Origin of the sequence: Rhodococcus sp. MH15 (assembly GCF_019266045.1) — a bacterium.
In the GTDB taxonomy this organism is placed as follows: Bacteria; Actinomycetota; Actinomycetes; order Mycobacteriales; family Mycobacteriaceae; genus Rhodococcus_F; species Rhodococcus_F qingshengii.
The window spans coordinates 1-57,138 of record NZ_LPNP01000065.1 but is presented as its reverse complement, the minus strand read 5'-3'; the positions used below and the strand labels follow the sequence as shown (position 1 = coordinate 57,138).

The following is a 57,138-nucleotide window of genomic DNA, read 5'->3' as shown; positions in this document are numbered from 1 at the left end:
GTACCTCTCTCTGTGGTTTGGGATTTGTGGTGTGGTGAGCTGGAGTTACGGTGCGACGTCACCTATTCCGGTGAACCCGTATCGCTGGTGAGGCCCGATGACTGCTACCTCGAACAGGCCTGTCCCGGTGCGGGTTACGCCGTCCTCGACGAGGGTGAACCGAGCCAAGTTGTCGACCGGGCACAGCATCTTCTTCCACGGTTCGATGTCCGAAACCTTTTCCCGCAGGCCTTGAACCACCAGTTCGCCTTGCCACATCCCGTGGCGCCAATCCTGCTCGAGTCCGTAGCCCGTGCCGACACCGATGTAGTTGGGCAGTATCGGTTCGCAGGTGATCTCCAGGATGTGGTCGGATTCGCCTGGTGCACCGGGGCGCCGGAAGTACAGAGTTCCGCTCTTCACCTCGCGAGTACCGGAAATGAAGGTGAGCTGGTGGTCCGGTCGACCCAACCACTCCGGCTCGCGCGAGCGGTCCGCCCAGACGCGAGTCGCATCTTCGAGGATTCGGCGTCCCTGCTGAGCTTCTTGAACGATCGTGACGATGGTGAAGTCGCCGAATTGCATGATCGAGTAAATCCAGAAGAAGTTCTGACTGCCGGCTATCGCCGGATCTGCCTTGCGTCCAGGCGGTTCCGCTTCGCCGACCGGTCGCACACCCCAGGACCGATCGCGATTACCCCGCCACGTCTCCGGGGTGACCGGGATGGCGTCGCCGTCGACGGTCAAGGATCCGGACCATGCTCCGGTCTGCACGAATCGTTGAGTATCGAAGGTGACTCGTTCGAGCTGGCGATGGAAATGCCTGGCCTCGAGATTGGCGGGGCCGTCGGATTCGAAGGTGAGGTCGAAGCTCAGGTTCGGCGCTTCGGGACTCGGGTCCAACACCACCCGTAAGCGGTGCAGGCCCTCCATGATCTCGATCCTCAACGGGCCCACTGACAGGTCCATACGATCGTCGCCCAAGGCGCGAGATGCCCGGAAGACTATGTGGTCATCGCCGCGCCGAAGAACCGCAAAGCCGTCGCATACACCAAGATTGGGGTACTGACCGAGACCGATGATGAGAAACAGTGGCTCGGTGTCGCCGTCGACGCCTGCATGGCAGTTGAAGTAGTAGCGGTCGTAGAAGTTTCGATCCGAGGTGCCCACGTGGCGGATGCTCTCGGCGATCTGATGTACCGGGTAGTCGTCGAGCGGGGACAGTGTCATCGTGCATCTCCTGTTGTGAGCGGGGATGTTGCGAGCGACTCCCAGTAGGTGCCGTCGAGCATGGCTTCGAGTGTCTTGTGGTGCAGGATCATCTCGTCCGGGTTGTAGGGGAATTCGGCCTGACCGAAAGCCACTGCGCGACTTTGGACTCGGAACATGATCACCGCGTGCCGCAGCGCGGCGTAAAGGATGTAGAAATCTAGATCCGCAACCTGGTGGCCGGAAAGCGAGCCGTAGGCATCTGCCACGTCCTCGCGACGAAGGAAGTCCGGCATTCCGGGGAGTCCGGCCATGGCAGCGAGATCCTCGAAGAACCTGTGCTGGAAGATCATCCAGCCGAGGTCCAGCTCACGCGGCCCCAGTGTGGCCATCTCCCAATCGAGGACCGCCGCCGGCTCGAAGTCGCGGTAGATGACATTTCCGATCCGCGAGTCGCCCCAGCAGAGCACTGCGGAACCGGCATCGACGGGAAAGTTCGCTTCGATCCAGTCGAAACCGCGCTCGATCAACGGAGATCCTGGTCCGTCGGCTGTTGCCCACTCGTAATAGCGCCGCTGGTCCTCGAGGTGCGCGCGAAGTGCTTCTGCCCCAGTCGGTTCGGCACCCTCGCGGCACAACTCGGGGAGTGCGAGGTGCGGATCGGCCATGGCGTGTAGCTCGGCGAGCACTCGGACCGATGACTGCTGGAGTCGAGAACAGTCGTCGGCCGAAGCTTCCGAGAGCCACGAGCCGAACGTGTACGGCATGACATCGGGCGGGATTTCGCCCTCACGCCGTTCCATCACGAAGAACTCGCCGCCGAGCGCGTCCGGGTTGCTCTCGGACCAGTACACCCGCGGGATCGGCACCGACGTGTGAGCGGCGACGGCGCTCATGACCCGAAACTGCTGGTCCAGGTTGTACGACGGAAAGATCGGCACCGCACTGTCTCGCGGGGCGATACGGGCGACCAGGCGATGCTCAGCTCGAATCCCGTCCTCGATCCACGTCGCATCGAAAAGCACAGTTTCGTTGGACATGCCGTTCGCGGCCGGCACCTCGACCGAGGTCACGGAAGGTTTCGAGCCTCGCCACAGCACGGTCGCGAGCCAGCCTTCGAGGCTGCGCCGCATCTCCGCCGGGTCGTTGCGGGATTCGCCGGGCCTGGCAAATTCGGCGTAGTCGGGATCTTCGCCGGAGTTTTCTGTTTCGGTTCGAAGGTTCATCACCACTCCTCGTGGTTCGGTGGCGCCGATGCGCACGTGCCGATAGTCGATACAATATGTATCGACTAAAGCCGTGACAGAATGTAACGGCCATCACAGCGATACCGCAAGGGATTTGCCCAAAATGTCCAAAGATTCCGAAACTCAGCACCGCCTGGGCCCGCAGCGAAACCCTGCAATCGACGACGCAGTACTGGACGCGACCAGGCAACTGTTGGAAGAAAAGGGGTACGCGGGCACGTCCATCGACGCCATAGCCACGCGTGCGGGAGTAGGACGTCCAGCCATCTACCGTCGGTGGCCGTCGAAGGCACACATCGTCAACGACGCGATCTATCCCGTACTCGACGTCGAACAGGGCGCGGACATCGACACCGAACTCGGCACCGAGGGCACGATCAAGGATCAGATCCGCGCGCTGGTGCACGGCGCGGTTGCTCTGTTCGCAGCTCCCGCCACGCGAGCCGCTGCTCCCGGATTGATGAGCGAAGTGCGAACAAACGCGGAATTACGCGACGTTCTCGTGGTGCGGCAACTGGCCGGAGTCCGCGTCGAGCTGAACCGTCGACTCGAGGCGGCGAGAGAGCGCGGCGACATCCGAAGCGGCGTCGACGCCGACGCTCTTCTCGACATCATGGCGGGCGCGGCCATCTTCGCGCTGTCGGTTCGTGACGTCTCGGACCCGGGACCGTTTGCCGATTCTCTTGCCGACATAGTGCTGAACGGCATACTCCCCGACGACAACTAGGCGCCAACCTCGCCGACTATCCTGTGGGGCATGACCGAGCCTGTAGCGACCGCTGACCTTGCCGACGAGATCGGACCCGACATTCGTAGCTGCGACACGCAGTTCACCCAGTTCGGTGGACGTGAAGTCTTTGCCGGCCCCATCACCACCATCAAGTGCTTCCAGGACAACCTGCTCGTGAAGCAGACCCTCAGTGAACCGGGCAACGGCGGAGTCCTCGTCGTCGACGGTGACGCGAGCATCCACACCGCCCTGGTCGGCGACATCATTGCCGGCCGCGGCGTCGACAACGGTTGGGCCGGTGTCATCGTCAACGGAGCCGTCCGCGACTCCGCGATCCTGCGCACCCTCGACATCGGCGTCAAGGCTTTGGGCACCAACCCGCGCAAGAGCACGCAAACCGGTTCGGGCGAGAAGAACGTGCCGATCGAAATCGGCGGAGTCACCTTCAACCCCGGCGAGATCGTTTACAGCGACCAGGACGGCGTCGTCGTTCGCGAAAGCTAGTCAGAAGTCGCGGGATCAGGCGGGGGCTTCCACTTTGGCGGCCATCCCGCCGATCTCGACGACATCGCCGTCACGAAGCTGACGGCCCCGACGATCTTCGACCTCACCGTTGACCGAAACCATGCCGTCGGCGATCACTTCCTTCGCCTCCGCGCCCGATTCGATGAGGTTCGCGAGCTTGAGAAACTGACCGAGCCGAATCATTTCGTCGCGGATGGGTACTGCTAGAATGTTGTCGGTCATGTCAATCATCTTCCTCCTCCCACAAAACTGGACACGACAGACCACACTTAGCGTGAGGATCTGATCGACCGGTAGGAGAGGAAGCTCGATGGCACCATTGACCGAGGTATCGGACACCACTGCAGAGTTGGTGGAATCGCCACCCGAAAATCCGCGCCAGGCGCGTCGATTCCGCAAAGGGCGGTTCAGCCAGGTTCCCCATATCTCGGGACTGATCCTCGGAGTCTTCTCCGTACTGGTGTTCCTGTGGAGCATCTCGCCGGTACTGCGGCACATCCTCCGCGTCCCACGCGAATACATCGACAGCTACTACTTCGACGCACCGGATACGAGCCTGTCGTGGGCGCTCGTCGTCGCCCTGCTCGCCGCCGCCCTCGCGAGCCGCAAGCGCATCGCCTGGTGGCTGTTGACGATCTACCTGTCACTGATCACCCTCACCAACATCGCCTCCGCGATCGTCGACAAGAACCCGAACAACGCCGTGGCCGTTGTCGTTTTGCTTGTCGTGATCGGAATCCTCATCGCGGCGAGGCCCGAGTTCTACACACGCGTACGGCGCGGCGCCGGCTGGAAAGCACTCGGCGTGCTGATCGGCGGCATGGCTGTCGCGACCGTGATCGGTTGGGGCCTTGTCGAACTCTTCCCAGGTGACCTACCGCAGAACCAGCGATTCCTCTGGGCCCTGAACCGCGTCACCGCGGCAGCTTCGGTCGACAACGAGGTGTTCGACGGCCACCCACGTGTCTTCGTCAACACGGTCCTCGGTCTGCTCGGCGCCATCGCGCTCCTCGCCGCCGTCATGACGCTCTTCCGCGCGCAACGCTCCAACAACGCGCTCACCGGAAACGACGAGTCCGCGATCCGCGGGTTGATCCAGAACTTCGGTGCCGACGACTCTCTCGCTTACTTCGCCACCCGCCGCGACAAGGCGGTCATCTTCGCGCCGAGCGGCAAGGCCGCGATCACGTACCGCGTCGAGATCGGCGTCTGCCTCGCCAGTGGTGATCCCATCGGTGATCCCGAAGCGTGGCCGCACGCCATCGAAGCGTGGCAGGGGCTCGCGTCGCAGTACGGCTGGGCGACGGCCGTCATGGGCGCCAGCGAAACCGGGGCGACGGCATACAAGAAGGCGGGCCTGAGCGTCCTGCAGCTCGGCGACGAAGCGATCCTGCGCACCCGCGAGTTCAATCTCAACGGACGCGACATGCGCCCGGTGCGCCAGGCGGTCACCCGCGTCAGGCGTCACGGCGTCACCGTGCGGATGCGACGCCATCGCGACGTCCCGCCGGAGGACATGGCGGCCGTCATCATCCGCGCCGACGACTGGCGCGACACCGACACCGAGCGCGGCTTCTCCATGGCGCTCGGCCGACTGGGCGATCACCTCGACGGCGACTGCCTCCTCGTCGAAGCCGTCATGGGTGAAGGCACGGAGGACGAAAGCGTCGTCGGCATGCTCTCGCTCGTGCCGTGGGGACCGAACGGTGTTTCGCTCGACCTGATGCGCCGTAAGCCGACGGCGCCCAACGGTGTCGTCGAATTGATGGTCTCGGAGTTGGCCACACGTTCGGACGAGATCGGCGTCGTGCGAGTTTCGCTCAACTTCGCCGTGTTCCGCTCGGTGTTCGAGGAAGGTTCGCGCATCGGCGCGGGCCCGATCCTCCGCATCTGGCGCTCGGTGCTCGTCTTCTTCTCCCGCTGGTGGCAGCTCGAAGCGCTGTACCGCTCGAACGTGAAATACCAGCCGGATTGGGCGCCGCGCTTCCTCTGCTTCGAGGACAACCGCGAACTGCCGCGCGTCGGATTCGCGTCGGCCATCGCCGAAGGCTTTGTGGTGCTGCCCAGTTTCGGGCGCAAGTCCAGCCAGGTCGTCAAGCACACGGGCACGCATGCGGCGGTGCCGGCAGCTCTGGTGACGTCCGAAGGACTGCATGCCGACGGCAGCCCGCCGGACTCGGCGCCGACGTTCACGACCAACGGTCCGCGGCGACCTGAGCAGGTCCGGGTGCGCATGAACAAACTTGCGCAACTGGCCGACGAAGGGATCGCCGCCTACCCCGTCGCCTATCCGCCGACCCACACGATTGCCGCCGCAGCGAAGTCACCGGAGGGCACCCGCGTGCGAATCGCGGGACGCCTCCTGCGGGTCCGCGACTACGGCGGAGTGGTGTTCACGGACGTGCGCGACTGGTCCGGCGACATCCAGGTTCTGGTCGATCAGGACAATGTCGGCCGCGAGAAGTTGGCGGAGTTCGCTGCCGAGTTCGATCTCGGTGACCTGATCGAAGTCAGCGGAACCATCGGGCGCAGCCGCAAGGGCGAGCTGTCGCTCATCGCCGTCGAGTGGCGCATGAACGGCAAGTGCCTGCACCCGCTGCCGGACAAGTGGAAGGGCCTCTCGGATCCCGAGACCCGTGTCCGCCAGCGGTACCTCGACATCGCCCTCAACCCGAAGGCCCGCGAACTGCTCGAGGCCCGAAGCGCCGTCGTGAAGTCGCTGCGCGATTCACTCGGTGGTCGCGGATACCTCGAAGTCGAGACCCCGATTCTGCAGCAGGTGCATGGCGGCGCGAATGCCGCTCCGTTCCTGACACACATCAACGCGTACAACCTCGACCTCTATCTCCGCATCGCACCCGAGCTGTACCTGAAGCGGTTGTGCGTCGCCGGTATGGAGAAGGTGTTCGAGATCGGCCGCGTGTTCCGCAACGAGGGCGTCGACTTCAAACACAATCCCGAGTTCACGATCCTCGAGGCCTACGAAGCCCACAGCGACTACGAGGGCATGATGCGGATGTGCCGCGAGCTGATCCAGGCGGCGGCCGTCGCAGCATTCGGTCGCGAGATCATCATGCGTCCCGGCCCGGACGGCGAACTGGTCGAGGTCGACATCTCCGGTGAGTGGCCGGTGAAGACGATGCACGGCGCCGTCGCCGAAAAACTTGGTGTCGACGTCTCCCCCGAGACAAGTCTCGAAGACCTGCAGAAGTTGTGCGACGCCAATGAGATCCCGTACCAGTCCAGCTGGGATACCGGCGCCATCGCGCAGGAAATGTACGAGCATCTGGTCGAGGACTACACGGAGTTTCCGACGTTCTACACCAACTTCCCCACCTCGATGTCGCCGCTCACCCGGCCGCACCGCAGCATCCCCGGCGTCGCCGAGAAGTGGGACCTGGTGGCGTGGGGCGTCGAACTCGGAACCGCATACAGCGAGCTGACCGACCCTGTGGATCAGCGCAACCGGCTCACCGAGCAGTCGATGCTCGCGGCCGGCGGCGACCCGGAAGCGATGGAATTGGACGAAGACTTCCTCCAAGCCCTCGAACACGCGATGCCGCCGACGGGTGGTCTCGGGATGGGCGTCGACCGAATCGTCATGCTGATCACGGGTGGCAGCATCCGCGAGACGCTGGCCTTCCCCCTCGCGAAACCGCGTCAGTAGTCCGGATTCTCGCGTGCCGGAATTGTTCCACGTGAAACCACCGGGCGAGATCTTGCAGGTCGGCGAGAGCCGACTGCATGTTCTTGCCGAGGGCGACGGCCCCGTCGTCGTCCTGTGCGGTGGGCTGGCGGGCAATTGGTTCGACTGGGATGACTGCGCGCGTCATCTTCAGTCGGACCACACCGTCGTCCGCTTCGATCGCCCGGGCTTCGGGCTCAGCGAGCCTACTTCCGAAGTTCCGACCGTCCGCGGCGAAGCTCAGCGGATCCGCGACGTGCTCGACACTCTGGGACTGAGTGGTCCGGCCGTGGTGGTCGGCCACTCCATCGCCGGCTTCTACGTCGAAGGCTTCGCGCGCCTGTTCCCCGATCGGGCGGCGGGGATGCTCCTCCTCGATTCCAGTGCCGAGAAGGAGCCGAAACGTCTTTTCCCCCGCGACCTGCTGCTGATCGCCTCCCGAGCCGCCGCGGCTTCGTTCAGCACCACCGGTCTCCAACGACTCCTCGGTACGACGACGCGCAAGATCCTCAACCAGTCCGTGCCGCCGAGCGGGTCGTCCGAAGCCACTCTCGAATGGGTCCGGAAGATCTACCGCGAGCCTCATTATCTGGAAGCGGCGATGATCGAATACGTCGCGTACACCGATATGGCGCTGGAGCTCACCGCTTTACGACGCTCGAGCAAGCATCCACTGCCCGACATCGACCTCAGCGTCGTTGCTGCACACACTGGCCACACCACTCCCTGGTCCATCGCCTGGATGGCAAAGCAGCAGAAACTCGCCACCTACCTCGGTGGGAGTTTTCACGTCCTGCGCCCGGCGCATCACCACGCGATGATCGACCAACCCGAGGAGTTGGCGAACTTGATTCGGCGCCTCACGCAGCCGAACCGTCGGGGATGACACTTAAAGTTACAACTCGGACAGTAGCCGGATCATTGCTAGTCTCGGACAGCTTCTGCTTTCTACGACAGGCTGACCATGGACCGTTCGACACGTCGGGTGCGCTCGTGCCTGATTTTCGTGGCGATCCTCGTTGTCGCCCTGGCGGGCATCGCCGCCCGTCCGCCCGGTTTTCTGTCGACCTTCTGACCCGCCAACGCGATCCTTCTGGGCATTCTCCTCCGTAACCCGCGCTCGTTTGCGCCGATCGGACTCGCTGTCGGCGGCGCAGCGCTGCTGACGGCGGATCTTGCGACCGGAAGCCCCGTGCAGAGGGCCTTCGAACTGAATGCGATCAATCTGGTCGGCGTCACGACAGGATTGATCGCCGCGAACTTGCTCGGCTGCTTTCCGCGGCGAATCTCCGAGACGAAGTACACGGCCAGAATCTTCCTCATCTCGGTTCTGGCGTCGTTCACGGCCGGGTCCGCCAGCGCACTACGCACTCAACTCCACGAAGGAAGCGGTGCGGCAACGGAATTGGTGGGGTGGTTCTTCGCCGACCTGTGTACGTATCTGATCGTGCTGCCGATCGTTCTGTCGGCACCGACGCTCGAACACATTCGAAGAACCTGCGGGCCGTCCGTGCGGCAGAGTCTGCGCTTGAGGCGGCTCGCACAGATCCTGGCGCCTCTGGCCGCTCTCCTGGCCTGTCTGCCACTCGCCCTGGAGGTTCAGGGAGCCCATGCGCTGCTGCTGCCGATGCCGGCGCTCCTGTGGTGCGCAATGCGTGTCTCACTGTTCAGCACTTCACTCCTGGCAGCCGGATGGAGCGCGTGGGCACTGGTCATGGCGGGTAAGGGACGTCTGGCACTGGCAGATCCGGTGCACCTACTCAGTGAGGGGGTGACCACCCGGATCTCCGTCATCTTGATGGCACTCTCCCCCATCGCCGTAGCCGTCGCCACTGGCGCACAGCGGCGCGCTGAGCGAGAACTCCAACGCATCGCCGAATGCGACGCCCTCACCGGAACGCTGAGTCGCCACGCGTTCTGGACCCAATCGCAGGAACTCCTCGACGCCCAGCACGCGGCACAACGACCGATCGCCGTCATGATGCTCGATCTCGACCACTTCAAATCGATCAACGACAACCTCGGTCACCTCACCGGCGATTCGGTCCTCGAACAGTTCGGAAACACCCTCCTCGCCGCTACCGAAGGGCTGGGACTCTCCGGCCGACTGGGTGGTGAAGAATTTGCCGTCGCCGCCGCCGACTGCACCTTCGAGGAAGCCATCCACCTCGCGGAGCGCATCAGAGAGGCGCAAGAGGCCCACGCGCGATCCATTCGCGGTTTCGCGGGAACGGTCAGTATCGGCGTCGCCTGGGCCGATCGCGCGATGCCGGGCATGGAGACTCTGCTCGATATCGCCGACAACGCGATGTACCAGGCAAAACGCGACGGCCGAAACCTCGTGGTGGCGTTCGATCTCTACATGGCAAGGTGACGTAGGTGCAACTACTCCTGATCCGACACGCGCTCCCCGAACTGGCCGAGGTCACCGAAGGCCGCGCAGATCCCTCGCTGACCGACGAAGGTCGTGCCCAGGCACTACGGCTGCCCGCAGCACTGGCGCCGTACCGGATCACCGGACTCTTCAGCAGCCCGCAGAAGCGCGCACTCGAGACCGCAGCCCCGGTAGCGCAGATATTGGGCCTTCCGGTCACCCAGCGCGAGGGTCTGGCGGAATACGACTACGAGCAGCCGCACTACATCCCGATGCACGAGGTCCTGGAGCGGGCGCCGGAAACCTATGCGCGAATCAAAGCCGGCTGGCTCCCCGAGTCGGTGGACGGCGACGCCTTTCGTGCGCGAGTCCTCGGTGCGATCGACGAGATAGTCGCGGCAACGGACAACGACGCCACCGTGGCGATCTTCTGCCACGGCGGCGTCGTCAACATCGTTCTGCAGGAACTGCTCGGACTGGAGCGCCCGTTGACCTTCCCGATCGAGTACGTGTCCGTCACGCGCATTCTCGTGTCGCGAAACGGAAGCCGCAGGGTCGGGTCGATCAACGAAACCGGTCACGTACGCAACATGCTTCGCGTGTAGTCACACGTTGTGGCACGCCACCTGATGGCCGCCCTCGACGAGACGCAGCTCGGGAACTACCTCGGCGCAGAGATCAGTAGCCAGCGGGCACCGCGTGCGGAAGCGGCAGCCACTGGGCGGATTGAGCGGCGAGGGCAGTTCGATGACCTTCTGCTCGACGTTCTGCGCCGCAGTGACGGTGGCGTCGGGATCGGGAATCGACGCCAGCAGTAGCTGCGTATACGGGTGCAGCGCGCGGTTCTGCATGTCTTCTGCGGGAACGATTTCGCAGACGCGGCCCAAGTACATGATCATCACGCGGTCACTGATGTTCTTCACGACGGCCATGTTGTGCGCAATGAACAGCAGCGACAGCCCGTGACGCTTCTTCGCGTCCTCGAGCAGGTTCAGAATCTGCGCCTGCACGGACACGTCGAGGCTCGAGACCGGCTCGTCACAGATCAGGACCTTGGGGTCGAGCATCAATGCGCGGGCGATGCACACGCGCTGGCACTGACCACCCGAGAGTTCGCGTGGGGTTCGGTCCCACACCATGTCCGGGTCCAGCCCGACCTCGGCAAGAACCTCGCGCGCCCGAGCTTCGATGGCAGCCTTGTCTTTTCCACCCCAGATCGACGGACCCTCGGTGATGAGAGCCTTGACCTTGCGACGGGGATTCAGGGAGGAGATGGGATCCTGAAAGATCATCTGCAACTGAGTGCGGCTGCGACGCAATTCTTCCGCGCCCAGTGCCGTCATTTCCGTCTCTCCGAGGCGGATCGAGCCCGACGTCGGTGAGGGCAACTGCATGATCGCCCGGCCCGCCGTGGACTTGCCACAGCCGGATTCACCGACCACGCCCAAGGTTTCGCCCGGAGCGACGGTGAAGCTGATCCCGGACACGGCGTGAACGGTCTGGCCCTTGCCGACGTTGAATTCGACGACCAAGTCCTCGACCGTCAGGGCCGCGTCCACCGTCTCGGACTTCCTGGTATCCACTGATGCAGTCATCAGACCATCTCCTTCACCGCGAGCGTCAGGCCCGCTGCGGTAGTGCCGGCCTTCTCGTTGGCGACCAATGCCGTTGTGCCTTCGGGGGTGTCGACCGGGTAGTGGCACGCGAACGTGTGGCTTTCGGTTGTGTTGTCCCCCGGTCCGCCGGGAGCCAGGGCCGGGTCGCCGGTCAGGCAGTCGTCCTGGGCGTATCGGCAGCGAGCGGCGAAGCGGCAACCGGTGATCGGCTTCGTCATGTCCGGGAGTCCACCCGGAATTGTCTGCAGCACTGTGTGCGTCGGTGATTCGAGTCGCGGAATCGCGGCCATCAGCGCTTCGGTGTACGGGTGGCGAGGACGAGTGAACAACTCTTCGGTTGCCGACGTTTCCACGACGGAACCGGCGTACATGACGGCGACACGGTCCGATCGCCCCGAGACCACACCGAGGTCGTGGCTGATCAGGATGACGGCCATGTTGAGCTTGTCATTCAGTGAGGCGAGCAGATCGAGAATCTGCTTCTGCACCGTCACGTCGAGAGCGGTGGTCGGCTCGTCGGCGATCAGCAGTTTCGGCTCGCAGGCCAGCGCCATCGCGATGACCACACGCTGTCGCATACCTCCCGAAAGTTCGTGGGGGTACTGGTCGAGCCGACGCTTGGGCTCGGGGATACCCACCATCGACAGGAGTTCCGCTGCGCGATCGCGCGCCGCGTCCTTCTTCAGACCCAGGTGGAACTTCAAGGATTCGGTGATGTGGGTACCGATGCGCTTGAACGGATTGAGCGAGGTCATCGGATCCTGGAAGACCATGGCGATCTCGGGTCCCCAGAAGTGCTTCATCTCCGACTTCTTCATCGTCGACATGTCGCGGCCGGCAAACGTCACCGTCCCGCTGATGTCGAGAGCCGGACCCTTCTGGAGCAGTCCCATGATGGTGCGCCCGAGAACCGACTTGCCGGAACCGGATTCACCCACGATGCCGAGAGTCTCGCCGGCGGAGACGTGGATCGAGACACCGTCGACTGCTCGCAACTGGCCACGGGGAGTGGCGAATACGGTTCTGATGTTGTCCGCCTGCAGTAGCGGAACGCCGTGCTGAGCTGAAGTGGTCACAGCTTACTCCGATACTTCTCGCCGATGAGGTTGAAGGAGAACACCGTCAGGAAGAGGAAGACGCCTGGTACCAGGACGATGAACGGATGCTTCTCCACGATCCCGCCCTGACCTTCCGCAATCATGTTGCCCCAGGTCGGATCAGGTTGTGCGATACCGAGTCCGAGGAAGCTCAGTGATGCTTCCGCGACGATCAGGCCGGAGACGGCCACCAGGCCGAGCGCGGCGACGGGAACGAGGACGTTGGGAACCAACTCGCGCCAGATGACGCGCCATTTGGTGGCGCCCATGGCTCTCGCGGCAAGCACGAACTCCCGTTGGGCGACGACGATGGTGTTTGCCCTGGCGATTCGAACCATGCTGGGAATGCAGAGAATCGACAGTGCGAGGGTGATGTTGCGCAGGTTCGACGTGAGCACCGCGGCCAGTGCGATGAGCAGCACCAGAGAAGGAATGGCCAGCAGCGAGTTGGTCAGGATTCCGACCACGGCGTCGACCTTGCCACGGAAATAGCCGGCCATGACGCCGATGGTGCCACCGATGATCATGCCGATCAGCACGGCGCAGATGGCGACAGTCAAGGAAGCGCGCGCACCGAACAGGGCGCGGGCGAGCAGGTCGAGACCGAAGTTGTTGGTACCCAACGGATGATCGGAGAGCAGGCTCGGCGATGCGAAGCCCGGCTCGGCCAAGGTCTTGACCGTGTCCTTGTACTCACCGAGCGGCAGCAGCGGCGCGAAGATCGCGGCCAGGATCAGCGCGACCAGCCAGATGCACGCCAACCAGTACGAGAGATCGAACTGACTGCCCCACTTGGACGTACCGAGTTTGCCGAGCCCCTTGAAGAGGAAAACCAGGGCAACGAGCGCGAGCACGATGCGGACGGTCATCATGATCGCTGAACCGAAGAGTGCGGTGCCGAGCAGCGCAACGCCGACCACTGTGAGAATCGATCCGATCAGGACCAGATTCTTGGGCTGTTCCAGCGTCTCGACGGGACCGGGAGCCAGCAGGACTGTCTGCTGCCGGTATGTCATCACCTCGGACGGGGCCGGCGACGGGGCCGCTCCGTCTGGCGTCACTTCAGACATGGACACGACGACTCCTCGGGTCAAGATAGGTGTACAGAACATCGATCGCACTGTTGACGAGGACGTAGATGACCGCGATCACGACCACCGCGCCGAGCAGCATCGGCGAATCACCCTGCTGCGCTGCGCGGACGATGAGCGTGCCCATTCCGGGCAGCGAGAACAGCGTCTCGACGATCACGGTGCTGCCGATCATGCCGCCGAGAGCCAGACCCATCATCGTGATGAGCGAGAACGACGACGGGCGGAGCGCGTCACTGAAAAGCACTCGCAGCGTGGGCATTCCCTTGGCCTTCGACGCGAGGATGTAATCCTCACGGAGCGTCGTCACCAGGTCGGATCGGAGAACGCGAGTGAACATCGCCATCTCGAGGAGGCTGATGGTGATCGCGGGAAGTATTGCGTGTGAGAGGTTTCCGGAGAGGCTGTCGCCGATGCGCACCCACTGTGATCGCGGGAACCAGCCGAGCCAGTTGACGGTGACCATGATCAGCAACAGACCGGCGAGGAAGCTCGGGACGGAAAGAACACCGAATGTCGCGGCGCTGATGACGCGGTCGATGACGCCGCCTTCGTGGTGCGCCGACCAGAGTGCGAGCGGAACTGCGACGACGAGTGCGATGACCAGACCCATCACTGCCAACTGAACGCTGACGGGGAGAGCGGAACTGATCGCGGTGAGGACGTCCTGTTGCGGGGGAACGAGCGAGTTGCCGAGGTCGCCCTGGAGAGCGCTGGTCAGCCAGTCCCAATAGCGAACCAGGAGTGGATCGTTGAGTCCGAGCTGCTGCCGAACTTCCTCGTACTCGGCAGGCGTTCGGCCTTCACCGAGAACGGAGACAGCGGGATCGCCGGGGATCAGTGATGCCAGCACGAAGGTTCCGAAGCTGACGATCAGGATCACAATGACGAGCTGGCCCAATTTCTTACCTATTGCGCCGATGTTCATCGATTTCGTCTCCTTCGGACAGCGAGCTCGCAATACACAGCAGTTCCTCTGATTTCATTTCTTCGTTCGCAGCCGGCCCCGATCCGCTGCAATACGGGCGCGGGGCCGGCTGTGAACTTCAGGCTCTCTAGGACTTCCAAGCTCCGTCGAAGAGCACGATTCCGTCGAGGCTCTGCTCGAGTCCGTGAACGTTCTGGTTCCACACGTCGAGTGCGGCGACGTTGCCCCACACCTGCCACGGGACGGTCTCGTTGGCGCGTTCCTGGATCTGTGCCAGGACTGCCTTCTTGTCCTCGTCGGTGGTTGCGACGCCCAACTTGTCCAAGAGAGCATCCATTTCGGCGTCGGAGTAGCCGGTCGCGTTGTTACGGCCACCGGACTTGATGCCCGTGTACAGACGCTCGTAGGGATCGGCCTCGGCGAGGCTCAGTGCTGCGGTGCTCATGTCGTAGTCGTGATCGGCGTACATCCGCTTGACCAGATCACCTGCACCGGTGACGTATTCGATCTGAGCGTCGAAGCCGACTGCGTTGAGCATCGCCTGGATGGCCAGAGCCGTTGCCTGTGCGGACGGTTCCTGGATGGAGAGGAAGGTGATCTTTCCGTCGTAGCCGTCGGCCTTGGCCTGATCGAGCAGTTCCTTCGCCTTGGCGGGATCGACGCCGATCGGTGCGACGTCGTTGTGCCAGCGCGAGGTGTCCTGGAAGATCTCCTGGCCGGGCAGTCCCTTGCCGTTGTTGACGCGGGTGTTGAGCGTCTCCGGATCGACGGCCAGCGCCATCGCCTGGCGGACACGGACATCCGAGCCCGGGCGGCCCGGGGCCATGTTCACGTTGGCGATGTAACCGAGCGACGGGATGTCGAGGAAGCCGGGGTAACCCGACTCGATCAGATCCAGGATCGGGGTGAGCGTACGCATGTACGCGGCGTCGATGCCGCCCGTCTTGAGTGCTTCGGCGGTGGGCTGAGCTCCGACGATGCTGATCAGCTTGAGCTTGTCGATGTTCGGTGCGCCGTCGTAGTAGTCGGGGCGAGCAGCCAACAGCAGTTCCTCGTTGGGAGCGAACTTCTCGAGGGTGAAGGCGCCGGCGCCGATCGGGGTGAACTGGTCACCCTGCTGGGCGCTCGGGGCGACGATCATGCCGGGTCCGGTGGCGAGCATCGACTGGATGCCTGTCCACGGATCAACGAGGTTGAAGACCACGGTCGTCGCGTCGGGGGTGTCGATCGAGGCAACCTTGGAAGCCCACAGGCTCGACTGAGGTCCCTTGTTGGTGACGTAGCGGTTGATGCTGTCGGCGACGGCCTTCGAGTCGAGAGCTGTACCATCGCTGAACTTCACACCGTCGCGGAGCTTCAGCGTCCAGGTCTTGCTGTCCGAACTCGCTTCGAGCGACTGAGCGAGCTTGGGCTCGAACTTCTGCCCGATGGGGTCGTAACGCATGAGCACGTCGTAGATGGCGCTGAGCTCGCTGCCACCGGTGGCGCCGGCAACCTGAGCCTTCGCGGGATCGAGAGTCGTGACCGCCGAGTAACCGCTGAACGTCAGCGTGCCGCCCTTGGTGGGAGTGCCGGGATCAGCCTGCTCGTTGACCATGCCGATCTTCAGCGAGGAACCGGAATCAGCGGATTCGCCGCCGCCATTGCTCGAGCCGTTGTCGGCGCACGACGCCAGGAACATACTTGCGGTGATCGCCAGCGCAGCCGCAGCCAATCTGCGACTTCCGCGGCGGGAACTACGACTCATTCGAATGCCTCCAAGGCGGGGTAAGACCGTGACGTGATGTTGAACACGAAACAGTCTGTGATGGGAGGCACAGAAAATTGGATCGAGTCTCGCTCAGTGGAATCGGTTAAGTTGCAGGCCTCAACAGTCAGGTAAACCGACCCTGGCCAGCGGTTACCTTCGTGGACAGCAGACCAGCCGGTCTAGTCCCGGTCGAGCGTCGCTTCCTCGAGATCGAGCTCGCGAAGCACCTTCCGGAGGACCTCGTCGTCGATCCGGCCGGCATCGCGTTCGGCGATGAAGACGCCTCGCTCCGCATCGATCATCTCGAGGCGCAGCGAGCGGAAGGCGTTCGACGGGCTCTCCCCCAGATCCTCGTCGCTGCGTCCCAGTCGCTCCCACGCCGAGTTCGCGCGGTGGGTGTTCCAGCTTCGCAAGATGTCCGCGGCACGATTGCGGACCTGAGGGACGTCGTCGGCGTCGGCTCCGACCAATTCGTCCAGCCGCGCCGCAGCGGCCCGTGCAGCCTTGTCCTGGGCTGCCGCCTCGGCGCGGGCGTCGGACTGCTCTTCGTCCCCCTGCACGCCGAGGACACGGATCACCCACGGCAACGTCAGGCCGTGCAGCAACAGTGTGCCGACCACGACGACAAACGTCAGGAAGAGGATCAGCGAACGGCCCGGGAAGTCCTCCCCACTGTTGACCGTCAGCGGAATGGCGAAGGCAGCTGCCAGCGACACGACCCCTCGCATACCGGCCCACGACACGACGAACACCGCCCGCGCCGAAATCTCCGGCTCCCTCGCTCGAATACGCGGCGACAGCCAGCGCGGTACGTACGTGAACGGGAACACCCAGGCGATTCGGACCACCACGACGGTCACGAGAACGGCAACCGACGCCCAGACGACGATCGAAGTGCTGTACCCCTGCAATCCGTTGACGACACTGGGCAATTGGAGACCGATCAACAGGAAGACGAACGACTCCAGGATCAGGTCGACGGCCCTCCACACTGCCGTGTCCTGCAAACGCGTCGCATAACTCGCGCGGGTGGAGCGCTGGCCGAGGAACAATCCGGCTACGACGACCGCGATGACGCCCGACGCGTGGACCTCTTCCGCAGCCAGGTAGGTGAAGAACGGCACCACCAATCCGATTCCGCTCTCCATCACCGGATCCTGGAGCTTGCCGCGAACCTTCGAGATGACGAACCCCACCGCGAGGCCGATCACCGTTCCACCGACCGCCGCGACGAGGAAGGTCTCGAAGCCGCCGATCAGCGTCGCACCCGTACCGACGGCAGCCGCGAGAGCGACCTTGTACGCCGTCAGAGCGGTGGCGTCGTTGAGCAGGCTCTCCCCGCCCAGCAGGGTCATGATCCGGCGCGGCAGGCCGAGCTTGCGTCCGATTGCGCTCGCGGACACCGCGTCCGGCGGCGCCACGATGGCGCCGAGAACCAGAGCAGCCGCTATCGAGAACTCCGGCACGATCAGGTAGGCGACAAAGCCCACCGCAGCCGTCGTCGCCAGCGGAAGCCCCACCGCGAGAAATCCGATCGGACGCAGATTCGAGCGCAAAGCCAGGTATGAACTGTCCAGTGCTGCCGAGTACAGAAGTGGAGGCAACACGACGAACAGGACGAGGTCGGGATCGAGTTCCAATTCCGGAACACCCGGTATCTGACAGGCGATCAAACCGACCAGGACGAGGATCAGCGGCGAAGACAGCCCGAACCTTCGCGCGACCGCCGCCACCAGCAACGCCGCTACTACAACCCCCAGTAATATGCCGTTCACCCTGGCAGCATGCAGTATGGAAGGCGATGAAGAAAATCCTGAAGCGAGCAGCAGCTCGCACACAGCAGCCCGCACCCGCTCCCACCGGTTGCGAGGAACTAACCAATGCGCCCGAAACAGACCCGGCGGCGCTGACGCCCGGCGTCTGCCAGGAGTGCGCCGAGTTGGGTGAGGATAACTGGTCTCACCTGCGCATGTGCCTGTCCTGCGGCCACGTCGGATGCTGCGATTCCAGCCCTCATCAGCACGCCACCAACCACTACCGCGAAACCGGGCACCCGGTCATGCGCTCACACGAGCCCGGCGAATCCTGGCGCTGGTGCTACGTCCACGACCTGATGGACTGACCGCGCGCGACTGGCGGTGCACTGCGCATAGTGCCCACCTGTCACGGCGCACAGCCCTCGGTGTTGCGCACATTGCTCAATCCACCGGGTAGCTATTGCCCAATCTGTATGCCGATGATGGACTTTGACGCAGAATCTGCACAACAGATCGACAGGTGCGGCTGGACTTTGCCGCACCGAACGGTTCGGCCTCAGGAAGTCCTGCCAAACATCACAACCACATCGTCGGCCCCACGATCTGGGGTACAGGCGGTGCGGTGATCGATGTCCACTACTGAAGGCAGGACCGGCCGTGAACAGCCCCAACATCGACCAGAACGCTCCCGAGTCACTGGCGGAGATCGAGAAGCGCGTTCTGTGGTTGTCGACCGCGATGATCCATCACGCCAACCGTGTCCGTCCGAATCCCAGCGGGCTCAAGGTCGGCGGCCATCAGGCCTCGTGCGCGTCGATGGTCTCGATCATGACGTCGCTGTGGTTCGGCCAACTTCGTTCCGGCGACCGGGTTTCCGTCAAGCCGCATGCGGCGCCGGTGCTCCACGGCATCAATTATCTGCTCGGTGAACTCGACGAGTCCTACCTGACGACTCTGCGCGAATTCGGGGGCCTGCAGAGCTACCCGAGTCGATCGAAAGATCCTGATCCGGTGGATTATTCGACCGGTTCGGTGGGCATCGGCGCGACGGCTCCCATCTGGGGCGCCATCGCTCGCCGATACGTCGACGCCTCCCTCGGCGGCGCCGGAACCGGGCGTCAGTACTCCCTGGTCGGTGACGCCGAACTCGACGAGGGCGCTGTGTGGGAAGCAGTTCTCGATCATTCGGTTGCCGAACTGGGTGAGATCGTGTGGATAGTCGACCTCAACCGCCAATCACTCGACCGGGTGGTGCCGAACATCGCGGCAACCCGCCTGGAGCGCATGTTCTCGGGTGCCGGCTGGCAGGTCATCACCGTGAAGTTCGGTGCGCTGCTCGAATCACTGTTCACCCGGCCGGGCGGCACCGCGTTGCGCGAACGAATCCTGGACATGCCGAATCCGGAGTACCAGCGCCTGCTGCGATGCACGGCCGACGAGGTACGTCTGAGACTGCCCGGCGACGCGGCGGACGCCGACGCGATCACGGCGCTGATCGACGACCTCGACGACGCCACGGTGCTCGAAGCCATCCGCAATCTCGGTGGCCACGACCTCGACGCTCTGCGAGAGGCGTACGCACAGATCGACGACACCCGTCCCACCGTGATCATCGCGTACACGATCAAGGGTCGGGGTCTGCCGACGCAGGGTCATCCGCAGAACCACTCGTCGCTGCTCACCACCGAGCAGTTCGAGCACCTGGCGTCGGAACTCGGCATGGATCCGTCGAATCCCTGGGAACGGTTCGAGACCGACAGCCCGTCCGGCCGCATCTGCGCCGAAACCGCTGGGCGCCTGGCTCGCCCGAAGGTGGAGCATCTGGTGCCCCCGGCAGTTCCGAAAGACATCGGCCGTACGCCCTCCGGCACGTCCACCACTCAGGCAGCTCTGGGCCGGGTACTACTCGACCTGAGCCGCGAAGCGCCGGACGCCGCGAAACGTGTTGTCACACTGAGCCCGGACGTCAGTTCCACCACCAACCTCGCAGGCTGGCTGAACAAGGTCGGCGTGTGGTCCCCCGACGAGCGGCACAACTGGTTTGCCGACGACGCCGAAACGATCATGCACTGGCGTGAGAAGCCCACCGGTCAGCACATGGAACTCGGTATCGCCGAGACCAACCTGGTCGGACTGATGGGCGAACTCGGTGCGACCTGGAGTCGTTGGGGCCAGCCACTCTTCCCCATCGGGGTGATGTACGACCCCTTCATCGAACGGGCTCTCGAACCGTGGTCGTACGGCATCTACGCCGGAGGGCAGTCGATCATGGTCGGCACTCCGTCGGGCGTCACCTTGGCCGCCGAAGGTGGTGCGCACCAGTCGATCAAGACCCCGTCCATCGGACTGGAACAGCCGGGTTGCACCAGTTTCGAACCGGCATTCGCCGTCGACGTGGAGTGGACGCTCCTCGACAGCATCGGACGCCTCGGTCGCCCGGACGGCAGCTCGTCGTATCTGCGCCTGTCGACCCGTCCGGTCGATCAGGCCCTGGCCGCGGTACCGACCGATCCGGCTGCGCGAGAACGCCGTCGACGTCAGGTGGTGGCCGGGGCATACACACTGCGGCACAACCCTGACACGGCCGTCACCCTGGTCGGCATGGGTGCCACCGTCACCGAAACACTGGTCGCAGCCGAAAGACTAAGCGAGCAGGGCATTTCCGCCGACGTCGTCTGCGTGACCAGCCCCGGCTTGCTCTTCGAAGCACTCCAGTCTCGGCGCGGTCTCGCGGACGGTCCGTCGTGGATCCTGGATCAGGTCTTTCCGAGCAGCCGGTCCGCGCCGATGGTGACCGTTCTCGACGGGCACCCGCACACCCTCGCGTTCCTGACGGGAATCAACAACGTTCCGGGTGCTGCGCTCGGAGTGAGCCGGTTCGGTCAGGTCGGTTCGCTCGAGGACGTCTACCGGTACCACGGCCTCGACTCCGACAGCATCGTCCGCGCTGCCCTCGATCTCACTTCTTGATCTATCCCACTCTCTGATGCCGAGAAGCGTCCCCGCAGGGACGCTTCTCGGGTCCAGTCAGTCATTCAGGTGTCTAGTTCTTCCAGGCCTTGTCGAAGAACATGATTCCGTCCAGGCTCTGCTGAATGCCGTGGACGTTCTGTCCCCACACACCGAGCCACGGGGTGTTGCCGTAAACCTGCCACGGCACAACCTCGTTGGCGCGCTCCTGAATCTTGGCGAGCACCTCGATCTTCGCGTCGGTCGACGTCGCGACACCCAACTGGTCGAGAAGCGTATCCATCTCGGGGTCGGAGAAACTCGCGGCGTTGTTTCGCCCACCGGTCTTGAGGTTCGAGTACAGACGCTCGAACGGATCGGCTTCCGCGAGGTTGGCGGAACCTGTTGCCATGTCGAAGTCGCGGTCGGCGTACAAACGCTTGACGACGTCGGCAACCGAGTTGACGTACTCGATCTGGAAATCGAATCCGACGGCGTTGGCCATCGACTGCAGTGCGAGAGCCATCGCCTGCGCCGAATTCTCCTGCAGCGTCAGGTATGTGATCTTGCCGTCGTAACCGTCGGCCTTGGCCTCGTCGAGAAGCTGCTTCGCCTTGGCGGTGTCTACGCCGATCGGAGCGACGTCGTTGTGCCAGCGAGAGGTGTCCTGGAAGATGACCTGCCCGGGCAGACCCTTGCCCTCGTTGAGTCGGTTGTCGAGTGCGACGGGATCGGTTGCGAGCGCCAATGCCTGACGGATGCGCACGTCGGCACCGGGACGACCGGGTGCCGTGTTGACGAGCGAGAGGTACGACAGCGACGGGATGTCGACGAAGCCCGGGTAGCCGGAGTCGATCAGATCCAGGACGTTGGGTAGCGAACGCATGTATGCGACGTCCGTGCCGCCGCTCTTGAGCGATTCGGTGGTGGACTGCGAACCGACAATGCTGATCAACCGCAGCTTGTCCACGTTCGGGGCACCGTCGAAGTAGTCCTCCCGAGCGTCGAGGATCAATTCCTCGTTGGGAGCGAACTTCTCGAGGGTGAAGGCACCCGCGCCGATCGGGGTGAACTGATCACCTTGCTGGGCGCTCGGCGCGACGATCATGCCGGGGCCGGTGGAGAGCAGTGACTCGATACCGGTCCACGGGTCGACGAGATTGAAGACGACCGTCGACAGATCCGGAGTGTCTACCGACGCGACCTTCGACGCGTACAGACTCGACTGCGGCCCCTTGTTGGTGACGTAGCGATTGAGGCTCGCCGAAACGGCCGCCGAATCCACCGGCGTCCCGTCGCTGAACTTCACACCGTCGCGCAGTTCGAGAGTCCACGTCTTGAAGTCGGAACTCGGTTCCATCGACTCCGCGAGTTTCGGAACAAATTCCTTCGACGCCGGGTCGTAGCGCAGCAGAGTGTCGTAGATGGCGCCCAACTCCGAACCGGCGACCGAACCCGCGATCTGAGTCTTCGCCGGATCGAGATTGGTGACGGCGGAGTACCCGCTGAACGTGAGGGTGCCGCCCTTGACCGGATCGCCCTCGCCGGACTGCTCGTTGACCGGGCCGATGGACAATCCCGAACCGGAGTCCGGTGCGTCGCCGCTCCCACCCCCGTTCCCGCTGTCAGCGCACGACGAGACGAACAGGCCGGCGGAGACTGCCAGCGCGACGGCGGCAACCTTGCGTTGACCGCGCCGAGAACTGCGACTCATTCAAAACCTCCAGGTCAGAAACTGTGATGTGAAGCATTGTCGAGACAGTTTGTGACTTAAGGCACAGGTATTAGTCGCAGGTCCCGCTCAGTGGAATGGAGCGCGAAGATTGGTCAGTTTTCGAGCGACATTCGCAGGTCAGACCCTTAGCGAAGGTCAGGAATTCATTCTGATTCAGGCGCCTTTCAACGGATGAATCGCCGGAGCGCCGTCGAGAAGTGGTCCGGCGGCGGCCAGCGCGGCCTGCAGATGCGGGGACTGCATATGAGCGTCCAACTCCTCCTGCCCGCGCCAAGTTTCGATCGTGACGAACGTGCCGGGCGCAGCCGCTGACTCGAACAACTCGTACGACACACAGCCGTCCTCGGACCGACTCGCCTCCGCGAGAGTTGTCAGAGCCGATCGGACGTCGTCCTCGGAACCGGACTTGGCCGGGATGGTTGCAACTACACGAAGCTCGCTCATCGGATACCTTTCGCAGAGGGGAAGTCAGCTAGAGACACACGCCACAAACGTACACACGAAAAGGGCAACCAATGGGGCTACTGAAGGACGTCACCGGCTGGCGACGCGGAACGAAGTTGCAGCGTCGACTGCGCGATCTCACCGGCACGCTGGTGGTGATCACCGGTGCGGGCAGCGGCATCGGGCGTGAAACGGGCCTCGCCTTCGCCGCCCAGGGAGCTATCGTCGTGGTCTCCGACATCAATCTCGAAAGCGCGCAGGACACTGCGGCACTTGTAAACATCCCTTCGCAAGCGGGCGGCGCCGAAGCAGTGTTCGGTGGCGGTGCCCACGCCTATCAGGTGGACGTGTCCGACGAACAGGCCGTGATTCGGTTCGCGGAGACCGTCGCGGCACATCACGGCGTACCGGACATCGTCGTCAACAACGCTGGAATCGGGTTCTCCGGGACATTCGCCGACACCGAGCAGCGCCAGTTCGAGCGCGTCATGGACATCAACTTCTGGGGAGTTGTCTACGGCTGCCGGGCATTTACCCCGATGATGATCGACCGGGGAACAGGAGGGCACGTCGTCAATCTGTCCTCGGCCGCCGCGTACACACCACAGAAGGCCCTCACCGCGTATTCGACAAGCAAAGCAGCGGTATTCATGCTCTCGGATTGCCTACGGGCAGAGCTGCTTCCACACGGCATCGGCGTCAGCACCATCTGCCCCGGCCTCGTTCACACGAACATCCTCAAGACCACCGAGTTCGCCGGGACCACCGCCGAGGAGCAGCTCGAGAACCAGACCAAGGTCGACAACTTCTACCGCAAGCGGAACTTCACTCCTGATCGAGTGGCCAGTGCCATCGTGAAAGCAGTTCGCACGAACAAGGCCGTCGTACCCGTGACCGTCGAAGCCAAGCTCGGACGCACCATCAGCCGGTTGTCTCCCGGGTCGATGCGCGTCGGAGCTCGGTTCGAGATCTAGGTCAGCTTCCGAAACTCAGGCTGCCCGTGAAACCCTGCTGCACATCGGCTTCCGAGCGGGGAAGAACCTCGTAGGTGCTGGCGTACTGGCCACTGAAACCGGTGACGGTGATCGGGCGTCCCACTGCAATGGCGTCGACGTCGATTCCGGTCTGGGTGTTGACGAAGATGACGGTGTTTCCCTCGGCACCCGAGACCAGGATCTTGTGGCCGTACGGCAGATCGTCGACAACGGGTCCGCTCACGATTCCGGACACCGTCACGAGACGACCTTCGCTGCCCTCACCGATTGCATTGAGGGGCAGTCGCGCCGGGCTGATCTGCGTAGTCGTGCCGATTACCTCGACGCCAGTCGGGCGGACGACGAGCAGGCCTTCTTGATCCGCGAGGACTCCGGTGACCTGAACCTGATCGCCGAGAGCAATCCCGGAGTTGTTCGGATCGCTGATGTAGATGCCCGAATTGCCGCTCTGGAGACCAAAGCCCTTGTCGTAGAAGCTGGATTCGAATACTCCCGACGGCGTAGTCGAGGTTCCCACGACGGTGACCGTCGTTCCGATGGCCTGCGCACGGGCTGCCGCAATGGAGTCCGCCGACACCTCACCAACTACTGCCGCCGGCTCCGCCGTTGCTGCAGTACCGACAAACATGGTGGCTGCAGCCGCAACTGCCAGTGCTGTCACACCCCGGCGCAGGACCGGACTCGCAAGAACGCTGTCTCGAAACATGTTTGAGGACTCCCCTGTGATTTCGTGGCCGCGCAGGTCCTCCTGATGGAGTCCGCCTTCGCCCACCCTGAGGCACAGGTTATTACAGGTCGGACGCCGCAGCGGTGGTGACATTCCGCCACCACCGCTGCTTCAAGGCATCCGAGTTTTCAGGAACCGGAGCTTCCGGACGAACCGCTCGAGCCACTGGAACCGCTGGATCCTGTTCCGCCACCGAGATCGTCGAGAGGATCGCTACCGGTGAGGCCGCCCGGGTACAGGTAGGCGTCGGAGATCGTGCTGAGCGAGGTTCCCGACGTGGCCGGTACCTTTGCTCGCCAGTTGACGATCGGGTTCAGCACTCCGAACGGTCCGCAACCACTGGCGGCGGGCAGCGCGAAGCCGGTGGCCTGGTTCCCGACCGGGCTCACCTTCAGTGCATTGTCCGGGAGCACCGTGTAGGTCGGTACCACCGACGGGTCAGGCGCGAGACGAAGATTCACCGGCGCAGCCGCGGAGCCCAGGTAGCAGTTGTCACCGAGGAACGCGTTGTTGATCTTCATCCGCACCGGGATGCTCAGATCCATGTCGGTGATGATGCCGTTGAGGGTCGGGGCAGCGGTCGCCTCCACCTCGGCGGTGACTGCGGCGAGGCCGAACAGATTGCCGAACGGCAGGTCGATTCCGAGGACTCCACCCGGAACGGTCAACGGCTTGGAGTAGACACCGTGGTGTCCGTCGTCGCGCGGGAGAAGAACGGTGGACTCACCTTCACCGGAGCCGGCCTCGGCGGCGATGATCATGTCGCCTTTTCCGATCGGGAGGTTGAAGCCGTTGTTGTCGAAGGTTCCGCTCTGAACCACAACCGACACACAGGATTCGGCAGTAGCCGGACACACTGCGGCACCGGGTATCGAATTGTCGACCGGATCCTGAGCCGAGGCCATCGGCGCCGCGAACGCGAGGACCGCACCTGCGGTACCTGCAATGACGGCCACGCGCGTGCCGAGACGTCTGTTGCCGTTCTTGTGAGATTTCTGCACTGATTTCTCCCTGCCGTTTATGTGATGGGGGACGAAACTCGCAGTCATTGCTTGTGTTTCGACCGCCGCCGACAAGGTCTTTGCGGTGTGCTCCTACTCACAAGTAACAACTGAACAGATGTATATCACAGGACTTCGACTTAAAAACAGGGCAAAAGGGAGTTTCCTTAAAACGGACAAAATAAGCGGTACGGTATGTAACACTCACGGGTGATGAACACGAACAGACTGGTCCTCTGCGTCGCGGCAGCGGGCCTACTCCTCAGCGGCTGCAGCAGCCAATCCGACAGCGACGCATCGGAATCCACTTCTGCGGCCACCAGCACGTCGGTTGCGGCGACGTCGAGTTCGACTGCCCCCAGTACGCTTTCCGAGCTGCCGACCAGCCCGCTCGCCGCAACAACTCCGGAAGCCGCGCCGAGCGTCGTCGAATCGACGCCCCCGCCGGTGTCGCTACCAGTAGCGCCACAGGTAGCGCCACCGGCAAACTCACCGATCGACGCCCGCTCACCGGAAGAGATCGTCGCGAACGCCGGCGAGAAGGGGCAGCGGTACATCGCCGCTCTGCGTCTGGCCGGGATCCCGCCCGCCGGAATGGATTCCGCAGAGATCCTCTACGCCGACGGCACCTGCAAGGCGCTCGCTGACGGTATGCCTCGGTCCGAAGTGCTGGCAGAGTTCAACTCCGTCGGCGAGGTGTACTCACAGATCACGCCGATGTCCTCGCAGCGTATCGCCGAGATCTACGTCGACACGGCGGAGCAGACGTACTGCTGATCAGGCCTTGCCGGCCAACCAGCCGTGCAGCCAGGACGTCGCCGAATTGCCCGCGCCGTCAACGACGTAACGCGTGTAGTCGGTGTGCACCTGCGAGCCGTAGAAGTCGACCAACTGATCGATGCGCCGCGAGTTCGCGCCCGGATCGAGCTGGGCCATCAAAGCGGGGAGACCGCCTGCGGTGATCAGATCATTGACGATCACGGCGGCCTCGTCGCGCAGCGCGAGCGCACTGGCCGGAGTGGGATCGGACGCCTGAGCCATGAATCCGGCCAGGCGCATCACAAAATCGTCCTTCGGCGTCGAGCAGTACAGGTCACCGACCGCGCACAGCGTCACCGTTTTGCCTGACAGCCAACCGAATCCACCGATGCGAGGGCCGCTGGCACCGTTACCGCCGACAGCGGGGCCGATCAGGACGTCGGACTCGGAACGACGGGGATCGGACAGCAAGCCGACGCCCTCGACGCGAGTCGGGGGGACCACGCCGATGCCGGTTCCGATCTCGGCGGCGAGATCGCCTGCCGCGTCGGCGCCCTGGCTGTATCCGACGATGGCGAAGCGAGTGTCACCGCACGAGGCGGCCATGGCGCCGATCATGCCGCGGGCATTGTCGACGGCCTGCTGCTTCGACTTGGCGTAGACGTTGGACTCCCACGGGAAGGCCGTCGCCGAGTAGGTGACGTAATCGGTGCGTACGGAGCCCGGAAGCCCGTTGGTCACCGGGGCGAGCATGCCGGCGCCGGGCCTGGTGCCCGAGGGCTCCCAGGTTCCCGGGATGGCCACGACGTACAGGCTGGGGCAGGGATCAGCCGACGCCACGGGAGCACTGACAACCGGTACCACTACTGCCGCAGCAAGTGCCGACAACACCGCAACGAGACGCCTCGCACGCATGAAACTCCCCTGTTTTACCTTCAGCAACCCATACACCACTATCGGTGCTCCGGAATCATACTGTCTGGGCGTTGTGTCTGTCCGATGCACGATTGATGAAGGTTTGTTACAGATCGTGCGAATTGCTTGCAGAAACAAAGCCGCACCCCACCGAATGCGGTGGGGTGCGGCTTGGTGAGAGCCTCTAGCGCTGCGGAGCCGCTGTCGGGTGGATCGGTGACGGAAGGGCCGTGACACCCTCGAGGTAGGTGTCCACAGCGGCTGCTGCGGAACGTCCCTCGGCGATGGCCCAGACGATCAGGGACTGACCGCGGCCCATGTCGCCGGCCACGAACACGCCGTCGACGTTGGTGTTCCACTTCGACGTGCGGGCGACGTTGCCACGCTCGTTCAAGTCGACACCGAGATCGGTGAGCAGACCCGGCTTCTCGGGACCGACGAAGCCCATGGCCAGGAGCACGAGATCGGCTTCGAGCTCGAAGTCCGAGCCCTCGACCTTCTCGAAGCGACCCGACTTCATCTCGACCTCGTGAGCCTTGAGTCCGGTGACCTTGCCGTTTTCACCGACGAAGTTCTCGGTGTTGACGGAGAACAGACGCTCGCCGCCCTCCTCGTGAGCCGAAGCCACGCGGAACATGAGCGGGTACGTCGGCCACGGAGTCTGCTCGGCGCGAGTCTCCGGCGGACGCGGCATGATCTCGAACTGGTGGACGCTGGCCGCACCCTGACGGTGCGAGGTGCCGAGGCAGTCCGCTCCGGTGTCGCCGCCGCCGATGATGACAACCTTCTTGCCCTCAGCGGTGATGGTGGGAGCGTCGAGGTCACCCAACTGCACGCGGTTGGCGATCGGCAGGAACTCCATCGCCTGGTGGATGCCGTCCAGTTCGCGGCCCGGGATCGGAAGATCGCGAGCTGCCGTGGCGCCGCCGGCCAGAACCACTGCGTCGAACTGCTCACGCAGCTCGTCCGCGGTGATGTCCACACCGACATTGACGTTGGTCTTGAAGACGGTGCCTTCGGCTTCCATCTGCTCGAGACGGCGGTCGATGTGCCGCTTCTCCATCTTGAACTCGGGGATGCCGTAGCGCAGCAGGCCGCCGATGCGGTCTGCCCGCTCGAAGACCGTCACTGCGTGACCGGCGCGGGTCAGCTGCTGCGCTGCAGCCAGACCGGCCGGACCACTGCCGACAACCGCAACCTTCTTGTTGGTGGCGTGCGCGGCGCGAACCGGCTTGACCCACCCTTCGTCGAAGGCCTTGTCGATGATCTCGACCTCGACCTGCTTGATGGTGACCGGATCCTGGTTGATGCCCAGGACACAGGACGCCTCACAGGGTGCGGGGCACAGACGACCGGTGAACTCCGGGAAGTTGTTGGTCGCGTGCAGACGCTCGATGGCGTCGTGCCAGTGGTCCTTGTAGACCAGGTCGTTCCACTCGGGAATCAAGTTTCCGAGAGGGCAACCGTTGTGGCAGAAAGGAATTCCGCAGTCCATGCAACGGCTGGCCTGGGTCTTGAGGGTTTCCTTCGGGAACTCCTCGTAGACCTCTTTCCAGTCGAGCAGGCGCAACGGCACCGGCCGGCGAACCGGAAGTTCGCGCGACGTGTGCTTCAGGAAGCCGCTTGGATCACCCACGAGCTGCCTCCATAACTGCCTCGTCCACGTTCTTGCCATCCTTCTCTGCGGCCGCGATGGCCAAAAGAACCTTCTTGTAGTCGCGGGGCATCACCTTTGCGAAGTGACCCACCTGCTGCGACCAGTCAGCGAGGATGCGCGTGGCAACCTCGGAGCCGGTTTCGTCGCGATGACGTTCGATGGCGCCCTTCAACCAGGTGAAGTCGTCGCCCGAAAGATCCTCGAGGTCCACCAGTTCGGTGTTGAGGTTCTTCTCGAATGCCTTGTCGGGGTTGTAGATGTACGCGACGCCACCGGACATGCCGGCGCCGAAGTTACGTCCGGTGGCTCCGAGGATGACCACCTTTCCACCCGTCATGTACTCGCAACCATGATCGCCCACACCCTCGACGACGGCAGTGGCGCCGGAGTTACGGACTGCGAAGCGTTCGCCGACGACACCGCGAAGCAGAGCCTCGCCACTGGTGGCGCCGAACAGGATGACGTTGCCACCGATGATGTTGTCCTCGGCGACAAAGCCTTCCGCTGCATCGAGCGGCGGGCGTACGACGATGCGTCCACCCGAGAGACCCTTGCCGACGAAGTCGTTGGCGTCGCCGTGCAGGCGCAGGGTCATACCGCTGGGCACGAAAGCACCGAAGCTGTTACCGGCGGAACCGGTGAACGTGATGTCGATGGTGCCCTCGGGCAAGCCCTCTCCACCGAACGCCTTGGTGACCTCGTGGCCGAGCATGGTGCCGACCGTGCGGTTGACGTTGGTGATCGCGGACTCGAAGGAGACCGCCTCACCCTTGTCGAGTGCGTTGCGGGCCGAGACGATCAACTGCTGATCGAGTGCCTTGTCGAGACCGTGATCCTGCGTGCCGGTGCAGTGGACGTCCTGGTCCATGAACGCGGACTCGACCTGGGTGAGGATCGGCGACAGATCGAGATTGCCTGCCTTGCTTCCCTTCCAGTGATCGAGAGCGCGCGTGGTGTCCAGCATGTCGACCTGGCCGACGGCTTCGAGCAGCGTGCGGAAGCCGAGTTCCGCGAGAAGCTCGCGAACCTCTTCGGCGATGAACATGAAGAAGTTCTCGACGAATTCCGGCTTGCCACTGAAACGCTGACGCAGCAACGGGTTCTGCGTCGCGACACCGACGGGGCAGGTGTCGAGGTGGCAGACGCGCATCATGATGCAGCCCGAGACCACCAGCGGTGCGGTGGCGAAACCGAACTCCTCGCCGCCGAGCAGGGCAGCGACGACGACGTCGCGACCCGTCTTGAGCTGGCCGTCGACCTGCACGACGATGCGGTCACGGAGACCGTTGAGCAGCAACGTCTGCTGGGTCTCGGCGAGGCCGAGTTCCCACGGTGCGCCCGCGTGCTTGACGGAGGTCAGCGGGGTGGCACCGGTGCCACCGTCGTGACCGGAGATCAGAACGACGTCGGCATGTGCCTTGGAGACACCGGCCGCGACGGTTCCGACGCCGACCTCGGAGACCAGCTTCACGTGGATGCGGGCCTGCGGGTTGGCGTTCTTCAGGTCGTGGATCAGCTGAGCGAGATCCTCGATCGAGTAGATGTCGTGGTGCGGCGGCGGCGAAATCAGGCCGACGCCAGGCGTGGAGTGCCGAACCTCGGCCACCCACGGGTACACCTTGTGAGCCGGAAGCTGGCCGCCCTCACCGGGCTTGGCCCCCTGCGCCATCTTGATCTGGATGTCGGTGCAGTTGCTCAGGTAGTGCGAGGTGACACCGAAGCGTCCCGACGCGACCTGCTTGATGGCACTGCGACGCAGATCGCCGTTCTCGTCCGGCGTGAAGCGCGACGGATGTTCGCCGCCCTCACCGGAATTGGAGCGGGCGCCCAGACGGTTCATCGCGATGGCGAGAGTCTCGTGAGCCTCGGCGGAGATGGAGCCGTAGCTCATCGCACCCGTCGAGAAACGCTTGACGATCTCGCTGGCGGGCTCGACCTCGTCGATCGAGATCGACGGCCGCTTGCCGATGTTGAAGTCGAACAGACCACGCAGAGCGGCAAGGCGCTCCGACTGGTCGTTGACCATGGTCGTGTACTCCTTGAACACCTCGTACTGACCTGTGCGAGTTGCGTGCTGGAGCTTGAAGACCGTGTCCGGGTTGAACAGGTGGTACTCGCCTTCACGACGCCACTGGTACTCGCCGCCGACCTCGAGCTCGCGGTGAGCGCGCTCTTCGGGGCGATCGAGGTATGCGACGGCGTGACGTGCCTGGACGTCGGCTGCGATCTGGTCGAGGCCGATGCCACCGAGCTGCGACTGCAGACCGGTGAAGTACTCGTCCGTCAGCTCCTGTGAGAGGCCGATGACCTGGAACAGCTGAGCACCGGTGTACGACGCGAGCGTCGAGATGCCCATCTTGGACATCACCTTCAGGACACCCTTGCCGGCTGCCTTGATGTAGTTCGCGATGCCTTTCTCGAGGGTCAGACCCTCGAGCTCGCCGTTCTGCAGGAACTCGTCGATGGTCTCGAAAGCCATGTACGGGTTGACCGCTGCGGCACCGAAGCCGATGAGGAGCGCCATGTGGTGCACCTCGCGGGCGTCGCCGGCCTCGACGATGAGGCCGACCTTGGTGCGCGACTTCTCACGAACCAGGTGGTGGTGCACAGCCGAGGTGAGGAGCAGCGACGGGATCGGTGCGTAGTCCTCGGTGGACTCACGGTCCGAGAGCACGACGATGCGCGCGCCACCCTCGATTGCCTGCGAGACCTGGTACTTGATGCCCTCGAGCGCACGACGGATACCGTCGCCGCCTTCCTTGACGGGGTAAAGGCCGCGGATCACGACGCTGCGGAAGCCCGGGAATTCGCCGTCGTCGTTGACGTGAACGAGCTTCGACAGGTCGTCGTTGTGCAGGATCGGCTGCGGGAGCGCAATCTGCTTGCAGGAGTCCGCATTCGGGTGCAGCAGGTCGCCCTCGGGGCCGATGGTCGCGCCGAGGCTGGTGACAACCTCTTCACGGATCGCGTCGAGAGGCGGGTTGGTGACCTGAGCGAAGAGTTGCGAGAAGTAGTCGAACAGCATCCGGGGGCGTGACGAGAGCACGGCGATCGGAGTGTCGGTACCCATCGAGCCCAGTGCCTCGGCACCGGAGAGAGCCATCGGCTTGACCAGCAGGTTGACCTCTTCGTTGGTGAAACCGAAGAGCTGCTGACGCAGCACGACGCGCTCGTGCGACATGTACGTGTACGGACGGTCCGGCAGGTCGTCCATGTGGATCAGACCTTCGTCGATCCACTGCTGGTACGGGTGCTCGGCAGCGAGTTCGTTCTTCAGTTCCTCGTCGCTGATGACCCGGCCCTGCGCGGTGTCCACGAGGAACATGCGGCCGGGCTGGAGGCGGACCTTGCGGACAACGGTGGACGGATCGATCGGCAGAACGCCGACCTCCGACGCCATGACGACGAGGCCGTCTTCGGTGATCCACAGACGCGACGGACGCAGACCGTTGCGGTCCAGCACGGCGCCGATGACGGTGCCGTCGGTGAAGCACACCGACGCCGGTCCGTCCCAGGGCTCCATGAGAGCCGAGTGGTACTCGTAGAACGCCCGACGAGCGGGGTCCATGCTCTCGTGCTTCTCCCAGGCTTCCGGGATCATCATGAGAACTGCGTGCGGCAGGCTGCGGCCGGCGAGGTGCAGCATCTCGAGCACCTCGTCGAAACGAGCGGTGTCACTGGCGCCCTGGGTGCAGATCGGGAAGATCTTGTCCAGGTTCTCGCGGCCACCGAAGACGTCGCTGTCGATCAGGGACTCGCGAGCGCGCATCCAGTTCTCGTTGCCGGTGACGGTGTTGATCTCACCGTTGTGAGCGACCCGGCGGAACGGGTGCGCCAGCGGCCACGACGGGAACGTGTTGGTGGAGAAGCGCGAGTGGACCAAGCCCAGTGCGCTCTCGACACGATCGTCCTGCAGGTCGAGGTAGAAACCCTTGAGCTGCGGGGTGGTGAGCATGCCCTTGTAGACGAACGTCTGGCCGGACAGGCTGGGGAAGTACACGGTCTCGCTACCCGGGCCACCCTTGCCGGCGCCTTCGGAGCCGAGTTCGTGCTCGGTGCGCTTACGCACCACGTATGCACGACGCTCGAGATCCATGCCGGTGTACTTGTCACCCTCGGAGCCGATGAAGATCTGACGGAACGTCGGCATCGCGTCGCGCGCCAGTGCGCCCAGCGAGGAGTCGTCGGTTCCGACCTCGCGCCAGCCGAGAACCTTCAGGCCCTCTTCGACGACGATCTTCTCGACTGCAGCAGCAGCCTCGTGTGCATCGGCATCGCCCTGCGGGAGGAATGCGATACCGGTTGCGTACGCGCCTTCGGCGGGCAGCGCGAAGTCCACGACAGCTCGGAAGAACTTGTCGGGAACCTGCAGCAGAATGCCCGCACCGTCACCCGTGTTGGGTTCGGATCCGGCAGCGCCGCGATGCTCGAGGTTGACCAGAGCGGTGATCGCCTTTTCGACGATGTCCCTGCTGCGGCGACCATGCATGTCGACAACAAATGCGACTCCACAGGAGTCGTGCTCATTGGACGGGTGATAGAGGCCCTGGGGGCCTGGAAGTTGCTTCATACCCAGCCTTCGTATGCCATAAAGATGCACCGACGACCAGCAGCGCTGATGGCCATCAACTTGCAATGCAAGTCCTTCAAAGCACCGACACGACGATGTGTTCGGTACCACCGAAGTAGCCGCCCTGCGCAGACGCGATGGTGTGCGTTCTGGCACCCGGCGACGTGAGTCTTCGGTCGGTTGAAACTTTTGTGAGTCAACCGTGTAACGAAAACGATAATTCAGAACCCCGGCACGGGCGCAACTAAGGTAGCCCTATAATTGCTCTGAACTGCGGCGATGCAGGGAGCCAGAAGGCCCCTCGACAGATTTCGGAGCTGCGTCTGTGCAGAGAAGTTCCGATTCACAGGATACCGAATCCGCAGGAAACAGGCGCGATGGGCGATGAATGCAACAACTGGCCGCAGCGATAAGAATCAGCTGCGGCCAGTGCGCCTCGAACTGTAACAAAAGTTGATCGATCAACCAAGGTCTAGGCCTGAATTGTTTGCTCGCAGAATGCCATCGCTGTAATTTCCGTAGGCTCACCCTTGAGAAGACGGGTGGCGAAGAGCAAATGACAACAGCAGTAGTGGTGGGCAGTGGCCCCAACGGTCTCGCGGCGGCGATCGAACTTGCCCGCGCCGGAATCGACGTCCATGTCATCGAGGGTGCGGACAAGATCGGCGGCGGCACCCGCAGCAGCGAATACATAGTCGACGGACTCGTCCACGACGATTGCTCCGGCTTCCATCCCACCGCTTTGGCTTCTCCCTACTTCAAGGCCCTCGACCGCGAATTCGGGCTCGCCAAACATGGCCTGACGTGGCTGTGGCCCGAGATCGATCTGGTCCATCCACTCGACGACGGCACCGCCGGGGTTCTGTGGCGCGACATCAACCGGACCGCTGACGGATTGGGTGCCGACGGTAAGAGGTGGCTCGACGTCTTCGGATACCTATCCGAGAACTTCGACGAGTTGGTGCAGGACGTCCTCCAGCCGATCGTCCACGTCCCGAAGCACCCGCTGATGCTCGCCCGTTTCGGGACGGGCGCTCTGCTTCCCGCGACGGGTTTCGCGCGGATGTTCAAGACCCCACAGGCGCGGGCATTGTTCGGTGGCGTCGCGGCGCACATGTTCGGGACGCTGACCCTTCCACTCTCCAGTGCTGTCGGCTCGATGCTCACTGCGGCCGCTCATGCTCACGGTTGGCCTGTCGCGCAAGGTGGTTCGGGCTCAATTGCAGCCGCCCTCGCGTCGATCCTGCGCAGCCTCGGTGGCACCATCGAAACCGGGAACTGGGTCACCAACTACTCCCAGATCGCCGGTTACGACATCGTCATGCTCGACATCGCACCCGACGCTGCCGGTCGTCTGCTCGACGGTCGGCAGCCCGACCGCATCGCCCGGGCCTACCGCAAATTCCGCTACGGCACCGCCGCCTACAAGGTCGACTACGCCGTGCGTGGTGATTCCGACGGAAGCGTCGTGCCGTGGACGAATCCGCATGCCCGCAAGGCCGGCACCCTGCATCTGTCCGGGACGATTTCGCAAACTGCTGCTGTCGAACGCCAGACCGTTCGGGGTCAGATGCCGGACAAGCCCTTCATTCTGTTGGGCCAGCAGTTCTTGGCCGACCCTTCCCGTTCCGTCGGAGACATCCATCCCGTGTGGGCGTATGCGCATGTACCGCATGGCTATCCGGGTGACGCCACCGATGCGGTCACGCGTCAGATCGAGCGCTTTGCGCCGGGGTTCCGGGACCGGGTCGTGGGCGTCCACGTGCGCAATGTGCCGCAGATGCAGGCGTACAACCCCAACTATGTGGGCGGCGACATCTCCGCGGGGGCGAACACTGCGCGGCAGATCATCGCGCGCCCCCGGTTCGGACTGGACCCCTATGCCACCGGCGCCCCGGGCGTCTACCTCTGCTCGTCCGCAACTCCGCCGGGCGGCGGGGTTCACGGGATGGGTGGGTTCAATGCCGCGCGGGCGGCGCTGAAGTCTCGGGGTTGAGGCGTCCCCGATGGGGACGACATTTCGGACAAACGACTTCTGAATGGTCACCTAACCCAGTCAGCCAACACGGACGAAACGAAGATGCCCGGCCCATGGCCGAAGCGAACCCACGAAAGGGCAACTAATGGCATGAGACGCAGGACATGCAGTGCTAATCAGGCACCTCGCCGTTGGTGTCGAACCACCCCGCTCCGACCTCAAGAGACTCCGAGAAAAGGGTGCGGACGCTGCGGATTCCCCTGCTGTCGAGCTCGCGCTGAGCTGCCTCGATCTGATCGAGTCCGGCGGCTGCCACCGGACCGGCGCCGACGACAACCCAGATAACCGACGTGGCTGCGGCTTGCTCGAGTGCGGTGCTGTAGTCGGCTGCCGCATCGGCACCGATGACATCGGTGCGCGCAGCGAACGCGAGCATGGCCGGTGATCCGGTGAGAGCGATCATCACGACGGAACTGACGGGGACGAATCCGAGCAACGCCGGGATTGCGGCCAAGACGTCGGTGGCGGTCCTCAAACGGATGTTCTGCATGTCGTTCCCCTTGCTGTGAAAGTGACCGGGCCTCGTGCCCCGCCAATTTTTTTCGCCTTCTGGCAAAGGAGAATCGCGTCGGCATGAGGGGGCTGGAGTGCCACCCCTGGGCCGAGAAAATTTTGACGGGAGCTTGCGAGTGGCGAAAATTTCTCGGAGCCATCGGCCGGCGCTTGCGCCGCCAGGGGTTGCGCGCAGGTCACCGCCGACGAGAATCGGAAGGCCAGAAGGAGAAACAAATCAATGCTTTTTCACAGAACGGAGCGCAGCGGAGTTCATGTCGGGGGACACCGAAGGTGGCCGGCCGCCGGGCAGGCGTCACCTTTCCACCGGCCGCGTGCAGTCGCAGCACTCCCACTGCCCACCGACCCGGGTACAGGTGCGGCGTTGCTCGCACAACCAGCACCGTTGATTGCGTCGGGTCAACAACTGCGCTCCGGTCGCGGCGGGCCGTGGGGTTCGGTGGTCTCGGTGCACTCTCGCTCGGATACGGGCCTGATCATGTCGCCGAAGATGCGGCGGCACTGCGAGCAGATTTCTCCGTCCTCGGCCACGATATTCGGGCATCCCGCGAGAACGCATCCGGTGAACATCTGCGGATCCACCATCGTCTCTGCCCTCGGCGCGTTCACCATCGGAATCGGATTCCGTGCAGTGCGGCGGCGCGCTCGACTCGGCCGTAAACCCGATTCACCCGTGAGGGTGCGATCTGTCCGGCGTCCTAGGCGCGGCGGGTCGCGACGGCGAGCATGGGCGACAGCTTCGCGGGCGGTCACTTCGTGCGCGAGGGTGAGCCACCCGATTTCGGCTTGCATCCCTCCCAATCCGACAAACGGTACCGATGAACGGTCGAAGATTACGCCCCCGCTGTCAACGATGGCCAGGGTAAACTCCGTATGAGCAGGCGTGCCAGTACAAAGGCTGCGGCAATCGCGGAACCGGTGGAGATCCCCTCCCAAAGGCTGCTACTCATGGCGCCGACAACCACACCGGAGAGGCTTCCCGCTGACAGCGCAAACACGCCGTCGAAACGCGCCGGACGATTTTGATGCATGCCGTCAACTCTCACCTCAAAATAGAAATCCTCGCGACGGCGCGGATGAAGACCGTGATCGACAGTCGCTATGCCCCTGCTCATTTGGCGCCAGAGCGTCATCTACGCCGGGTTTTCGAATGCTAATTCGACGGCTGGAGTGGCTATTTTGCCTTCCTTTGGGCCTCGAATGCCGCACTAGCGCCGAGCTGGACATGGTGTTGCGTTATCCCCGTACTGATGTCTACCCATTCGGGAGCCGTCTAGTCACCGAAAGTTACTTCGGCTAAGCCGTTGCCCGCAATCGGAACTGTTGTGGACATCGAGCGACCCGCAGAATCGACGCCCACGGATGCGCTGACCGCCGCCAGCAGGTGTCGCTGTGATTTCGGTGGCGAGGGCATGGCTGATGCACGCCGCTAGCACCACGTTCCTGCGATAGCTCTCGCGAGCCACGCCGATTCGGGGCCCGTACTTCGCGGCGCGCCCGAAGCAGTTCGGTAGGCGAGATAGTAAGCGGGGTGGTTGGCGTATTCGCCAAAAGAAATCCGGCTCGTAATGTTCGTGCGTTATGGCGTGACGATCGGGAATGCAGGATCTGGTCGGTCGGTCAGGGCAACAATTCTGCTGATCGTCGTAGCGTCCCCGTCCATCGCGATACCGTCGCTACCAGAGCCGGACAGCAGACCGAGCAGCTGCGACTTCGTCAGTGTCACTACGAGATCAGCCGGATCGGACCGCCCCGTGGGGTAATGGATCAGTACGCCATTCGAAAGCTCCATTCGATACGACTGGTCGACGTCGGTGAAGTGCCAGCGGATCGTCGCTGTCGTGTCCCACGCCTTCGGACCGTTGATCCGGATGGCAACACTGTCGAAGACTTGGGTGATGGTGAGCGCGGACGCCATCCCGGCGGCGCTGACTTCAGCGGGGTGCGGCGGACCATCGACTTCGCTGGCCCCGACGAGATAGTTGTTTCGCCACGTTGCGCACTCGGAACCGTAACCAAGACGTGTCAACGCTTCGGCCAGAACCGCTTTCGCGCCGGCATGGCCCGGATCGGCGAACACCGCGTGGCTTGCCAGCTCAGCGGCAAAGCGTAAGTCCCCTTCATCGGCGAACTCGCGGGCCCGCGCGACGGCCGCCTCGATGCCTCCGATCGCGCGGACGTAGCGTGCACCGGCTCCTTCCGGCGGGTGCTGCCAGAGGTGCGCGGGGTTGCCGTCGTACCACCCGAGGTAGCGCTGGTAGATCGCTTTCACATTGTGGCTGACTGATCCGTAGTACCCATGGGTGTGCCACGCCGCGTCGAGGGCCGGCGGCATTTCGAAGTCTTCGGCGATCTCGCTGCCGACGAGACCTTGATTGAGCTGGCGCAACGTCTGATCGTGGAGGTAGGCGTAGAGATCACGCTGCTCGGTCAAGTATCCGATCAGATTGTCGGTGCCCCAGGTAGGCCAATGATGCGAGGCGAAGGCGACGTCTGAATCGTAGCCGAACATCTCGATTGCCTCGGCAAGGTAGCGCGACCAGTTACGGGCGTCGCGCACCTCCGCACCACGCAACGTCAGGAGGTTATGCAAATTGTGAGTTGCGTTCTCCGCCAGGCACAATGCACGGTGGTCGGGGAAAAAGAAGTTCATTTCCGAGGGAGCCTCGGTACCGGGAGTGACTTGGAAAATCATGCGCACGCCGTCGAATGTTTCTTCCTGGCCGGTGTGCGTGATGTCCAAGGTCGGTGCAAGGAGTCCGACGGTTCCAGTCGACGTACTGGGCCCCAGGCCCGCGCCCAGTGTTCCGTCCGCCCCTACCGGAAGCACGATGCCGGTGTGGAACATCCCGCGCCGCAACATCGCTCCGCCCGCATAGACGTTCTCGGAGACCGCGTGTTCGAGGAAATGTTCAGGAGCGATGATCGGCACCGTCGTGTCAGCATCGACAACGCCGAGCACCCCACCGAAGTGGTCTATGTGTGAATGGGTATAGATGACTGCGGTGACCGGGCGGTCGCCACGGTGCTCTCGATACAGTGCCAGACCGGCCGATGCGCATTCGGCGGAGACGAGCGGATCGATCACGATCACGCCGGTGTCGCCCTCCACGAGAGTCATGTTGGACAGGTCGTAACCGCGGATCTGGTAAATGCCGCCGGTGACCTCGAATAATCCGTGGATCGCAGTCAGCTGCGCTTGACGCCACAAGCTGGGGTTCACTGTGTCAGGACAATCTCCTGATGTCGCCTGGGCGAATCCTGCTGCGTCGTACACAATCCGACCGTCGCCGGCGCGAACCTGCGCGGGCTCGAGGGTTGCAACCAGTCCACGGCCGGCATTGTCGAAATCGGTGCGGTCGGCGAAATCAGCGGGCATCAGGACTCCTCAAGAGACGGTCGGCGGTTCCGAATCGAGAACACAAAACGTAGGCCGGAATTCAAGAACGCAGGTCGGAGTTCAAGATTGGCAATGTGCACGAATGAATCACAGGCCGACTCCATCCCTTACCTTCAGAATGCGAACTCTTCGCCCCATCGTCGCGACAACACCGCCAGCGGACATCACCCGAAGTGGATGAACCCGTACGCCACCGAGGGCTGGATCCTCAGTGCCCCATACAACGGCTGGGATCAGGTCAGACCGGCGCTAGGTTGGGGACCCGGCCTGGCCAAGTTGTGACCGGTTCCCATCGAACGCCACCCGTGCTGAGCACACAACACGAATGACCAACTACATGTCGGTTCCGACCCCTCGATCGAATCCGACTCATCGAACGTATTCGGCAAGCATCAGGCAAACTCGCAAATTGGACAGAAATCCACCAAACGAACGAAGGTGACCCCGCCCTCAGGGTGAGATCAGGGTCCGATTTCGATGTACAGAGGAAGGGCCCACCCCCGGCGAGTCGACAGCCGGAAGGCAGGCCGTGCGCGACTGAACTGACCACTCAGAATCGCCGCAGCAAAGAAATGATAGCCAATTCCGTCGTTACGCAAACCCCGCCTCAGTAGCTCGTGACCGCTGATCCATTGAGGTTCTGTCCTGGACGGAGAAGGATTTGGGTATGGATGCGGAAGAGGAGCAGCGACTGATTGCTCACGCGACTTCGCGCTTGAAAGTCCGATATCCGGGTTTGGCTTGTATCAGGTTTGGGATGGCACCGAGCGGATCGCGGTGGCGATTGTCGTAGCCCGATCGATTGCAACGTGACTGTTGTTTCCCGCTACAGGTTTCGGCACAGAGTACTGCGGGCGGTGTTCAGCTCTTCGGCGATCTCGGTCATGGATACGCCGTCGCCCTTCATTTTGGTCGCCTGCCGTTTCTTCCCTGGGGTCAGCGAGGACGACGCAACATCGCGAGCCCACTCGCCGACGTTCGAGGACCCGCGGGTCGCACTCGCGCCATCGCCACCGCGATCCGTACCGGGATCGAACAGCACGTAAGAAGCGATGTCATCGAAGAGCATATCGCTGCGGCCGAGGCTGCGGGACGTCCGCTCTCACTCTGGTAGCGCCAACACTCGATACTGACGATTTACGTTCACCGTGGATGTATTTCATTGCAGTGCATCGACTTTCATATATAGAATGACATAATATAAGTTATCGGTGAACGATACGGCTGGGATTCTGTCGAGCTGCAACAGATCTGCCCCCGAACGGACCACTCGGCAGGGACGGTCAGCTGTGGCGGCTCGACAGTGCCGCAACCGTAACCCCGGCTCTGCACATCAGAGCCGGGGCAGTGAAACGCCATCTGCGTTGAGCACACAACTCAGATGACCCTCTTTCGATGCGCGGCCAGTTATCCGCCCCGCACCTTCCATTATAAACCGCACAATCGGTATGCATTGCCTGAATCCTTTCGGGTAATCAGGCAAAGCTGTACGCCGCCGACAAATGAAATAGTCTGTGCGCTAGTACTTTCGGATTATCGAACTCCGTACTAATGGTTGTTGGCCATTCGGCGATAGTCGGTCTGGCGACCGACCAATTCGTCGTGCACGATCTCTAGCCGGATCTGCTCACATCGGTTTCGTTTCGTGAGATTCTCGAGTCGATGCAGCTCCTCGACCAACTCTGTCTCCGTCATCGCCTTTCTGACATCCTTCATCCGTTGAGCGCCTCCCGAACTCGTTGTTTCGTATCGGCGTACCCCAGGTCGGTGATCCCGTAATCAAGTCAGGGAGTCGGGCACATTGGCTGCTGAACCGTAGGGCTGTTGAGGCGATTGCCCGTAAGGCTGATGCGGGTCTGGACCATACGAATTGGGTCCTGCGAAGGCAGCGTCATGATGACTTCCTTCGGCTCTGCGCACACCCATCACCTGGGGGCTCTCCCATAGGACTTCCAGAGCAACGCCCCCATACGGGCAGCTTGCGAAAACCCGCTACCTCAACCACACGACGATCCCAACGAACAACTCACCACAGGAATCACTGCCTACCCTTCACGTGGCAGGTGCCCAGCCCTGCGCGTGGCACGGGGAAGCCTGTTTTCCGCACGCACTGAGCGGGTAGCTCACCCAGATGAGCACCGGACACGCACCAACCGGCGACGGAGCCCGGCCGCAACGCCCACGCCCCGAACCGCGTCCCGAGGCCACTGCACCGCCACGCGCCGATTCAGAATGGAACTATCGCGTCCGCCACGAGACACCCACCCAACGTCTCGACCGCAACTGGTCCCACATCCTCCAAGAGCTCCGGGTAGTCCAGACCGGCATGCAGATCCTCACCGGCTTCCTCCTGACATTGCCCTTCCAACAACGCTTCTCGGATCTACAAGCTTTCGAGAAGGACTTGTATCTGATCACGCTGGCAATGTCTACGGCAGCGACGATCGTGCTCGTATCACCTGTCGCCATGCACCGCCTACTCTTCAGGCGTCACGCCCTCCCCGTCCTCGTCGAGCAGGGTCAACGATTCGCCGTCACCGGCCTTCTCCTACTCGGCGGCGCACTGACTGGCGTTCTCACCCTGACTTTCGATGTAGTCGTCAACAAAAGCACAGGCCTGATCGCCGGCGGCTGCGCCGTACTTCTGGCAATCACATTGTGGTGCTGCTACCCACTTCTCTTCGCACACCAACTGCATCTCGGCCGCCCCGAGAAACAACCCGACGAACCACAGCACCCACGCAACCACCATTAGACCGCGGATGCTGACGCATCACGCATCCGAATACACCACCGCCGATGTTTCAGCCCGCCGGCCCCTCGGTAACTACCCCACGCGGCGAACGGTTCGGTGAGTCGCACACAGGCCCTCACCCGCACTCTGTCACTCACGACGGTGGACACCTGACCCGAACAAACCGCACTCCAACACTTTTTGGTGTCGCCAACCGCACCGAAACGGGCGACGCACCGCCGCGCCTCCTATCCCCGAACGCTGCGACAGGCATCCCTCAACCGGCGAAAGGTTGTTCGGCTGCGAGTCGAGTGCGATGCTGCATCCCCCGAAGACCCGACCGTCACCACCGCATACCGGAAGTTCGGATCCGCCACACCCAGCCGATCAGCGCTCCCGGAAGTCCAGGCGCGCAACGACAGCCAACCCTATACACAACACGATCACCAGCACTGCAACATTGATCATCACGATCTCCCCTCTGGCAACCGTGTGGGGTCAGTCAGTCCCAACGCACGGTGAACCAGACTCATACGGCAGTCTGGGCGAGCCTGTCGAGAAGCAACTTCTTCCCGATCTCCGCACCCTTGGGGCTCTCGCTCTGGGCTTTACGGAACAGATCGGCCACTTCGCCGTCCCCGTCACGCTCGGCATCGTCGATGTAGGTCTGCATACGCAACGCATTACTCAACGACGCTTCGACGAACCAGATCAAGTTGTAGTCCTTGTCCCGTGTACCCGTCGCCGCACCGGATTCCAGCCCACTCATGGCCCTCTCTCCTTCTCTATTCCCGCCGACTTTCCCCTGTCCATGGCCATACCCCGCACAGACGACGTCCACGCGGCGCATCGGCAATCGTCAACGAACACCGCCCCCCACTCCCGGGAGAATCCGCGGCCGCCGACAGAACTGACGTGTACGCGCATCAGTCCTGACGCTGCACCGGTTTCACCATCCGCCTTGCCGGGTAATCCGCCCTGACGGCGGAACGCTGCCCAGGCAACGAGTCGCCGAACAGGGCCCTTCCCGGCAAGCACCAACCGGTAACGGCCCGCGCGCATCCCACACGACGCGAGCCAACGGGATACGCCCGATTCGTCGGCTGCCGTCACCAGCAGCCGGCGAATCGCCCACACCCAGCGAAACCCCCGAAAAGGTCGCCCGCAACCGGTCACACCTCGCTGACCGGAACTCCGCACACTGTGCTCTACGACAAAATTCGCCTCGCGGATAATCAGCAGCTGCGATTGGATAACATCCTCGTACGCAGCACCCGCAGAACACTGCCCCTACCTCGGCATCGCCGGTGAGAGCCGAGCCCGGGACGCACGCCGACTCTCAGCAGGCCTGCCGATGGATCGCCGCCACCGCGTGCACCGACGACGACGTCGCCCACATGCGCCGCCGCTACGGTTTCCCCACCGCACCCTGACCCGCGAACTCCCGGGGCTCGGCCACGGATCGACCTACTGCCGCTCCCAACTCGGTCCCAGCCGATACTCAGGACTTTGTTCCGGTGCCTTTCGGAACGAGAGCGCCTCGGTCGGCGTACATCGACTCGATACGAGCCTTGATCTCGGCAGTACTCATCGAACCGCTGTGCACAGCCGGCCACGAGTTCGATCTCGAAGTCTGAACGTTCATCTGAAAGGTCCTTCACACATTGAGGATTGAAGATTAGAAGCGGTTCGGCCGAACGGCGTCAGACCACACGACATGAGCCGGGTAGGTCCGTCTGATCGTTCGTCAGTAACGACCAGACGGACCCTGCACGCCCTTGCCGACGGGAAGGACGCACAACTGCACTCCGCCAACGGCGTCGATAGATTCCAGACGGGGAACTATCGACCCCCACCGGCGGACACACGCCACCGCCCATGGCGGGTGGGATTGCGCTCTCGACGAATCTACGCAGCGTGCAGAATCCGAGAAGAGGCGTCCTCGATACTCCGATTCGGTGTCATCGTCGACGTCGCGGCACCCGCGCTGCCCCCTGTGACGACCTGACGCCACCACGCTTCACGTTCCTCGGATTCCGGCCACACCACCACATCGAGGTCATCGACATCCATGCGAGTACTCCTTCATGTCCTCTGACCACCTGTTACCCCGCCTACGGTCCTGTAAACCCTTCACAGCTTCGACGTCGGATCGACCGTCGACTCCGCCACCAGCGCCGGGCTCGGCATGCCGATCTTCGGGCACCATGTGCCGCGGTGCCCGCCGGGAGGCAGTTTCGTGGGCAACAACGCCCCGAGGTGGTCGTAGCGCTGGACATGCAATCCCCCACTACTACCGCCGTTGGCCGCCGTCGCCGCCACGATCGCCTCGTTGTCCGAATCGAAGAACTCCTCGGCGGTCGATCCGTCCGCGAACGTGAACCTGTACCGTTCCATCACGCAACCTCGCCGTCTGTCGAAAGAAGCTGGTAGACCGAAAATAACTCGTAGACATTGTGTTCGGACGAAACTCTGCACGGTATGCGTTCACGCTGCGCGCCGGAAAAGGTGATTGCCGAGCCGGTCACACCTCTCGCACTTTCTACCGTCCAAGGCCTGTACCCGCTGCTGCTCGGTACTCGCAAAAGACGTCACAGTGTGTGAGCGTCTCGGCAACCACCGCGCAAGAACCCACGGACCCTGCCCGCAAGTCCTCACACCCGAGGGTCCCCCGCTGCGCCGTCGAGGGCCGGGCAACGAGAAACCCGCCCACGCCCCTAACCCTGTGGAGGGGAGCGTTGGGTCGCCCGAGGCCGCATCACCGGAACCCGATACGTATACCGGGACATCATGATCGGCGGGGCCACCAAGCCGGGGTCGAGGGTGCAGCCGGCAATCCGGGTGAGCAACACCCACGCCGCCGGAGTGAGCGCATCGGCGAGAATCCGATCCGAATCCTCCACCACGGCAGCATATTCCAGTTCGTGCCAGAGGCGGATACCCAGCCTCTCCCACTCCGAGTCGCCGCGCCGACCCCTGCCGGCTACTTCACGCTCATCCTCGGCGATGCGGTCGATCTCGACGTCATCGACCCCAGTCATTGTCGCTGCACCCTCTCGAAACCTGCTGTTGTGGACTGCGGACTGTTCCGGCGTGCTGTTCACGCATCGAGCTGCTTGCTCTCCTGCTTGTGGCCCACCTCCTTGCTGCTCCCGTTGCTGTTCCCGGCGCTGCTGATCTCGATCTTGCGGGGCTTGGCCCGCTCCGCGAGCGGGATCGTCAACCTCAGTACGCCCGCGTCGTAGCCGGCCTCGATATTGTCGGTGTCGAGGTTCTCGCCCAGGAACAGTTGACGACTGAATACCCCGCGCGGGCGCTCAGCGGCAATCATCTCCGCCTCGCTGGCGCGAACCGGCCGCTCGGCGTGCACCGTCAACACATTGCGGTCCACATCGAGGTCGAGTGAATCCGGGTCCATGCCGGGAAGATCGAACTCGACGACGAACTGCTCACCTTCCTGCCATGCATCCATCGGCATCACCGCCGGCTGCGAAGCAGTACCCAACAGCTGTCGGGTCAGGCGGTCAAGGTCACGGAAAGGATCGGTGCGCATCAACATTTTCGGTCACCTCCAGGAAAAGTCACTGGAACCGTTCACTGACTACCACCACCGCATCCACCGAACTTCTACAGTAGATGCTGTAGATTTGGTATATCATCAAACACACATCGGATCAAGAGCTTGCCCGCAGATATCGAAATTTCTTTGATGGGAGGACCATCATGGCGCGCAACCCCGCTATCGCCGAACCCCCTGGCCTGTACGCGATCTCGGTGACATCGGAGCTCTCCGGATTCACCGCCGGCACGCTGCGACTCTACGAACAGTACGGCCTGATCACCCCCGCCCGCACCCGCGGCGGTACCCGCCGCTACAACGACGAGGACCTTACTCGTCTGGGCCGCATCACAGAACTCATCGCCGACGGCATCAACCTCGTCGGCATCAAACGAGTCCTCGAACTCGAAGACAGCACCGCCCTACTACGCCGCGACAACACCCGGCTACGCGCAGACAACGCCCACCTACGCCGGAAAAACACACACGACACAGAGAAACGTCCGTGATCGCCCGACAGAGAAAGGGCCACCGCCATGGAAGACAACCGCATTCGCTCAGCCCTCGACGCGACACCCGACACCGACTACCTCGAACAAACCATCCCAGCCGACCCGAATGCAGTGGATGCCGTCGACCTCGAAGCCCTCACCACGGAACTCGACACCCCATGGCCGGCGCCCGAGGGAGATCTGCTCGAACAATCGACACCCGCCCCGCTCGACGACGAACGCTGAGGTTCCCTGTCCGACTGGTGCACTACACCAACCGGGCAGGGAACGCCCTGCCGACCCGAGGCATCTCTGTATCCGAATACGTTGTCTAACAGCTCTTTCGGGAACGACTGCACGACCGGGTCTGAGAGTGCATACGATACGAAAACTTCCCGGTAAGGATCACTTCATGCTCGTGCCACCTAGGAGGCTCTGCCTCACCGGGCATCCGGGTTCGCCAGCACCAACGACGAGTACGCCGCGGCGCTGATCCCTCGTCGCCGCGCGTTCTCCGCCAGCCGTGCAGTTGCGAGTTCGATCGAAATACCGTCGAGTTCGGCGATCATGCCGACTGCCTGTTCCACGTCGCCGCGGACCGCGATCAGCTTCTTGACCGCCGTCACCACCTGCGAATGACGATCCTGACGACTGTCCGTGGACAGAGTCAGAGCGGCCAAATCTGCCATCGACTGCCCGTATGCATTACTACGCTCCGCGCTGTGCCACGAATCGTGAGTAAAGACCACGAGTGATCCGAGCGATGTCCGACCCAACCTCATCGGAAAGCAGCGGCACCCGCCCAGCCCATGTTCGAGTCCTGAGCGACCGAATTTCCGCCACCGCTCCCCCACGTCTTTGAAGCTGTCGACCATCACAACCGCTCCGCTCTCAGCGCTCAGCGCAGCCGGACCCGATATGGCAAGAGTCCGGTCGGGAACGAACTCGGCATTTGCCGACTCCACCAACACATCGAGATAACCTTGCTCCCCGTTTCGCACGACGAGGACGCACCACACACCGCTCAGATTCTGTCTCGATCGCTCAACGATCGTCTCGAGTACACGCAGGGAATCGAAGTCGGTGGTGAGAAGATGAGTCACCTCGGCAATGCTCAATTGTATTGCGGGGGTGTTCATCCTGGGCTCCCATCGTCAAGTACTGCAGAGACATTGCGCGATCTTTCCGAATCAGATGTCATCCGTCGTCACCACCGTGTGCGAATCGGATCCGCCGATTCACGACATCTGCGGCGATCTCCCAAATCGGCCTCCCCGAGGAGTACGCGGCGGCTCGAAGCCGAGAAAGCGACTCTTCGACCGAGACACGAAGTTGGATCGCGATCATCCCGACTGCCTGGTTCACCTCGGGTCGGTGAAAGGCATTGACGAGCATCCCGGCGTCCAGATCACCGGTGACAGGAAGTTCGGCAAGAATCGCCATCGAAATCGCAGCGGCACTCGCAGTCGCCAATTCGATCTGCTCGTCGTCGAGGCCAATGGGATCGAGACGGTACAGTTCGAGCACACCGAAGACATCACCTCCGCCCCTGAGCGGAAAGGCGAACACCGATCCGACACCGGCTTTGTCTGCCTCGCTGGCAAACCCCGGCCAGATGTCATTGGCGGAATCACTGGAAGTGTCGTTGCAGAACATCGGTCGCTCAGTTGTAAATGCATCAACGCACGGACCGTCACCGCCGGTGAACTGTAGTTCGTCGAGATGTTGTGCCACCGAGTCCGTCGCGTACATCAATTCCCTCGACGAAGAGCTGCTGAGCACTGTGATCGCCGCCCCTTGAACTTCCGCCAGCCTCAAACACTGTCGACACAGTTTCGCGGTCATCGGCAACTCGACTGATGCGCGGCGCCCTCTCTCACTTTCGGATTCGTCGGGAAATTCGGGTGTGTCCTGACTTCCTCTCGGATCTGCATTCACAGGACGCACCTCCTCAGTCGCCTTCACGGGACACACACGGCGCCTGGTCACTCCGATCCGGCGTAAAGTCGAGATTACCGAATAGAGGTACTTCTCAGGCGCGCGGCCGAGTCGGCCGCGTCGGTGCCACTTTTCGTTGGTGGACCACTTCCACCGCGCGGATCGGGCAAGAAATCATGAACTTCGACAGTTCTCATCCGCGCGCGCGACCGTCGGCCGCCTTCGTACGAGCACAAGGTCGCGAGCCGCGACTCATCGATCGCCTCGAACAATCTCTCTCCATACCGGCTGATTCCCCGGATCGAGTCGTGGAGTTGATGATTCGATGCACGATCGCCGCCGTCGAGTTGGTTGTCGGTGTTGATCACGCCGGTGTCACGGCATCCCTGGACAGCGAACCGTTCACCCTCGCCCCTACCGATGAACGTGTAGAAGAATTCGATCGCACGCAATATCTCCTCGGTGACGGACCCTGCCTGTCAGCATCGCGCACGGGTCGGTCGGTCCGAATGTCGGTCAAACAATTAGGCACACGGTGGCCAACTCTCGGCATTGCTGCGCGCAACGCCGGATTGGAAGGTTTTCTCGCGATACCACTGTTCAACGCCGACGTGCCGGTCGGGTCGCTGAACCTGTACTCGCATTCAGCGGTGGCAGAGACGGACCGGGACCGCGATCTCGTCGTCGTCATCGCCGAATATCTGGGAGCGGGGCTCGACGCCATCGCAACAGACCATCGACTCGAACATGCCGCCAACGCCCTGCGCCGAGGAATCGACTCACGTGCCGACATCGAACGAGCAGTCGGAATCTTAATGATCCGCCGCAATACAGACCCCCAGACCGCGCTTTCCGAACTACAGGCTTCAGCACGTCATCAGTCGCGGGATTTACTGGACGTTGCACGTCAGACAATCATTTCAGCCGACGACCAACGCACATAGAGCTTCCGATCGACCGGTCAGAACGCTGCGACGGCACGAAGCGGCGTGCCGTCGATAGGCGGGAGAACTCACCATCGCCGCGTTCGAGGGGCCTCGTCATCTCTAGGTGTGCGCACGCTCGCTAACAATTCCTCCGCGACGACCCTGACTTTCGTATTGGTACGTCGGGACGTCTCGACCAACATCGCGAACGCCCCATCCGCATCGACACCGTGCACCGCCATCGACACCCCCTTCGCCCCCTTCGCCTGATCGATCACCGCCCGCGAATCGAGAGCACGCTCAAAGTTCCTTTCGCTGGGTGTAAGAGTCAGACGGCGTCTACGGTATGGCCGGCCGAGTGGAACGTGTTGGCGGTGATGCCGCCGCTGTCGAGCAGCCAGCGTTCGGCGTCGATTGCTGCGGCGCATCCGGCGCGGACAGCGGTGATCGCCTGACCTGTCGGTGTTCGGTTCTGCCGGGGTATCACCGAAAGAAATGCCGCTTCGAGCGGCCGCTTGCCGATAAGCGCAAGACGGGCACCGATCCTGAAAAGCCACTGGACACCTTCGGTGCCGGCGGCTTCGTCATATCTGGGCCAGGGAGACGGGTTGCATCAGATGCAAGATTGATGCTTCTGATGTGGTGCCAATTGCCCTTCGTTTCCGGTGGTCAGTGTCGTCCGGGGAGGTCGACTGGCGGATGTGCAGGATTCGAAACGGGCGGTATTCATAGCCAGGAAGCCGCACCGCTATAGATCGTGGCTCCTCGTACGGGTTGCTGGGGATTTCCATTCCCCGGCGCTATACGCTCACTTCGATCGAGTCCTGTTGCAGAACCGTCAACAGCGTTAAGCTCGATGTTTGACCGCCGATCCACTGCGTAGTTGAAAACGGCTGGGCAGTTGAACGGTTTGTCAGGCTATGCGGGTGTGCGACCGTGGCTCTCACCAGGAGCAGCCTGCACCCCTCAGGTACAGGAGCACACTCACGTGACGTCCTTCGAGCGGGCCATCCTTTCACCGGCCGCAACGACACCTTCACTGTCCGTCTCCGCATCACCTGACCAACTCCCAGTACTGCGATCACTGATCCGGACCGTGGCCGCCCACTATGCACTCTCGCTGAGCAGGTTGTCAGACCTGGTCCTCGCGGCAGACGAAGCTGCAACCATTCTCATCTCCCGTGCTCTCCCCTTCAGCACCTTGACGTGCACATTCGACGGAAACGTCGCCACTGTGCAGGTAATCCTCTCGACGACAACGACGGGTCAGATCACCACGAGCACCTCGTCCTTCATATGGCACGTCCTTGACACTCTGGCCGACGGCGTAGTCCTCGAGCAGGTCCCGCCCACCCTTCCAGAGAAAAACTGGATGGCCACGATCACACTCACCAAGGCGTTGCAGGCGGGTTCGTGACCCCGCCCGGCCTCGAGGACAACGAGTACACGGAGGTCACCGCTCTGTTCGTGCGCCTTGCCGCCCTGCCCGCCGACGATCTCGATTTCGAACGGCTTCGCACCGAAATCATCGAAATCTGTCTGCCCCTCGCCGATCACATTGCCCGGCGGTATCGAGGACGAGGCCAGTCACACGAGGATCTCGTCCAAGTCGCCAGTCTGGGTCTGGTCAATGCAGTCAATCGCTTCGACCTTGCGAAAGGTAAAGATTTTCTGTCCTTTGCCGTCCCGACGATGATGGGTGAGGTGCGCAGGCACTTTCGTGACCGGGGTTGGGATGTCCGAGTTCCACGCTCACTCCAGGAGAATTACCTAAGCCTCAAAAGGTCGCGAGCCACGCTCACCCAGACTCTCGGTCGCGAGCCCACGATCCCCGAGCTCGCGGCAGATCTGGGTGTCGAACCGGCCGACATCGTGAACATCGCGGCGGCCGGAGATTCCTATCATTCCGCATCGCTAGACGCCGTCACTGCGCCCGACGGGGCGTCAATCGGAGACACGCTCGGCGAGTACGACGCCGCGCTCGACGGAATCGACAACCACGAAACCCTCCGGCCTGCGCTCCTCGCTCTGCCTGAACGCGAACGGACAATCCTCGTGTACCGGTTCTTCGGGGAACTGACTCAATCGGAAATCGCCGAGAAGGTCGGCCTTTCCCAGATGCATGTCTCACGATTGCTCAGCCGGTCTCTCGAGTCCCTGCGCCGCGAAATCGGCGAAGTCACCAATTGAGGGACGATGGGCACGAAACAGGACGGACAAGGAAGCTCGCCCCGGTCCGCGGTAACTCGAAGGACTCACTCGACTGCTTTCGGATGATGGTGTGATGTGCTCCCGATTCGATCGTGTGCCCATGAGTTCGGCCTGATCCGGCACTGAATCATAGGTTCTGCAGGCGAAGCGGACGCATACGGTGGACAAGATGGCTCAGGACGCACTTTCGTGATCTTCGAGTCCACCGGCCATGCGTAGTTTCTTTGAGGTCTTTGCCGAGTTCGAGGTGCTCTTTCGAGAGCTGCTTCATCAGGTCGGCGAGGCCGTCTGCGATGGCATTGAGTTTGTGCTGAACGGCGTCGTCGGAGCGTTTCTGGGTGTTTTGGAGCAACGCCACGAGGAGGAATGTGACGATGGTGGTGACGGTGGTGATGATCAGTTGCCAGGTGACGATGGTGCCCAACAGGAAAAATGACGGAGCCCAGAGCACAACCGTGACATGTCAGATGCGCAATGGACGTGAGTTCCGCGGTGACCGAGGGGCCGGCGCCGCAGCGTCAGTAGTAGTGCCGCCGACCACCGACAGCATGTCCGGCGGCGCCGAGCGCGAACAGAACGACCCCGATCACCACGAGAATGATGCCGATCGTCCACAGGATCGAGATGCCAGTCAAGAAGCCGACGATCAACAAGACAATTCCGAGAATGATCATGGACCCTCCTTCGACACGGATCACCCATCGAGGGCGACGTACCCGCTGGTCACAGTCCTCAAACACTTGGAACGGGCTGGGCGCAGGTACGGCCGTGCCTGATGCGACCGACTCCTCGACTGCTTTCGGGTGGTGACACAGGGTGCCTTGTTTTCCGGTTTGATCGTCCACCTCACGGGTAGCACCTGTACGAGACCGGACCCTCAGTTCAAAGGCACAGTGGGAGGACGCACCAGTGGCTCGCCAAGACTCACAACCCCAACTCAAGGATCAGGACCTCTACGAAGAATTACGAAAGAAAGGGGATTCGAAGCAGAAGGCGGCACGGATTTCCAACGCGGCCGCCAATCGTGGGCGGTCGAGTGTGGGTAAATCCGGGGGCAAGTCTTCGCCGTACGAAGACTGGACGGTGGAGGAATTGAAGAAGCGTGCCAAAGAGCTGGATCTTCACGGTTATTCGAAACTCAAGAAGAGCGAACTGATCGATACCCTCCGAAATCACTGAACCTCGCCCTTGGCGTCAGGTCCACTCCGACACTCGGCTTCTGTGTACGAATCGCCATGCGACACCGCTCGGTCCGAAGCGCAGAAATCATGCCAGTATGGCCACCGCGGCGATGACGAAAACGATGACAACCAACGCGACCGCGACCATCGCTGCAATTCCTGTTCCTGGAAAGCGTTTGACGGTCGCGGGTTCGGGTTCGGACAATCCCGACGTCTGGGGAGCATCGGGCGGGGTGCTCCCCGGCTTGACCCCGCCTCCGGGTTCCAGGTCAGGGGTATTGTCCGGATCTGGTTCGGGCGGTGTAGAAGTCACGATGTTCCTCCCGGTCAACTTCCCTCGGAAGTCGTCGTCGATGCCTGGGGCTGCCGGAGCGTGTCGGTCAGTGTCGCGCAGAACGCCGGCAGATCATCGGGGTTGCGGCTCGATATCAACGTATTCGGTCCTGAAGTACAGACCACGACTTCTTCGTCCACCCACGTGCCGCCGGCGTTCGTGATGTCGGTGCGCAAACTAGGCCACGACGTCAGCGTGCGACCGGCGACCACGCCGGCTTCGACCAGCGTCCACGGTCCGTGGCAGATCACTGCGACAGGCTTCCCGGCGTCGAAGAAACTCCGGGCGAACGCCACCGCCCCTGGATTCACACGAAGGAAATCAGGGTTGGCCACACCACCGGGTAGGACGAGTGCGTCGTATTCCGACCACTTCGCCGACTCGACCACCGCATCCACGTCGAAGACGTCAGCTTTGTCGAGATGATTGAATGCCTGAATAGTTCCGGATTTTGTCGAAACAATCGACGGCTGAGCGTGTTCGGCAACCAACGCATCCCACGGGTCCGTCAACTCGATTTGTTCGACTCCCTCCGTCGCCACGAGGAATGCCACTTTCTTTCCTGCGAGTAGTCGACTCATGCTTGAACGTCCTCCCTCATCTTCGTCACAACCGTCGAGCGACTGCTCAGCTGGATGCGCCCTCGGTGTCGTCGAAGAACGACCATTCACCGTCATGCTGGACTTCCATGCGCCATCCCAGTTCCGAGTTGTCGGCGCGGGCATCGACGAACCAGGCATGCGCATCGTCAGCGCTGTCGATCTCGCGCGTCGCGGTGACGTCGCCTGCAGGATTGATCACTCTGTAAGTAGCCATTCGGGTCGGCTTCCCCAGCCGATGCTTCTTCAATCATCGACTGCGACGACGGCGTATCAACCCGTACCGTCACCATGGACGCTCAGGCGCTGACCCCGCGCGTCGTACGCCGACTGTACGGTTCACACACGAAGTGCGCGAGGCGATCAGAGAGGTCGCTGGTATGCGACCTGAGCCGTCAGAAACAGATTTACGACTTGGGGATCCCCGCATCTCCCCGATACGCAAACCGTCGACGATCATCTCGAGCCGAAGAGCGAAGCCATCGGAAGTCCAGACACATCACCACACCCATGCCGATACTCAGCATCACAAGCAACAGAACAACATTCAGCACCGTGCATCCACCCTTCTATGAGGCCGGCTCTCAGGCCGCCGTCACGCCGCGAAACGCAGCGGGCTTCCATTCGTGCCTGCGGAGGCCGTGGAATCCTTGGCACACGGCAAGTCTCCGACATCTCTTGCCACACGGCGGTCTTCGAAAGGTGCGATTCCCACGATCTCGCGCCACCACCTTTCGTGCTCTTCAGACTCCGTCCACGACGCGACATCCACCACAAGCCCTCCTTCACCGACCCCCGATTTGTTACCCAGCTCACGCACTGAGGAAACGTGACGTGGCAATGACCGTGCGCTCTGGGAGATCCGCGCGGTTGCAGGACGTCAACGAACTCGGCTGGGAAGAAGTTCAGTCGTCGGCGCCGAGGCCTTGGGGAACTGGACGATCGCATTCGTTCCGACGACGACCTGCCGGCACCGACGACGACCTGGTGGTGCCACTGACGGTGGGGTGTCAAGCACTCACACACTCGTCGAGCAATGTCGCAGCTAGCTCCTCGTTCATCCTGTGGCAGAACGGAGTTCGCGCAAGGCAATTTATGGAAGCCTTCTCCGCCGAACTCGATACCCTATGGCCGGCACCCGAGGAATATCTGCTCGAACAATCGATCTCCCCGCTCGACGACCAGCGCTGAACTCCGAGCGCGTCCGTGGCTCGGTAACGAGGCGTCTGTTGCCGAGGAGCCTGCTTTGTCACCGAACCAACGGTTCTCGATTCGCTACGAACGGGCTCTGCCGGACGGGGATGGGAGTCGACGTCCGGCAGAACAACAGTCCCGAGCCAGCACAGACCGGGACGATTCTCACCCTGCACCCGATCGGCTGAAAGTACCAGCCCTCACCGGACTGAAATGCGACACGTGTGATGCAGTGCTCTCTCATTGGTTTCGGAAACCCAGACAGTTCCGGCCCCACAACGAGGGTGCGGTGTGTGTGTGCCGATCGTAGGGTGGCCCAGCGGCAGGTCGGAGGAGTCACACCTCACATCAACCGATCAGCACGACCCCGGACGCGGACCCTCGCACGCTCATTGCCCGGCATCGGCGAGGGCTTGTCATCATCTCTAGGTGATGCGCACACTCGCCAGCAGATCCTCTGCCACCGCCCGCAGTTTCGTGTTGGTGCGTTGGGATCTCTCGACCAGCATCGCGAACGCCGCATCCGCATCGACACCGTGGACCGCCATCAACACCCCCTTCGCCTGATCGATCACCGCCCGCGAATCGAGAGCACGCTCGAGCTGCAGAGCCAACTGCCGGGCACCCCGGTAACGTTCGGTACTGCCGATCGCATACCCAGCGGCAGTGGTGAACAAATTCATCAACGCCACCTCAGAACGAGCGAACCCGTCCGCACGGCTGCCGTACACGTTGACCGCACCCGCACGCACCCCGGGCTCGAGCGCAGGCAACGGAATCGACAGGAAACTCTGCACCCCGAATCGCCGGGCCTCGGACGCCAGACCCGGCCACCGCTCACTGGCAGTCGTGCGGTCCGCCACCACGATCTGCTCGCTCTCCGCGGCCTCGATACACGGACCCGCCCACGACCGATACTGCAGCTCGTCTACTATGACGACCTCACGGGACGTGCGCGCCGCCGTCGACGCAGCACCCTCCTCATCGAGAACCGTCACCCCCGCCATGTCCGCATCCTCGATCAACTCCACCGCATGCTCACACAACCGGTTCAGATACTTCTCGATGTGACCGGCCGGATTCAACACCCGATACAGATCCTGCAACGCTTCGGCAGCCGCATCGAGCGGAGGAAACCACCCATCACCGACAGCAGCGCTTCGTACGACATCCATCCCACACCTCACACGCACTCCCACGAGACCGTGACGGCACACGACGAAAATGGGCAAAACCCCGATCTCCACTTGTCAACAACTCACGAATGCCCGAACACACCACCACCAAACCCCACCACGACGCCGCGGTCCCGCCGCACCAGCAACCCGAACCAAAGGGTGGTTCGCCGGCGCCGAGGTGTGAGCGCCGACGCCAGCGAACCCGATGCGCATCCCGGCACTGCCCGTACCAGGATGCCCCATTTCGGGGCTGACCCACCCCCGGCGAGCGGACAGCCGGAAGGCAGGTCGTCTGCGCGGCGCCCCGAAATCCTTTTCGAGTGCTCCCGATACCGCAACCCAGAGGTATCCCACACACCACCAACGCAAACCCGCCCCGACCACAGACCTTCAACGGTATGGGGAAACGCCGCAACGCCACATCCATGCGGACCCACTACCGACCAGACGCACCTACGTAGCCAAGATCGCCGGTCTGCGCCTCCCCACACCTGTAGTGGCTACACGGAGTACAAACAGCTGTCGGCTTCACCCTCCTCGGACGGTTCTGCGGACGATTCTGCAATCACACGTCGACATCGAACGTCGCATCATCTTCCTCGACTCCGGACGGCTCCCCGTCCCGAAGTCCTCCTCCAGCCTCGCGGAGCACCCTTCCAACAGCGAATTACATCGCGGTTCAGCGCTAAAGTCTCCGTGTCTCCGTTCCAACGAGACGGAGACGAACGCGTAGCCTTCATGATTAGGCTCACTGGCGGGTGCAGTCGGTGGCCCACAAACTGTTGAGGAGCTTCGGTCGGTATCAGTCTCGGTCAGTCCACCGTGATCGAGCCCCTCAACCTCCGAGAGGACACTCACCGAGCCAACCGGTACCATCGGTATTCGTAGAGACTGCAACAAGATTCACAACTGAACTACCGTCTTCCGAAAAAGATCGAGCTATTGGATGGCCGTCAGGAGTGCACGGCCGACAGAGGGGGTCTGTCCAGAAAACGGTGTAATTGGTTGATTTCTAACTACTTTCGTCCGGCAGACAGCCGTCCGTCGAACGTTATCTCGAAGGCATTCAGTGCTGCCTTCCATCGGTTGGACCAGCGTTGGC

The 57,138-nt window shown here is 62.7% G+C and carries 54 protein-coding genes and 2 pseudogenes; 19 read left to right on the top strand and 37 right to left on the bottom strand.

Annotation, left to right across the window (positions count from 1 at the left end):
* Positions 1-45: 45 nt before the first annotated feature.
* Both ATN37_RS14710 and ATN37_RS14705 read right to left on the bottom strand, forming a co-directional pair.
* Positions 46-1,209, bottom strand: a complete 1,164-nt coding sequence (locus tag ATN37_RS14710) for a hypothetical protein (protein ID WP_218695331.1) — start codon at positions 1,207-1,209, stop codon at positions 46-48.
* Entirely contained in the window at positions 1,206-2,414 is a 1,209-nt protein-coding gene (locus tag ATN37_RS14705; protein WP_218695330.1) for a phosphotransferase family protein, read from the bottom strand. Before ATN37_RS14705 ends, ATN37_RS14710 begins: the two co-directional genes overlap by 4 nt.
* A 124-nt stretch (positions 2,415-2,538) precedes the next feature.
* Here ATN37_RS14705 and ATN37_RS14700 point away from each other — a divergent pair, with 124 nt between their 5' ends.
* Positions 2,539-3,162, top strand: coding sequence for a TetR/AcrR family transcriptional regulator (locus ATN37_RS14700; RefSeq protein WP_218695329.1), 624 nt, complete (start codon positions 2,539-2,541; stop codon positions 3,160-3,162).
* Positions 3,163-3,192: 30 nt separating this feature from the next.
* Positions 3,193-3,669: a ribonuclease E activity regulator RraA gene (rraA, locus tag ATN37_RS14695; protein ID WP_003943552.1), complete on the top strand. Its 477-nt coding sequence runs from the start codon at positions 3,193-3,195 to the stop codon at positions 3,667-3,669.
* Positions 3,670-3,684: 15 nt separating this feature from the next.
* Here the strand turns inward: rraA and ATN37_RS14690 are convergent, their stop codons facing one another.
* Positions 3,685-3,912, bottom strand: coding sequence for an RNA-binding S4 domain-containing protein (locus ATN37_RS14690; RefSeq protein ID WP_218695328.1), 228 nt, complete (start codon positions 3,910-3,912; stop codon positions 3,685-3,687).
* An 88-nt stretch (positions 3,913-4,000) separates the two neighbouring features.
* Between ATN37_RS14690 and lysX the strand changes: the two genes are divergently transcribed.
* The 4 genes from lysX (at position 4,001) to ATN37_RS14670 (ending at position 10,354) form a co-directional block, all read left to right on the top strand.
* Complete coding sequence (lysX, locus tag ATN37_RS14685) at positions 4,001-7,357, top strand: bifunctional lysylphosphatidylglycerol synthetase/lysine--tRNA ligase LysX (RefSeq protein WP_050656380.1); 3,357 nt, start codon at positions 4,001-4,003, stop codon at positions 7,355-7,357.
* Between the two features lie 13 nt (positions 7,358-7,370).
* On the top strand, positions 7,371-8,261 hold the full coding sequence (locus tag ATN37_RS14680; protein WP_007735816.1) for an alpha/beta fold hydrolase: 891 nt from the start codon (positions 7,371-7,373) through the stop codon (positions 8,259-8,261).
* Between the two features lie 306 nt (positions 8,262-8,567).
* On the top strand, positions 8,568-9,749 hold the full coding sequence (locus ATN37_RS32995; protein ID WP_308125214.1) for a GGDEF domain-containing protein: 1,182 nt from the start codon (positions 8,568-8,570) through the stop codon (positions 9,747-9,749).
* 5 nt (positions 9,750-9,754) lie between these two features.
* Complete coding sequence (locus tag ATN37_RS14670; RefSeq protein ID WP_003943544.1) at positions 9,755-10,354, top strand: histidine phosphatase family protein; 600 nt, start codon at positions 9,755-9,757, stop codon at positions 10,352-10,354.
* Here the strand turns inward: ATN37_RS14670 and ATN37_RS14665 are convergent, their stop codons facing one another.
* The 6 genes from ATN37_RS14665 to ATN37_RS14640 all read right to left on the bottom strand — a co-directional run bounded on the left by ATN37_RS14665 (position 10,355) and on the right by ATN37_RS14640 (position 18,006).
* Positions 10,355-11,344 carry an ABC transporter ATP-binding protein gene (locus tag ATN37_RS14665; RefSeq protein WP_058227385.1) on the bottom strand — a complete coding sequence of 330 codons (990 nt, stop codon included), beginning with the start codon at positions 11,342-11,344 and terminating at the stop codon, positions 10,355-10,357.
* Positions 11,344-12,441 carry an ABC transporter ATP-binding protein gene (locus ATN37_RS14660; RefSeq protein ID WP_021342346.1) on the bottom strand — a complete coding sequence of 366 codons (1,098 nt, stop codon included), beginning with the start codon at positions 12,439-12,441 and terminating at the stop codon, positions 11,344-11,346. Before ATN37_RS14660 ends, ATN37_RS14665 begins: the two co-directional genes overlap by 1 nt.
* A complete protein-coding gene (locus ATN37_RS14655; RefSeq protein ID WP_007735813.1) occupies positions 12,438-13,532 on the bottom strand; it encodes an ABC transporter permease in 1,095 nt (364 codons plus the stop codon). Before ATN37_RS14655 ends, ATN37_RS14660 begins: the two co-directional genes overlap by 4 nt.
* Positions 13,525-14,481, bottom strand: a complete 957-nt coding sequence (locus ATN37_RS14650) for an ABC transporter permease (RefSeq protein WP_003943571.1) — start codon at positions 14,479-14,481, stop codon at positions 13,525-13,527. Before ATN37_RS14650 ends, ATN37_RS14655 begins: the two co-directional genes overlap by 8 nt.
* Before the next feature lie 127 nt (positions 14,482-14,608).
* Positions 14,609-16,228, bottom strand: coding sequence for an ABC transporter substrate-binding protein (locus tag ATN37_RS14645; RefSeq protein ID WP_218695327.1), 1,620 nt, complete (start codon positions 16,226-16,228; stop codon positions 14,609-14,611).
* A 182-nt stretch (positions 16,229-16,410) separates the two neighbouring features.
* Positions 16,411-18,006 carry a Na+/H+ antiporter gene (locus ATN37_RS14640; RefSeq protein WP_030536674.1) on the bottom strand — a complete coding sequence of 532 codons (1,596 nt, stop codon included), beginning with the start codon at positions 18,004-18,006 and terminating at the stop codon, positions 16,411-16,413.
* 26 nt (positions 18,007-18,032) lie between these two features.
* Between ATN37_RS14640 and ATN37_RS14635 the strand changes: the two genes are divergently transcribed.
* Entirely contained in the window at positions 18,033-18,353 is a 321-nt protein-coding gene (locus ATN37_RS14635) for a UBP-type zinc finger domain-containing protein (protein WP_003943615.1), read from the top strand.
* Positions 18,354-18,645: 292 nt separating this feature from the next.
* Positions 18,646-20,958: a transketolase C-terminal domain-containing protein gene (locus ATN37_RS14630; RefSeq protein ID WP_218695326.1), complete on the top strand. Its 2,313-nt coding sequence runs from the start codon at positions 18,646-18,648 to the stop codon at positions 20,956-20,958.
* A 73-nt stretch (positions 20,959-21,031) separates the two neighbouring features.
* Here the strand turns inward: ATN37_RS14630 and ATN37_RS14625 are convergent, their stop codons facing one another.
* Positions 21,032-22,651, bottom strand: a complete 1,620-nt coding sequence (locus tag ATN37_RS14625) for an ABC transporter substrate-binding protein (RefSeq protein WP_054188719.1) — start codon at positions 22,649-22,651, stop codon at positions 21,032-21,034.
* A gap of 174 nt (positions 22,652-22,825) precedes the next feature.
* Positions 22,826-23,116 (bottom strand): putative quinol monooxygenase, encoded by a 291-nt coding sequence (locus ATN37_RS14620; RefSeq protein WP_003943546.1) that lies wholly within the window; start codon positions 23,114-23,116, stop codon positions 22,826-22,828.
* A 71-nt stretch (positions 23,117-23,187) separates the two neighbouring features.
* Between ATN37_RS14620 and ATN37_RS14615 the strand changes: the two genes are divergently transcribed.
* Positions 23,188-24,090: an SDR family NAD(P)-dependent oxidoreductase gene (locus ATN37_RS14615; RefSeq protein WP_218695325.1), complete on the top strand. Its 903-nt coding sequence runs from the start codon at positions 23,188-23,190 to the stop codon at positions 24,088-24,090.
* Between the two features lies 1 nt (position 24,091).
* Here the strand turns inward: ATN37_RS14615 and ATN37_RS14610 are convergent, their stop codons facing one another.
* Together ATN37_RS14610 and ATN37_RS14605 are read right to left on the bottom strand one after the other, a co-directional pair.
* A complete protein-coding gene (locus ATN37_RS14610; protein ID WP_218695324.1) occupies positions 24,092-24,817 on the bottom strand; it encodes a hypothetical protein in 726 nt (241 codons plus the stop codon).
* 149 nt (positions 24,818-24,966) lie between these two features.
* Entirely contained in the window at positions 24,967-25,839 is an 873-nt protein-coding gene (locus ATN37_RS14605; RefSeq protein WP_003943530.1) for a hypothetical protein, read from the bottom strand.
* A 213-nt stretch (positions 25,840-26,052) separates the two neighbouring features.
* Between ATN37_RS14605 and ATN37_RS14600 the strand changes: the two genes are divergently transcribed.
* Positions 26,053-26,616 carry a DUF732 domain-containing protein gene (locus tag ATN37_RS14600; RefSeq protein WP_030536678.1) on the top strand — a complete coding sequence of 188 codons (564 nt, stop codon included), beginning with the start codon at positions 26,053-26,055 and terminating at the stop codon, positions 26,614-26,616.
* Here ATN37_RS14600 and ATN37_RS14595 read toward each other — a convergent pair whose 3' ends face one another.
* The 3 genes from ATN37_RS14595 to gltB all read right to left on the bottom strand — a co-directional run bounded on the left by ATN37_RS14595 (position 26,617) and on the right by gltB (position 33,740).
* Positions 26,617-27,513 carry a cutinase family protein gene (locus tag ATN37_RS14595; protein WP_007735797.1) on the bottom strand — a complete coding sequence of 299 codons (897 nt, stop codon included), beginning with the start codon at positions 27,511-27,513 and terminating at the stop codon, positions 26,617-26,619.
* Positions 27,514-27,697: 184 nt separating this feature from the next.
* Positions 27,698-29,149 carry a glutamate synthase subunit beta gene (locus tag ATN37_RS14590; protein ID WP_003943594.1) on the bottom strand — a complete coding sequence of 484 codons (1,452 nt, stop codon included), beginning with the start codon at positions 29,147-29,149 and terminating at the stop codon, positions 27,698-27,700.
* The gene (gene gltB, locus ATN37_RS14585; RefSeq protein ID WP_042453347.1) at positions 29,142-33,740 is read right to left on the bottom strand and encodes a glutamate synthase large subunit; all 4,599 of its coding nucleotides are present in this window, start codon (positions 33,738-33,740) and stop codon (positions 29,142-29,144) included. Before gltB ends, ATN37_RS14590 begins: the two co-directional genes overlap by 8 nt.
* Positions 33,741-34,296: 556 nt before the next feature.
* Between gltB and ATN37_RS14580 the strand changes: the two genes are divergently transcribed.
* Positions 34,297-35,736, top strand: coding sequence for an NAD(P)/FAD-dependent oxidoreductase (locus tag ATN37_RS14580; protein WP_218695323.1), 1,440 nt, complete (start codon positions 34,297-34,299; stop codon positions 35,734-35,736).
* A gap of 154 nt (positions 35,737-35,890) precedes the next feature.
* Here the strand turns inward: ATN37_RS14580 and ATN37_RS14575 are convergent, their stop codons facing one another.
* The 5 genes from ATN37_RS14575 to ATN37_RS14550 all read right to left on the bottom strand — a co-directional run bounded on the left by ATN37_RS14575 (position 35,891) and on the right by ATN37_RS14550 (position 41,407).
* Positions 35,891-36,268 carry a DUF4192 family protein gene (locus tag ATN37_RS14575; protein ID WP_064688044.1) on the bottom strand — a complete coding sequence of 126 codons (378 nt, stop codon included), beginning with the start codon at positions 36,266-36,268 and terminating at the stop codon, positions 35,891-35,893.
* Positions 36,269-36,690: 422 nt separating this feature from the next.
* Positions 36,691-37,083, bottom strand: a complete 393-nt coding sequence (locus tag ATN37_RS32545; RefSeq protein WP_054781538.1) for a hypothetical protein — start codon at positions 37,081-37,083, stop codon at positions 36,691-36,693.
* 787 nt (positions 37,084-37,870) lie between these two features.
* Positions 37,871-39,670: an alkyl/aryl-sulfatase gene (locus ATN37_RS14560; RefSeq protein WP_063315320.1), complete on the bottom strand. Its 1,800-nt coding sequence runs from the start codon at positions 39,668-39,670 to the stop codon at positions 37,871-37,873.
* 847 nt (positions 39,671-40,517) lie between these two features.
* Positions 40,518-40,760: a hypothetical protein gene (locus ATN37_RS14555; RefSeq protein WP_218695321.1), complete on the bottom strand. Its 243-nt coding sequence runs from the start codon at positions 40,758-40,760 to the stop codon at positions 40,518-40,520.
* A gap of 479 nt (positions 40,761-41,239) precedes the next feature.
* Entirely contained in the window at positions 41,240-41,407 is a 168-nt protein-coding gene (locus tag ATN37_RS14550) for a hypothetical protein (protein WP_156888899.1), read from the bottom strand.
* A gap of 415 nt (positions 41,408-41,822) precedes the next feature.
* On the opposite strand from ATN37_RS14550, the gene ATN37_RS14545 reads away from it, so the two are divergent.
* A complete protein-coding gene (locus ATN37_RS14545) occupies positions 41,823-42,446 on the top strand; it encodes a DUF6328 family protein (protein WP_223304630.1) in 624 nt (207 codons plus the stop codon).
* A 508-nt stretch (positions 42,447-42,954) separates the two neighbouring features.
* On the opposite strand, the gene ATN37_RS14540 is transcribed toward ATN37_RS14545, so the two are convergent.
* From ATN37_RS14540 to ATN37_RS14515, 6 genes are all read right to left on the bottom strand, one after another.
* Positions 42,955-43,194 carry a hypothetical protein gene (locus ATN37_RS14540; protein ID WP_042445260.1) on the bottom strand — a complete coding sequence of 80 codons (240 nt, stop codon included), beginning with the start codon at positions 43,192-43,194 and terminating at the stop codon, positions 42,955-42,957.
* A 732-nt stretch (positions 43,195-43,926) separates the two neighbouring features.
* Positions 43,927-44,070 (bottom strand): hypothetical protein, encoded by a 144-nt coding sequence (locus tag ATN37_RS14535; protein ID WP_164490684.1) that lies wholly within the window; start codon positions 44,068-44,070, stop codon positions 43,927-43,929.
* A 263-nt stretch (positions 44,071-44,333) separates the two neighbouring features.
* Positions 44,334-44,498: a hypothetical protein gene (locus ATN37_RS14530; protein ID WP_156423042.1), complete on the bottom strand. Its 165-nt coding sequence runs from the start codon at positions 44,496-44,498 to the stop codon at positions 44,334-44,336.
* 60 nt (positions 44,499-44,558) lie between these two features.
* Positions 44,559-44,822, bottom strand: coding sequence for a hypothetical protein (locus ATN37_RS14525; protein WP_054781739.1), 264 nt, complete (start codon positions 44,820-44,822; stop codon positions 44,559-44,561).
* A gap of 320 nt (positions 44,823-45,142) precedes the next feature.
* Positions 45,143-45,529, bottom strand: a complete 387-nt coding sequence (locus tag ATN37_RS14520; protein ID WP_058036960.1) for a hypothetical protein — start codon at positions 45,527-45,529, stop codon at positions 45,143-45,145.
* Positions 45,526-45,984 carry an Hsp20/alpha crystallin family protein gene (locus tag ATN37_RS14515; RefSeq protein WP_058036959.1) on the bottom strand — a complete coding sequence of 153 codons (459 nt, stop codon included), beginning with the start codon at positions 45,982-45,984 and terminating at the stop codon, positions 45,526-45,528. Before ATN37_RS14515 ends, ATN37_RS14520 begins: the two co-directional genes overlap by 4 nt.
* A gap of 164 nt (positions 45,985-46,148) precedes the next feature.
* Between ATN37_RS14515 and ATN37_RS14510 the strand changes: the two genes are divergently transcribed.
* Positions 46,149-46,493 carry a MerR family transcriptional regulator gene (locus ATN37_RS14510; protein ID WP_054781737.1) on the top strand — a complete coding sequence of 115 codons (345 nt, stop codon included), beginning with the start codon at positions 46,149-46,151 and terminating at the stop codon, positions 46,491-46,493.
* Positions 46,494-46,520: 27 nt separating this feature from the next.
* Positions 46,521-46,721 (top strand): hypothetical protein, encoded by a 201-nt coding sequence (locus ATN37_RS14505; protein WP_042445278.1) that lies wholly within the window; start codon positions 46,521-46,523, stop codon positions 46,719-46,721.
* A gap of 194 nt (positions 46,722-46,915) precedes the next feature.
* Here ATN37_RS14505 and ATN37_RS14500 read toward each other — a convergent pair whose 3' ends face one another.
* Positions 46,916-47,614 carry a GAF domain-containing protein gene (locus ATN37_RS14500; RefSeq protein ID WP_042445280.1) on the bottom strand — a complete coding sequence of 233 codons (699 nt, stop codon included), beginning with the start codon at positions 47,612-47,614 and terminating at the stop codon, positions 46,916-46,918.
* 58 nt (positions 47,615-47,672) lie between these two features.
* Entirely contained in the window at positions 47,673-48,320 is a 648-nt protein-coding gene (locus tag ATN37_RS14495; RefSeq protein WP_075835087.1) for a GAF and ANTAR domain-containing protein, read from the bottom strand.
* A 269-nt stretch (positions 48,321-48,589) separates the two neighbouring features.
* On the opposite strand from ATN37_RS14495, the gene ATN37_RS14490 reads away from it, so the two are divergent.
* Positions 48,590-49,357, top strand: coding sequence for a GAF and ANTAR domain-containing protein (locus tag ATN37_RS14490; RefSeq protein WP_058036957.1), 768 nt, complete (start codon positions 48,590-48,592; stop codon positions 49,355-49,357).
* Positions 49,358-49,425: 68 nt separating this feature from the next.
* Here the strand turns inward: ATN37_RS14490 and ATN37_RS14485 are convergent, their stop codons facing one another.
* Entirely contained in the window at positions 49,426-49,671 is a 246-nt protein-coding gene (locus ATN37_RS14485) for an ANTAR domain-containing protein (protein WP_256933318.1), read from the bottom strand.
* Positions 49,668-49,793: pseudogene (locus ATN37_RS32540) on the bottom strand (thioredoxin-disulfide reductase); the annotation flags it as partial. The pseudogene ATN37_RS32540 and the gene ATN37_RS14485, both read right to left, overlap by 4 nt.
* Positions 49,794-50,327: 534 nt before the next feature.
* Here ATN37_RS32540 and ATN37_RS14480 point away from each other — a divergent pair.
* Positions 50,328-50,756 (top strand): ATP-binding protein, encoded by a 429-nt coding sequence (locus tag ATN37_RS14480; protein ID WP_139799826.1) that lies wholly within the window; start codon positions 50,328-50,330, stop codon positions 50,754-50,756.
* Entirely contained in the window at positions 50,753-51,529 is a 777-nt protein-coding gene (locus ATN37_RS14475) for a SigB/SigF/SigG family RNA polymerase sigma factor (protein WP_054781731.1), read from the top strand. The genes ATN37_RS14480 and ATN37_RS14475 overlap by 4 nt, the downstream gene beginning before the upstream one ends.
* A 195-nt stretch (positions 51,530-51,724) precedes the next feature.
* Here ATN37_RS14475 and ATN37_RS14470 read toward each other — a convergent pair.
* Together ATN37_RS14470 and ATN37_RS14465 are read right to left on the bottom strand one after the other, a co-directional pair.
* Positions 51,725-52,010, bottom strand: a pseudogene (locus ATN37_RS14470) (low affinity iron permease family protein); the annotation flags it as partial.
* A 58-nt stretch (positions 52,011-52,068) separates the two neighbouring features.
* Positions 52,069-52,224, bottom strand: coding sequence for a DUF6131 family protein (locus ATN37_RS14465; protein ID WP_087503864.1), 156 nt, complete (start codon positions 52,222-52,224; stop codon positions 52,069-52,071).
* 235 nt (positions 52,225-52,459) lie between these two features.
* Between ATN37_RS14465 and ATN37_RS14460 the strand changes: the two genes are divergently transcribed.
* Positions 52,460-52,729 carry a Rho termination factor N-terminal domain-containing protein gene (locus ATN37_RS14460; protein WP_054781729.1) on the top strand — a complete coding sequence of 90 codons (270 nt, stop codon included), beginning with the start codon at positions 52,460-52,462 and terminating at the stop codon, positions 52,727-52,729.
* A gap of 87 nt (positions 52,730-52,816) precedes the next feature.
* On the opposite strand, the gene ATN37_RS14455 is transcribed toward ATN37_RS14460, so the two are convergent.
* From ATN37_RS14455 to ATN37_RS14445, 3 genes are read right to left on the bottom strand one after another with little or no spacing between them, the layout of a single operon-like run.
* Complete coding sequence (locus ATN37_RS14455) at positions 52,817-53,044, bottom strand: DUF6480 family protein (RefSeq protein WP_058037006.1); 228 nt, start codon at positions 53,042-53,044, stop codon at positions 52,817-52,819.
* A gap of 14 nt (positions 53,045-53,058) precedes the next feature.
* On the bottom strand, positions 53,059-53,646 hold the full coding sequence (locus tag ATN37_RS14450) for a type 1 glutamine amidotransferase domain-containing protein (RefSeq protein WP_218695317.1): 588 nt from the start codon (positions 53,644-53,646) through the stop codon (positions 53,059-53,061).
* A 46-nt stretch (positions 53,647-53,692) separates the two neighbouring features.
* Positions 53,693-53,881, bottom strand: coding sequence for a hypothetical protein (locus ATN37_RS14445; protein ID WP_058036953.1), 189 nt, complete (start codon positions 53,879-53,881; stop codon positions 53,693-53,695).
* Between the two features lie 617 nt (positions 53,882-54,498).
* On the opposite strand from ATN37_RS14445, the gene ATN37_RS14440 reads away from it, so the two are divergent.
* Complete coding sequence (locus ATN37_RS14440; protein ID WP_054781728.1) at positions 54,499-54,855, top strand: hypothetical protein; 357 nt, start codon at positions 54,499-54,501, stop codon at positions 54,853-54,855.
* Positions 54,856-55,283: 428 nt separating this feature from the next.
* Here the strand turns inward: ATN37_RS14440 and ATN37_RS14435 are convergent, their stop codons facing one another.
* Positions 55,284-56,033 carry a GAF and ANTAR domain-containing protein gene (locus ATN37_RS14435; RefSeq protein WP_054781727.1) on the bottom strand — a complete coding sequence of 250 codons (750 nt, stop codon included), beginning with the start codon at positions 56,031-56,033 and terminating at the stop codon, positions 55,284-55,286.
* Between the last annotated feature and the right edge of the window lie 1,105 nt (positions 56,034-57,138).

Excerpts from the sequence above, each read along its gene's own strand:
- ATN37_RS14655 (WP_007735813.1), bottom strand. The coding sequence starts at position 13,532 with ATGTCTGAAGTGACGCCAGACGGAGCGGCCCCGTCGCCGGCCCCGTCC.
- ATN37_RS14535 (WP_164490684.1), bottom strand. The coding sequence starts at position 44,070 with ATGAACGTTCAGACTTCGAGATCGAACTCGTGGCCGGCTGTGCACAGC.
- ATN37_RS14490 (WP_058036957.1), top strand. The coding sequence starts at position 48,590 with ATGAACTTCGACAGTTCTCATCCGCGCGCGCGACCGTCGGCCGCCTTC.
- ATN37_RS14505 (WP_042445278.1), top strand. The coding sequence starts at position 46,521 with ATGGAAGACAACCGCATTCGCTCAGCCCTCGACGCGACACCCGACACC.
- ATN37_RS14525 (WP_054781739.1), bottom strand. The coding sequence starts at position 44,822 with ATGGAACGGTACAGGTTCACGTTCGCGGACGGATCGACCGCCGAGGAG.
- ATN37_RS14635 (WP_003943615.1), top strand. The coding sequence starts at position 18,033 with ATGAAGAAAATCCTGAAGCGAGCAGCAGCTCGCACACAGCAGCCCGCA.
- ATN37_RS14510 (WP_054781737.1), top strand. The coding sequence starts at position 46,149 with ATGGCGCGCAACCCCGCTATCGCCGAACCCCCTGGCCTGTACGCGATC.
- ATN37_RS14450 (WP_218695317.1), bottom strand. The coding sequence starts at position 53,646 with ATGAGTCGACTACTCGCAGGAAAGAAAGTGGCATTCCTCGTGGCGACG.
- ATN37_RS14600 (WP_030536678.1), top strand. The coding sequence starts at position 26,053 with ATGAACACGAACAGACTGGTCCTCTGCGTCGCGGCAGCGGGCCTACTC.
- ATN37_RS14445 (WP_058036953.1), bottom strand. The coding sequence starts at position 53,881 with ATGGCTACTTACAGAGTGATCAATCCTGCAGGCGACGTCACCGCGACG.
- gltB (WP_042453347.1), bottom strand. The coding sequence starts at position 33,740 with ATGAAGCAACTTCCAGGCCCCCAGGGCCTCTATCACCCGTCCAATGAG.
- rraA (WP_003943552.1), top strand. The coding sequence starts at position 3,193 with ATGACCGAGCCTGTAGCGACCGCTGACCTTGCCGACGAGATCGGACCC.
- ATN37_RS14540 (WP_042445260.1), bottom strand. The coding sequence starts at position 43,194 with ATGAGTGGGCTGGAATCCGGTGCGGCGACGGGTACACGGGACAAGGAC.
- ATN37_RS14545 (WP_223304630.1), top strand. The coding sequence starts at position 41,823 with ATGAGCACCGGACACGCACCAACCGGCGACGGAGCCCGGCCGCAACGC.
- ATN37_RS14615 (WP_218695325.1), top strand. The coding sequence starts at position 23,188 with ATGGGGCTACTGAAGGACGTCACCGGCTGGCGACGCGGAACGAAGTTG.
- ATN37_RS14610 (WP_218695324.1), bottom strand. The coding sequence starts at position 24,817 with ATGTTTCGAGACAGCGTTCTTGCGAGTCCGGTCCTGCGCCGGGGTGTG.
- ATN37_RS14550 (WP_156888899.1), bottom strand. The coding sequence starts at position 41,407 with ATGAAGGATGTCAGAAAGGCGATGACGGAGACAGAGTTGGTCGAGGAG.
- ATN37_RS14575 (WP_064688044.1), bottom strand. The coding sequence starts at position 36,268 with ATGCAGAACATCCGTTTGAGGACCGCCACCGACGTCTTGGCCGCAATC.
- ATN37_RS14620 (WP_003943546.1), bottom strand. The coding sequence starts at position 23,116 with ATGAGCGAGCTTCGTGTAGTTGCAACCATCCCGGCCAAGTCCGGTTCC.
- ATN37_RS32545 (WP_054781538.1), bottom strand. The coding sequence starts at position 37,083 with ATGCAAGCCGAAATCGGGTGGCTCACCCTCGCGCACGAAGTGACCGCC.
- ATN37_RS14710 (WP_218695331.1), bottom strand. The coding sequence starts at position 1,209 with ATGACACTGTCCCCGCTCGACGACTACCCGGTACATCAGATCGCCGAG.
- ATN37_RS14625 (WP_054188719.1), bottom strand. The coding sequence starts at position 22,651 with ATGAGTCGCAGTTCTCGGCGCGGTCAACGCAAGGTTGCCGCCGTCGCG.
- ATN37_RS14530 (WP_156423042.1), bottom strand. The coding sequence starts at position 44,498 with ATGGATGTCGATGACCTCGATGTGGTGGTGTGGCCGGAATCCGAGGAA.
- ATN37_RS14515 (WP_058036959.1), bottom strand. The coding sequence starts at position 45,984 with ATGTTGATGCGCACCGATCCTTTCCGTGACCTTGACCGCCTGACCCGA.
- ATN37_RS14555 (WP_218695321.1), bottom strand. The coding sequence starts at position 40,760 with ATGCTCTTCGATGACATCGCTTCTTACGTGCTGTTCGATCCCGGTACG.
- ATN37_RS14690 (WP_218695328.1), bottom strand. The coding sequence starts at position 3,912 with ATGACCGACAACATTCTAGCAGTACCCATCCGCGACGAAATGATTCGG.
- ATN37_RS14705 (WP_218695330.1), bottom strand. The coding sequence starts at position 2,414 with ATGAACCTTCGAACCGAAACAGAAAACTCCGGCGAAGATCCCGACTAC.
- ATN37_RS14495 (WP_075835087.1), bottom strand. The coding sequence starts at position 48,320 with ATGACCGCGAAACTGTGTCGACAGTGTTTGAGGCTGGCGGAAGTTCAA.
- ATN37_RS14500 (WP_042445280.1), bottom strand. The coding sequence starts at position 47,614 with ATGAACACCCCCGCAATACAATTGAGCATTGCCGAGGTGACTCATCTT.
- ATN37_RS14645 (WP_218695327.1), bottom strand. The coding sequence starts at position 16,228 with ATGAGTCGTAGTTCCCGCCGCGGAAGTCGCAGATTGGCTGCGGCTGCG.
- ATN37_RS14465 (WP_087503864.1), bottom strand. The coding sequence starts at position 52,224 with ATGATCATTCTCGGAATTGTCTTGTTGATCGTCGGCTTCTTGACTGGC.
- ATN37_RS14580 (WP_218695323.1), top strand. The coding sequence starts at position 34,297 with ATGACAACAGCAGTAGTGGTGGGCAGTGGCCCCAACGGTCTCGCGGCG.
- lysX (WP_050656380.1), top strand. The coding sequence starts at position 4,001 with ATGGCACCATTGACCGAGGTATCGGACACCACTGCAGAGTTGGTGGAA.
- ATN37_RS14700 (WP_218695329.1), top strand. The coding sequence starts at position 2,539 with ATGTCCAAAGATTCCGAAACTCAGCACCGCCTGGGCCCGCAGCGAAAC.
- ATN37_RS14560 (WP_063315320.1), bottom strand. The coding sequence starts at position 39,670 with ATGCCCGCTGATTTCGCCGACCGCACCGATTTCGACAATGCCGGCCGT.
- ATN37_RS14650 (WP_003943571.1), bottom strand. The coding sequence starts at position 14,481 with ATGAACATCGGCGCAATAGGTAAGAAATTGGGCCAGCTCGTCATTGTG.
- ATN37_RS14595 (WP_007735797.1), bottom strand. The coding sequence starts at position 27,513 with ATGCGTGCGAGGCGTCTCGTTGCGGTGTTGTCGGCACTTGCTGCGGCA.
- ATN37_RS14435 (WP_054781727.1), bottom strand. The coding sequence starts at position 56,033 with ATGGATGTCGTACGAAGCGCTGCTGTCGGTGATGGGTGGTTTCCTCCG.
- ATN37_RS14665 (WP_058227385.1), bottom strand. The coding sequence starts at position 11,344 with ATGACTGCATCAGTGGATACCAGGAAGTCCGAGACGGTGGACGCGGCC.